This window comes from Myxococcus sp. AM009 (assembly GCF_013372605.1).
In the GTDB taxonomy this organism is placed as follows: domain Bacteria; phylum Myxococcota; class Myxococcia; order Myxococcales; family Myxococcaceae; genus Myxococcus; species Myxococcus vastator.
Genome location: NZ_JABXEP010000025.1, coordinates 1 through 57,671, shown reverse-complemented (window position 1 = coordinate 57,671; position 57,671 = coordinate 1). Strand labels below are relative to the sequence as shown.

Below are 57,671 nucleotides of genomic sequence, written 5' to 3'. Positions count from 1 at the left end.
TGCCACATCTCCGCCGGCGCGCCTGCGAGGGATTCATGAACCTGGATGACTACAGCCGCTTTGACGCAGTGGGATTGGCGGAGCTGGTACGTCGGAAGGAAGTCGCCCCCGAAGAGCTGCTCCGGGTGGCGGTGGAGGCCATCCACCGCGTCAACCCGGCGCTGAACGCCGTCATCGACCTGCGAGAGGGCGAGGCGAGCGACGCGCTGAAGCAAGACGTCCCCGACGGCCCCTTCCGGGGCGTGCCCTTCCTCATCAAGGACATTGGCGTACACGCCGCGGGGGTGCCCACCGACATGGGCAGCCGGATGGCCCAGGGGACGGTGTTCCCCCATGACAGCGCGTTGATGGCGCGCTACCGGCGCGCGGGCCTGGTGCTGCTGGGCCGGACGAACGCGCCGGAGCTCGGCAACAACGCCACCACGGAGCCGGTGCTGCACGGGCCCACGCGCAATCCGTGGGACGTGAAGCGCAGTCCGGGCGGCTCCAGCGGCGGCTCGGCGGCGGCGGTGGCGGCGGGCATCGTCCCGGTGGCCCACGGCAACGACGGCGGCGGCTCGCTGCGCATCCCCGCGTCGCTCTGCGGCGTCTTCGGGCTGAAGCCCACGCGGGGCCGCAACTCGCTGGGGCCGGACGCGGGTGACTTCATCTTCGGCATGGGCATCGAGCATGTGCTGTCCCGCAGCGTGCGCGACAGCGCGGCCATGCTGGACGCCACCCAGGGCCCGGAGGCAGGCGACCCGTACTTCGCGCCGCCGCCGCGGGGGCCCTACCTGGAGGAAGTGGGCCGCGCGCCGAACCGGCTGCGCATCGCGCTGATGACGGAGGCCCCCATGGGCGCCCCGGTGAGCGCCGAATGTGTGGAGGCCGCGCGAGCGGCGGCGAAGCTGTGTACGGAGCTGGGCCACGAAGTCGTCGAAGCCGCACCCGAGCACGACGGCCAGCTGCTGCACGAGGCCGTCTCCACCGTCTGGTCAGCGACCATGGCGTCCCTGGTGGGCCTGCTGAGCCAGGTCTCCGGGCGCGACGCGGGACCGGAGCTGCTCGAGGCCTCCACCTGGGCGGTGGTGCGCCATGGCCGCGAGCTGAAGGCCACGGACCTGCAACGGGCGCTCGGCGTGTTCAACCTCGTGTCACGGCAGGTGGGCGCCTTCTTCCAACAGTACGACGTGCTGCTGTCGCCCACGGTGGCGGCGCCGCCCTTCCCGCTGGGCCTGCTGGACGCCAACGCGCCCCGGACGGCCCGCGAGTGGTACGACCACGCGTTTGGGCACTGCCCTTTCACCGCGCTGTTCAACGTCACCGGGCAGCCGGCCATGTCCGTGCCGCTGCACTGGAGCGCGGAGGGCCTGCCCATCGGCGTCCAGTTCGCTGGCCGGTACGCCGACGAGGCCACGCTGTTCCAACTGGCGGGGCAGCTCGAGCAGGCGCGGCCCTGGGCCCAGCGGCGGCCACCGGTGCACGTCACCCGGTCCGCGTAGCCGCCGTGGGACGCGCGGTGGGCCCTCGCAGCGCGAAGGCCCACCGCGAAGCAGCCGGCTCAGTCGTAGCGGCTGGTGAGCTTCAGCGTCCACGAGCGCAGCGTGCCGCTGCCCACGCCGGACGGGTTGGCGACGTGCAGCTTCCAGCGGCCGTTAATGCTGCCGTCACGCGGGATGCCCCGCGTCACGACGATGCGCGAGGGCGGCGTGCCCTCGTTCGGGCCGTCCCACAGCAGGGCCGTCTCGCCACCCGGGTCCTCCAGCGTCAGCACCAGCCGGTGCGGCGCGGTGTGGACGATGTCCAGCTCCACGTTGATGTCCATGGGCACCGTGGCCAGCCCCACCACGACGAGCGGCGCCGTCACCAGCGGGTTCGTCGACTGGAGCTTCAGGTCGGAGTACTCGATGAAGGAGGCCCCCATCCACGCCGGGGCGCAGTAGCCCTCCACCCAGCCCGACGCCAGGCCGATGCAGATGAGCTGCTCCGACGGGCACGCCACGAAGCGGGAGCACATGTCCCCGTTGCCCGCGACGTACGAGGCGTCCACGCAGCGGCCATAGGGGCTGGAGCCGTCACCGGGGCGGCCCTCGCAGACGAGCCCTGGCTGACAGATGCCAGGGCCCGTGCACGGGTCGCCTTCGGCCGCCTGCTGCGTGTGGGCCTTGAGCTGCCCCATCGTGACGGCGTTCACGTTCGCCAGCCGCGACAGCTGCACCATGTGAGAGATGGGGCGCGCCGCGACGAGGCTCTGCACCGCGGCCGCGGGGATGCCGAAGACAGTCTGCAGATTCGACGCGCTCTGCGTGTTCGCCGCGTGGATGGCGCGGCGGGCCTCCGCCAGGTTGAAGGCCACGCCGTGGAAGGTCCCCACGTGCCCGTCGACCGGCAGCTCCACGCGGCCCGTGCCCTTGGCATACGCCTCCAGCGCCGCGAGCGCCGCGGGGCCCACCTGCGGCACCGCGTCCACCTGCTCGATGCTCACGAAGCGGCGGTCATCGCCCGTGTGGAAAACGCCGTCCGGCCCCTCGCGGAAGTCCATCAGCGCCTGCGCCGTCAGGGCGTTCAGCGGCACCTCCAAATCCAACACGGTGAAGGAGATGGAGTAGTCGTTGAGGAAGGACAGCACGCCCTCCGCCGCGGGCGTCCCCGTGGCCAGCGCCTGCGCCTGCGTTCCGAGCACAACCGCCTCGTGCTCGACGTCCGTGGACGTCGGGGCGCCACAGCTGAACAGCGCGGGGAGAACCGTGGATAGCGAAAGAAACAAGGGAAGTTTGAGTTTCATGCGCACCGTGTAGCGCAAGACTTGTCCGGCGCACAGGACGTCACCCGTGCGTGACGCAATCCAACCGAACCCGTGGGGAATAGGCCCACCTCCGTGGCAGTCTTGCGCGCCATGCGAATCCCCCACGCGCTGTCCCTGGGCGCCGCCGCCCTCCTGGCGCTGTCGGCGCAGGCCGCCGCCCCCAGCCGTCCTTCTCCCACCTTGCCTTCGGGCTACTGGCCGGAGGAGAAGGTGGCCGAAGTCCTCGCCAAGACGCAGGAGGTCCGCCTGTCGCCGGACCTCTCCCGCCTCACGCCCGACGAGCAGGCGGCGGTGAAGGACCTGCTGGAGGTGGGCGCCATCTTCCAGGGCCTGTACGAATCCTCGCGCCACCACCAGGCGCTCCCGGCGCTCGCGAAGCTGGAGGCGCTGGACAAGAAGCTGGGCGGCCCCCAGCGCACGCGGGATCTGCTCACGCTGTACCGCCTGTACCAGGGACCCATCGCCAGCACCCTGAGCAACGCGCGCGAGGCGTTCCTCCCGGTGGACGCGCAGGTGGCCGCGCGCAACGTGTACCCGGTGGACGTGACGCGGGCGGAGGTGGACGCCTTCCTGGCCGCGAACCCCGGCGAGCGCCAGTCCCTGCTGAGTGAGAAGACGGTGGTCCGCCGCGCCACGGCCGCCAACCTGCGCCAGGACGTGAAGGTCCTCCAGGCGCACCCGGTGCTGGACACGCTGCACCCGGGCCTGCGCCAGGCGCTGCAAGCGAAGGCGAAGCGGCCCGACGCCAAGGCGCTCTACGCGGTGCCGTACGCGGTGGCCTACGGGCCGGAGCTGGTGAAGGCCTACGGGCTGGTGATGCGCGCGGCGCAGCGGCTGGAGGCCAGTGACGTGGAGCTGGCGCGCTACCTGCGCAACCGCGCGCGGGACTTGCTCAGCAACGACTACGAGAGCGGCGACGCGGCGTGGGTGACGGGCCGCTTCCAGAAGCTCAACGTGCAGTTGGGCGCGTATGAGACGTATGACGACGCGCTCTTCGGCGTGAAGGCGTTCCACAGCCTTTCGGTGCTGCTGCGCAACGAGCCGGCCACGCAGGAGCTGCGCAAGCGCCTGGGCGGGCTCCAGGCGGTGGAGGACGCGCTGCCCTACGCCGCGAAGAAGCGCGTGCGCGAGGACATCCCCGTGGGCGTCTACGAAGTCATCGCCGACTTCGGCCAGTCGCGCGGCACCAACACCGCGAGCATCCTCCCCAACGACGCGCTCACCGCCCGCCGCTACGGCCGCACCATCCTCCTGCGGGAGAACATCATGCGGAACCCGGAGCTGTTCGCGTCCGACGAGCGCATCTGGCGCGCCGCGGTGGTGGACGCCCACGCCCGGGAGCTGGTCTCCGAGGGCAACTTCCAGCGCACCCTCTGGCACGAGGTGGGCCACTACCTGGGGCCGGACCGTGACCAGAAGGGGCGCACGCTGGACGACGCGCTGGAGGACTACGCGGGCGCCGTGGAGGAGATGAAGGCGGACCTGGTGAGCCTCTTCTCGCTGCAGGCCTTCCACAAGAAGGGCACGCTGGACGCCGCCGGGCTGCGCGCGGTGCAGGCCTCCGGCATCCGCCGCACGCTCCAGAACGTGCGCCCGCGCGAGGACCAGCCCTACCAGCGCATGCAGTTGGTGCAGTTCAACTGGTTCCTGGAGCACGGCCTCATCCAGGCGGACCCGCGGACGGCGCGCCTGAGCATCCAGTACGACAAGTACCCGGCCGTCGTGACGGCGCTGCTGGAGCAGGTGCTCGCGCTCCAGCACGGGGGCGACAAGGCGGCCACCGCGGCCTTCTTCCAGCGGTGGAGCGCCTGGACGCCGGAGCTGCACGAGAAGCTGGCGGCGCGCATCCGCGAGGCGCAGGGCGCCCGCTTCCGGCTGGTCCGTTACGACGCGCTGGGGGACTGAGCTGGAAGCGGGCGGTTCCCGCCGAGGCCCGGGCTCAGGCGTCCGGCGGGAGCACGGGCCGCAGGACGGCGACGCCGTACATACTGGACCGCGCCCCCTGAGTCCCGTGGACCGCGGAGTATTGTGCCTCCGCGTGGATGTACATGCTCACGTCCTCGAGCGCGGAGTCGCCGGTGAACTCATGCACGTACACGCCGCTCGTGTCACGCCCGGTGGCGCCGCCGAGCAGCGCCCAGCTCTCCGGCGCGGACTGCGTCAAGCGATAGCCATCCTCAGTCCGCTCGACGACCACCCAGTGCCCGACGACGTTGGTGGCCGCGCTGCCGTCATTGTTGAGCGGGCGCATGATGACCGCGCTCATCTCCCCGACCTCCATGTCCCCCAAGGACTCGAGGGTGGAGGCGGCGCGTTCAGGGGACAGCGTCTCAACCACGTTGCGGAACTCCACCTCCGCCGCCTCGAAGCGCAGCGGAGATCCGTCCCCGACGTCCAGCTCGACGGGGATGGGCTGCCCGTCCGGCAGCGCCACCTCGGAGATGGCGCCCGGAGCCGGCGTGAGCCCCGCTCTGTAGCCACTGCCCCCCCGCTCACCGAAGGCGCCCGAGTCCACCAACTGCTCCCAGATGGCTTTGGAGGAGCCCACGCCGTGCTCCATCAACACCGCGTCGATGGACTCGGCGGTGGTCCATTGAGGGAGGGCCTCCAGCAGCCGGTCGAACGCGGTGGCCGCGCAGTAGCTCGCGCCCGGCACCGTCTCGGCGACCACCGCGGGGACATCCGCGCTGTAGGACGTCCCGTCCTGGTGACTGACCTCTCCCAGCGGGAGGCCCGCGGGCCCCGGACGAGCGTCCGGCGTCACGGGCGTGAACCCTGGCGCCGTGGGCGTGGGCGTGGGCGGTTGATACTGCACGAGCACCGGGGCCCCCGGTGACTCCCCCGTGAGGTTGGGCCCCCTGGCGCGTGTGCTCCCCGCCAGCTCGAAGGAGGAGCGCCCGGAGTCGAACCGGGCTGCCGCGGGGGCCTGCCCTCGCGCGGGGTTGGCGGTGCTCGCGGTGTTGGAAGCGGCCTTGGGCTGAAGCTGGCGGCGCATGAGCTCCAAGGCCTGGAACTGCGCTGTGGACGACGACGCAATACGAGATGAACTGGACACGACGGACTCCCCCTCTGTGTGACAGCTACCGGGTCCCCCAGGACCCGATGAAACATTCTACGCTGAACAGAAGATTCAACAACACCCCAAGTGAATCAAAACGGACTCTGGGAGCCACTCCACCCAGGGCGTAGGGGGCTGTATTCGCTCCCGTCACTCGCGGCGGCGTCACGGAAGCGGCCGTCAGGGTTCGCGCCCGCACGCGTCGGAGGTGCCCCCCCACACACCGCCACCTTTGATGCGAGGCTTCTGGATGCCAGGCTCCCGACGTCCGTCTCACGCGCGCGCCATCCTCTTCGGCCGGAATCCCACCCAGGACGACCCCTTCGACGTGGAGGCCGACGCGGCCGAAGCGCTCGGGGTCGACACCTACCAGGCCGACCTGGGGGCCCTCCTCTCCGGCAATGCCGAACAGGCACTGTCCACCCTCCCGGAGCGCGGCAGGCTCCGGCTCCTCTACCGCGGCTGGATGTTGACGGAGGAGGAGTACACCGCGCTGGACGAAGCCGTGTCCGCCCTGGGGCACCGGCTGACGACGACGCCCGAGCAGTACGCGGCGGCGCTCTACCTGCCCAACTGGTACCCCCAGCTCTCCCGCTACACCGCCCGCAGCGTCTGGACGGAGGGCACGGACGCGGCGGAGGCCTGGCACGCGGCCCAGGTGCTCGGCCCGCGGCCCTGGCTGGTGAAGGACCATGTGAAGTCGGCCAAGGAGCGCTGGGACGACGCCTGCTTCATCCCCGAGGGCACGACGCAGGCACGCTTCGAGCAGATTTGCGCCAACCTCGTCGACGAGCGCGGAGACCGCTTCGAACGAGGGCTCGTTGTCCGCAAGTTCCTCCCCTTCAAGGAATACGGCCGCACGCCGGCGGGCCCGGCCCACCTCGAGTTCCGGCTCTTCTTCGGAGGCGGCCGGATCCTCGCCGCCGAGCCGTACCACGAGTTCGACGTCGACGTGCCGGACTTCACCGGCTTCGAGCCCCTGGCCCGGCGCATCGACTCGCCCTTCCTCACCCTGGACGTCGCCATGCTCCAGGACGGGGGCTGGGCGGTGGTCGAGGTGAACGACGGCGGCGTCTCCGGACTGCCACCCGGGCTGGACCCGCGCACGCTCTTCGAGGCGCTGCTCGCCTCTCGCTAGACAGCGCGGCGACCGCCACTTTCCGGGACTGCCCCACCCCACGCGGCGGGGGCGTGTGGCGCGCCGAGCGGTGCGCCGCCGCTTTCACCCTCCCCCCGGATGCGCACAGTTTCGGACAGGACCCTATGACCGGGAGGAAGGCATGGCGCAGCCAGGCAGGCGTCGCATGTACCTGGGGGTGGCCGGCACGGCCGTGATGCTGCTGGGAGGCTGTGCCGCCCAGCGCTCCAGCGCGAAGGTGGAGAAGGAGTGGGTGGCGCGCGTCCCGCCCGGCGACCTGGGAAACGTGCGACAGGCGCAGCTCACGGAGGAGCAGGCCCAGGAGCAAATCACCCGCGCCCAGGTGGCCAGCCAGGACGCCGAGGCCGCGCGAGAGGTCGTCCAGCGCAACGAGGACGCCGCGAAGGCCCGCTATGAAGCAGGTGAGGCAGCGCTCGAGGTCGCGCAGGCGACGGGTGACGTCGCGGCCATCGAGCGGGCCCAGAACGCCGCCTGCACGGCCCAGCACGCCCTCACCCTGGCCGAGGCGGAGGCCGCCTGGCGCGACGACGCGGTGACGACGTCGAAGTCCCTGGAGGTCATGCGCCAGCGGGAGCTGGACGTGGCCGACGCCCAGCTCGAACAGGCGGAGTACGAAGCCGTCAACGCCAACGCGGACGTCCGTGCGAAAGAGCTGTCCCCTGGCGACTTCTCCAGCGCCGTCGCCGACGCCCGGCGAAAGGCGGCGGAGCAGCAACAGCAGGTGGACGCCAACCTCCAGCGCGAACAGCAGGCCAAGGCGCGCTGGCAGCAACTGCAGGACCAGGGCTACGGAGGCAGCGGCTCACAGCAGCCCTGAGCCGCGCCTTCACGGGGTAGCGTCCCACGTGACAGCGCGGGCCGGAGCACCGTGCTCCGGCCCGCGCCGCCCATGCCTTCTCATCCGCCTTACTGCACCTCGGGCTCCCGAGGCGCCTTCCACGGGGGCAGGCCCTGCGGACACGCGGGCATCATGTCGAGCCGGCCATAGAGGCCCTGCGTCTCATCGGCGGGCCCCGCGGTGAAGAAGAGCGCCTGGGCGGGCTGGCCCTGCACGCCATTGCCGAAGCTCAGGGCCCAGAGCCCGTCGACCACGACAGGCTGCCCGTCCGGCCGAGTGAGCGCCCCCGCCCAGGCGCCCGAGGCCGGGTCATACGCGTGGATGGTGCCATCTCCGAAGTTGCCCACCAGCAGGTGGTTGCTGAACTGCCCGAAGCCCGCAGGCGCCAGGGCCATGCCCCACGGCGCGTTGAGCGCCCCCTGAGACGCGAACCGCCGCAGCAACTGTCCGTTCAGGTCGAAGGCGTTGATGTAGCCCGCGCCCGCGCCCGGGACGTCATCCGTGAGTCCCGCGTCCTGCTGCGCATACGAGACGTAGAGGGTGCCCTCGACGTTCTGGATGTTGAAGGGCGCGTACCCGGCGGGCAGCGATGGGTCCTCGAAAGCGCCCGGCATCGGCATGCGCGTGAAGCGGGAGTTGAAGACGTCGATTCGCCCGTTCCGGAAGTCCGCCGCGTACAGCATGGCGTCCGCCCCGCTCCCCGCCAGCGCGAGCCCCTTGTACACGGCGCCCGCGGTGGAGTTGTCCGCGACAGTCATCGCCCAGACCTCGTCCACCATGGGTGCCCAGGCGGCCAGGAGGCCCTGCTCCGTGGCGAAGATGAAGCGAGCGGGCCCCGAGACGCCCGTCCCCGTCACGACGAACGCTTCCGAGCCATTGAACACCACACCGGTGGGCGTCCCCGACTCGGCCACGCCAGGCGGCGCGGGGATGCCCACGATGAGGGGTTGCTGGACCCCGTTGCCGTCATAGAGCGACGACGTGCCCGTGCCGTTGTTCGCCACCCACGACACGCCCGTCGGGTTGAAGGCCAGGCCCCACGGGTTGATGAGGTGCGGGTCGACGTACTCCGCGCCCAGCGCGGGACTGTTGGCGACGAGGTTGCGCTGCGTGTATCCGCCCGCCACCGAGCAGTCAGCCGGCGGCGCGGGTGGCATCGCCGCCCTGGCGACCGGCACGGTGAAGACGGCGACGGCCGCGGACAGCACCCCTTGCATCAACGTGGGCCTGCGAGTGTTCATCACGATTCCCCCCCTCTGAGACGGCGAACCGCCGCGTGCTCATTGAGCAACAAGCTGGGAGGGCGTCTTCGGATGAACAACCCGGACTGCTGCCCAGTCGCATTGCACACCGGACGGCAATCACTGGCCCGCGAGGGCGACCCGGACTACTCGCCTCGGGACGCCTTGTCCGCACGCCACCAGTGGCTCATGCGCTCGTGAAGCTCCGCCTCGTAGCCTTCCTTGCTCGGGCGGTAGAAGACGGAACGCTCCAACTGCGCGGGCAGGTACGTCTGCCCGGGCACGTAGTGGTCCTTGAAGTTCCAGGGCGTCTGGTAGCCCTTGCCGTGCCCCAGCTCCTTCATCAGCTCGGTGGGCGCGTTGCGGAGGTGGAGCGGAGGCTCCGCGTTGGGGTGCTCCTGGAGCGCCGCCAGCGCCGCGTCCAGCGCCGCATAGGCACGGTTGCTCTTCTTCGCCGTGGCCAGCAGGACGACGGCGTGCGCCACGCAGATGCGCCCCTCTGGCATGCCCATGGCGTGGAAGGCCTCCTCGCAGTCACGCACGATGCTGATGGCCTCCGGCATCGCCATGCCCACGTCCTCCACGGCGATCACCTTGAGCCGTCGCCACAGGGACGCCACGTCGCCCGTCTGGAGCAGCTTCGCCGCCCAGAAGACGGCGCCCTGGACGTTGGAGCCCCTGCACGACTTCTGCAGCGCGCTCAGCAAGTCGTAGTGCTGGTCCCCATCCTTGTCGTGACGGGACAGGCTGGTGCCCACCGCCTCGCGCGCCGTCTCGGGCAAAATCTCCGCGCCGTCCGCGGTGAGGCTGGCGGCCAGCTCCAACGCCCCCAGCGCCTTGCGCACATCGCCCACGCCGCCCTTCGCCAGCAGCGTCAGCGCCTCGTCTCCCACCGTCAGGTTGCGCGCCCCCAGGCCCCGCTTCGAGTCACCGAGCGCCCGCGTCAGCGCTGACTGGATGTCCGCGACGGTGAGCTCCTTGAGCTGGAACACACGACACCGGCTGACGAGCGCGGGGCGGACCTCGAAGCTGACGTTCTCCGTGGTGGCGCCCAGGAGGACGAAGAGGCCGCTCTCCACGTGGGGCAGCGCCTGCTCCTGCACGTTCTTCGCCCAGCGGTGAATCTCGTCGACGAAGAGGACGGTGCGGCGGCTGTACTGGTTGCGCAGGCGCTCGGCTTCGGCCACCACCTCGCGGATGCGGGGGATGCCGTCCGACACGGCGGAGAGGATGACGAACTCCGCGTCCACCCCGGTGGCCATCATCCGCGCGAGCGTCGTCTTACCCACCCCCGGAGGCCCCCAGAAGAGGGAGGAGACGATGGCCTTGCGCTCGATGAGTTGGCGGAGCGGACGTCCCGGACCCAGCAGATGGGACTGACCGATGAACTCGTCAGGCGTGCGAGGCCGCATCCGCTCCGCCAGGGGCGCGAAGCGATTCACGTCGACGGAGGCGGAGAAGAGGTCGGGACCAGCGCTCATCGGGCCGAAGGCTCCCCCCTCCGTGGCCCAGGGTCAATCATCCGAATCGAGCGGCTCGACGAGCACCTGTCCCAGTGTCAGGTCGTTCAACGCGGTCCGCAGGGCCTCCACCTGGGCGACGGGCAGCTCCAGCCGATACCCCACGGTGGCCGAATACTCCTCCGCCAGCACCTGCGCCTCGTAGGACGGCAGCAGGCGGCGCAGCCCGTCGACGTGGGGGTACTCCACCTCGACGGCCAGTCGCGTCTTGCGCACACGCTCCGTGGTGGGGAGGCTTTCGAGCGCCTGCTGGACGCCGGCGGTGTAGGCGCGCACCAGCCCGCCCTTTCCGAGCAGCGTCCCACCGAAGTACCGGGTGACGACCATGGCCACGTCGCCCACGCCCCCGTGCAGCAGGGCGGTGAGCATGGGCCGGCCGGCCGTCCCATGGGGCTCGCCGTCGTCGCTCATGCCCACCTGGGCGGTGGAGCCCGGAGGCCCGACGACGAAGGCCCAGCAGTTGTGGGTGGCGTCGGCGAACTCCGCGCGGACGCGGGCGATGAAGGCCTTCGCCTCCTCCACGGTGGGCGTGTGGGCGGCCGTGGTGATGAAGCGGCTCTTCTGGATGTCCTGCTCCACCCGGTGGAGCCCGGCCGGGATGGGGTAGCGCTTCTCGTCCATGGGTGTGTTGGAACAGTGTCACATATCCCAGGCCGCCTGGAGCTCACGCCTGACGCAGCACCAGCAGCCGAAGCTCCGCCATGTCCTCCATGGCGTACTTCACGCCCTCGCGGCCGAGGCCCGAGCCCTTCACGCCCCCGTAGGGCATGGTGTCGACGCGGAAGCTCGGCACGTCGCCGACGACGACGCCCCCCACCTCCAGCTCGTCCCAGGCCTTCATCGCCCGCGACAGGTCCTGTGTGAAGAGGCCCGCCTGGAGTCCGAAGCGCCCGCTGTTCACCTGCGCCAAGGCTTCGTCGAAGCTGTCAAAGGGCTGGAGCAGGACGACCGGGCCGAAGGCCTCCTCGCTGCTCAGCGACGCATCCTCGGGGACCCCCTCCAGCACCGTCGCGTCGAGCACCGGGCCACGCCGTCCGCCTCCCGCGAGGACCCGCGCCCCGCGCTGCACGGCCTGCTGAATCCAGCCCTCCAGGCGCCGCGCCGCGGGCTCGTCAATCATGGGACCCAGCGTCGTGGCCTCATCCGACGGGTTGCCCGGCCGCAGCGCCTTCGCCCGTTCGACGAGCCGCTCCCGGAGCGCGTCGTACAGCGACGCATGGACCAGCACGCGCTGCACCGAGATGCAGCTCTGCCCGGCCTGGAAGAAGGCCCCCTGCGCCACCCGGTCCGCGATGAAGTCCAGCGGCGCGCCCGGCGCCTCGTCCACCACGCAGGCCGCGTTGCCGCCCAGCTCCAGCACCACCTTCTTCCGGCCCGCCCGCGCCTTCAGCTCCCACCCCACCTTCTCCGAGCCCGTGAACGAGAGCAGCTTCAGCCGGTCGTCCTCGATGAGCGGCGCGATGTCCTCCAGCCGCACAGGCAGCACGGAGAAGGCCCCCTCGGGCAGCTCCGTCTCCGCCAGCACCTCCGCCATGATGAGCGCGCTCACCGGCGTGCGGTCCGACGGCTTGAGGATGAACGGGCAGCCCGCGGCGATGGCCGGCGCCACCTTGTGCGCCACCAGGTTGAGCGGGAAGTTGAACGGGGTGATGAACGAGCACGGCCCCACCGGCACGCGCTGGGTGAAGCCCCGGTAGCCCGCAGCGCGCTTCGACACCTCCAGGTTCAGCACCTCGCCCCCGCCGCGCACGGCCTCCTCGGCGGCGGCCTTGAAGGTCTCAATGAGCCGGTCCACCTCCCCCCGCGCGTCGCGCAGCGGCTTGCCCGCTTCGATGCAGAGCGCCAGCGCCAGCTCCTCCGCGCGCTCGCGGAAGCGGCGCACGCAGTGTTCGAGCACCGCCTGCCTCGCGTAGGGCGCCAGCTTCCGCATGGGCTCGGCCGCGCGGACGGCGGCGGCGATGGCTTCCTCGACAGCCGCGGCATCCGCGACCGCGACGTGCGTCACGACCTCGCCCGAGTACTTGTGGGTGACGGCCAGCTCCGCGTTGGGCTGCCGGGGACGGTTGGCCAGGTAGTACGGGTAACGTTCAGCCAGCATGGTGTTCCTCCAGTGTTCGCGAACCGTCGCTCCTTCTCAGAGCGCGGCGAGCTCCTCCGCACCCGCGCCGAGCGCTCGTGCGTTGTCCGAGTAGTCGATGGGCACGTCGATGACGTGGACGCCGCTCGACGACAGGCAGCGAGCCAGCGTGGCGCCGAACTCCGTCGCGCTGGTCGGCCGGTGGCCATGGGCTCCATACGCCTCCGCGTAGCGCACGAAGTCCGGGTTCCCCAGCGCCATGCCGAAGTCCGGCAGGCCCATCTCCCCCTGCTTCCAGCGAATCATCCCGTAGCCGTCGTCGCGCACGACGACCACCGTCAGGTCCAGCCCCAGCCGGACGGCCGTCTCCAGCTCCTGCGAGTTCATCATGAACCCGCCGTCCCCGCAGACCGCCACCACCTTGCGGCGGGGATGCACCAGCTTCGCCGCGATGGCCGAAGGCAGCCCCGCTCCCATCGTCGCCAGCGCGTTGTCGAGCAGCAGCGTGTTGGGCCGGCGCGTGCGGTAGTAGCGAGCGAACCACAGCTTGTACATGCCGTTGTCCAGGCACACGACGCCGTCGTCCGCCAGCGCGCGCCGCAGCTCGGCGACGAGCCGCGCGGGGTAGATGGGGAAGCGGTCGTCATCCCCACCGTGCGCGAGCTGCGCCTCGAGCCCCGCGCGGAACTTCTCGAAGGGCGCGAAGTCCCAGTGCGCACGCTGCCCCAGCCCTTCACCGATGCGCCACACCGCGTTCGCGATGTCGCCCGTCACCTCCAGCTGCGGGAAGTACACGGGGTCCACCGCCGCCGACGAGAAGTTGAGATGCACCACGGTGCGGCGGCTGTCGCGCATGAAGAACGGCGGCTTCTCGATGACGTCGTGGCCCACGTTGATGATGCAGTCCGAGGCCTCGATGGCGCGGTGGACGAAGTCCCCTTCCGACAGCGCCGCCGTGCCCATCCACAGGGGATGCGACTCGTCCACGACGCCCTTCCCCATCTGCGTGCTGAAGAAGGGGATGCCCGTCTTGTCCACGAAGACGCGGAGCATCTCCGACGTGAGCTTGCGGTTGGCGCCCGCGCCAATCATCAGCAAGGGCCGGCGAGCGGAGGCAATCGCCTCGACGGCCAGCGCGATGGAGGCCTCGTCCGCCACGGGCCGGCGCTGGGCGCTGGGCGCCAGCAGCGGGGCGTCCGTCTGCTCCCGGGCCACGTCCTCTGGCAGCTCCAGGTGCGTCGCGCCGGGGCGCTCCTCCTCGGCGCGGCGGAACGCCTCACGCACGGCCGAAGGGACATGCTCCGCCGACACGAGCGTGCGCGTCAGCTTCGTCAGCGGGCGCATCATCCCCACCACGTCGACAATCTGGAAGTGGCCCTGCTTGCCGGCCCGGATGGGCTTCTGCCCGGTGACCATCACCATGGGCATGGCGCCGAGCTGCGCATAGGCGGCGGCCGTGACGAGGTTGGTCGCCCCGGGCCCCAGCGTCGACAGGACGACGCCCGCGCGGCCAGTGAGCCGCCCATACGTGGCCGCCATGAAGCCCGCGGCCTGCTCATGACGGGTGAGCACCAACCGCATGCCCGCGGCCCGCATGGCCTCGATGACGTCCAGGTTCTCCTCTCCCGGAAGTCCGAAGACGCTGCGCACGCCCTCCGCTTCCAACGCTTTGACGAACAGGTCTGCTGCCTTCATCGGGTGCCTCCTTCGCGACCTCGCGATGGGAGAACACTTACCCGCGGGCCATGATTGGTACATTCGTTTGTTCCCATGGCTTCGATAGGCAGCGCCTATGATTGCGCCATGGAACTGCGCCACCTCCGGTACTTCTCCGCCGTCGCGGACACCCTGCACTTCGGGCGAGCCGCCAGGCGCGTCCACGTCTCACAGCCCACGCTGTCACAGCAGGTTCGCCAGCTCGAGGAGGAGCTCGGCGCGCCCCTCTTCGAGCGCGCCCGGAGCGGCGTGCGGCTGACGCAGGCGGGCGAGCTGTTTCGCACCTACGCCTCGCGGGCGCTGGAGGACGTGGACGCGGGCAGGGTCGCCGTGGGCGCGCTGCGGGGCCTCACCACCGGCGCCCTGCGCGTGGGCTACCCGCCCAGCATGCGCGGCGTCGTGTTGCCCGCGCTCTCCGCCGTGCTGCGCAAGCACCCGGGGCTGGTGCTGAGCGCCGAGGAGGCCGTGGTGCGGCGGGTGGAGCGGCGGCTGGCGGATGGCCGGCTCGACGTGGGGCTGGGCTACGCCCCCGCGCGCTCACCGGACCTGGAGGCGGAGCCCGTCTTCGACAGCAAGCTGGCGCTGGTGGTCGCCAAGGGACATGCCCTGGCGAAGCTGGAGGCCGTGGGCGCCAGGCCCCTGGCCCAGGAGCCCTTCGCGCTGCTGTCCCAAGGGCTGCGCGTGCGCGCGCGCGTGGATGCATACTTCGCCGCCCTTCGGATTGCCCCGCACGTGGCGCTGGAGTCGAACGCAGTGGCCACGGTGCTGGCCACCGTCAGCGCGGGGCTCGCGGTGACGGTGCTCCCGGAGCCTCAACTCGCGGAGGCCGCGGGGCTGGTGGTGAAGCGGCTCTCCCCCGCGCCCCGGGCCGAGCTGGCGGCGCTCCTGTGGCGAAGAGGGGCGCCGCGCACGCCCGCCGCGGAGCTGTTCGCGGACGAGGTGCGCGGCGCCAGACGCCCGAGCAGACGATGAGCCCGCTTCAGCGCGTGTCGGGGAGCTGCGTGTACTCGTGGAAGTTGCCGTGCAGCCGCTCGCCGGGTTCGCCCTCGGTGACGGCCTGGACCAGGTACCTGCCGCCCACGAAGCACCCCTTCCACGAGCCGCCGATGCCGCCGAAGACCTCGTCCCGGTCGCCGCGCGAGCGCGGGGCGTTGTGGCCCACCTTGAAGGCGCGCAGCTCGGTGGAGATGCGCTTGCACGTGTCGGGCTCATCGCAGGCGATGGAGGCCACCAGCGAGCCGTTGGACACGTTCATCTCCGCGACGAGCTCCTCCTCGCTGTCCACGACCACGAGCGTGTCCACGGGGCCGAAGGGCTCGCCGTGGTAGAGCTTGCAGTTGCGCGGCACGTGCAGCAGCGCGTGCGGGGCCAGGTACGCGGAGACGTCCTGGTCCGGCAGGAAGCGCTCGGAGTCCAGCCTCCCGGCGAAGAGGGGCACGGCGCCGCGGCCCTCCGCCTCGCTCATCAGGCCGTGCAGCTCCTCCACCTTCTGGCTGTTGATGAGCGGGCCGAAGTCCAGCGCGGGAGGCTCGCCCTCCGGCGTCTCCGCCAGCAGCGGGTGCCCCACCTTCAGGGCGGAGACGACGGGCAGGTACGTCTCCAGGAAGCGCGGCATGAGGCTCCGCTCCACGACGAAGCGCGGGTACGCGGTGCAGCGCTGCTTGCCGTACTCGAAGCCCTTCTTGAGCTGCTTCGCCAGCCCGTCCCAGTCGCTGAAGTGCCAGATGCCGTAGGCGTTCACCCCCTCCATCTCCAGCATGTAGCGCTTGTTGCGGTCATAGAGGCTGGCCGCGATGTCCCGTCCGTTCGCCTTTCCGCCCACGAAGGACAGGCAGGCGATTTCGGGGTTGCGCACCAGCGCGTCGCTGAGCTGTCCGCCCGAGCCGCTGATGAGCGACACGGGCAGCCCGCAGCGGCGCGCGAGCGCCATGCAGAGCGTCAGCGAGTAGAGCCCCCCATCCGTGGGCGTCTTGGCGATGGCGCTGTTGCCCGCGAGCACCTGAACCAGCACCGCGTGGACCAGCACCGACAGCGGGTAGTTCCACGAGGCGATGTTGGAGATGAGCCCCAGCGGGCGGCGGCCCTCCACCATGGGCTCGATTTGGGCGACGTACCACTCCACGCCGGTGATACAGCGGTCCACGCTGACGCGGGCTTGAGGCACGGGCTTGCCAATCTCCCAGGCCAGGATGAGGGCCAGCAGCTCGCGCTGCTCACGCAGCATGGCCAGGCACTGGGTGACGCGCTCCTTGCGCGCATCGAGGTCCTGGTGGGCCCAGCTCCGCGCCTCCTTGGCGGCGGCGCTCGCGGCGGCACGCGCGGTGTTCGCATCAATCATGGGCAGACGGCCCAGGACGGTGCCGTCCACCGGGGACAGGTAGGGCTTTCCCTTTCCGGGCTGCCCCCACTCCCCCGCGATGAGGTTGAGCACTCGCCCAGACGGGTCGAAAGCCTCGGGAACGAGCGCCCGGATTCGACGCTCCAGATTCGACCACTCCGCGTAAGCAGGCACCGCACTCGCCATGGGCACGCCCTCCCCCAGTAGGAGACCAGGCCGACACTCCACCCGGCATCGGCTCATTGCGTCAAGGTGATGGCCAGTGAGGCGCGCGGCAACCGCCGCCCCGAGGCCACGGGTTGCGTCGCCTTTCGCGCGCTGCGCCTCCTGGATTTCTTCCCAGCGCGCAGAACTGACCTGGCAGATTCCGGTGCAAACTAACTACCCAGCAAGTAGCCTCCATCTGCATGGGGCTCCCTTTCCTGAATCCGGCCCGCCTCCCGCCAGGGACTCGGGTGGGCCCGTGGCGCCTCATGGACCTGAGAGGCAAAGGCACCTATGGCGCCGTCTACCGGGCCCGGGACTTCACGGGCATGAACACCGTGGCCCTCAAGCTGGCCCTGCATTCCCGGGATGAACGCTTCGCGCGCGAGGCCGAGCTGCTGTCGCGCATCCGCCACCCCGCCGTTCCCCGGCTGCGCGCGAGCGGACAGTGGCAACCCGCCAAGGGGCCGCCCCACCCCTACCTCGCGATGGACTGGGTGGAGGGCACGCCGCTCTACGACTGGGCCAGCGAGCACCGCCCCACGTCGCGGCAGGTGATGGCGCTGCTCGCGAGGCTGGCGCGGGCGCTGGAAGCCACTCACGCCGTCGGAGGACTGCACCGGGACGTCAAAGGGCACAACGTGGTGGTGCGCGAGGCCGACGGGCAGGCGTTCCTCATGGACTTCGGCTCCAGTCACTTCGTGGGCGCCGCGACGCAGACGTGCTCGCCATTCCCGCCGGGGACGCCGGCCTACCGCTCCCCTGAGGCCTGGCGCTTCGCGGCGGGTGCCTCCGCGTCTCCGTATGCGCCGGGACAGGCGGATGACGTCTTCGCGCTGGGGGTCACCGCGTTCCGGATGATTACGGGGCGGTATCCACCGTCAACCCACCCCGACGTGGCCGAGTCGCGGTGCTGGCATACCGAAGGGGCACGGGCCCCGTCCCCGCGAGACGTCAACGGGCGCTGCGGTCCGGAGTTGAGCGCGCTGGTGTCGCGGATGCTCTCCCCAGGCTTTCACGCGCGAGGCAGCGCCCGCGAGCTGGCGGAGGCGCTGGAGTCGGCGGTGGCACGGGCGGGCGCGAAGTCGGATGTGCCACTCCTGGTGGGAGGTGCCCCGCGCGCCCGTGCGTCGGCGCAGTGGAATGAACGTTCCTTCCGCTATCGAGTTCGACGGCTCCGGTGGCCGTGGGTCGCCATCATCGGACTGGGAGGGCCCCTGGTGCTGAGCCTCGGCTGGCGACCCCGCGCGGGCGCCTCGGTCGAAGTCGGTCCCCTGCCGACGGCGATGTCCGTGGAGGCAACCGACGGAGGCACGGTGGCGGTGGGAGACAGCGTGTTCGCGGCCCCGGCATCCCCCGTTCAGGCCCCCGTCGCATGGTCAACCATTGGCCTGGAGATGCCACCCCGACCCTTTCCCGGGCAGACCCGGCCAGACGCATCCGGACGGTGCCCACGCAAGCTCCAAGTCCCCATCAATGGTGGCTGCTGGGTGAAGTTGGCCGTCGATAACCTGAAGGACTGCGACGAGGATGGGTATGTCCACAAGGGCGCCTGCTATGGCCCTGCCTTCCCCCCCATGCGCCCCGCAACGTCGAGCCCTACGCGCCATTGAGGAGCGGACCACGGCGCCCCCCCTGGCCAACAGCCACGCACTGACAGCGCGCGCCGCGAATCGCGCAGCGGAGGAGGCGCCCCGAGCTGACAAGCGCCAGGACCAAGGCGCGCGGAGTAGGGGCCGATTGCCCGCCCCCCACGCCGCTTCGGCGAGGTGCACGGCCGCGGCATATCCTGCGGGCGATGGCGCCCATCTACACAGTCACCGCCGTGCGGAGCCGGGAAGAATTGGAGCACATCCTGGCGCTGCAGCAGAAGAACCTGAAGCCGACGCTGTCCGAGGACGAGCTGCGCTCACAAGGATTTGTCACGGTCCAGCACGACCTGCAGGCGCTGGAGCAGATGCACGCCATGGCGCCGAGCATCGTCGCCCACCATGACGGAGCACTGGTCGCCTACGCGCTGACGATGCCGCGCGAGGCCCGCGCGCTGGCGCCCGTCCTGGAACCCATGTTCGCGCTCTTCGAGTCGCTCGAGTTCCGAGGCAAGCCGCTGCGCGACCACCGCTTCTACGTGATGGGGCAGATCTGCATCGACAAGGCGCACCGGGGCCAGGGCTTGTTCGACCGGCTCTACCACCAGCACCGGGACCACTTCCGATCTGCGTTCGACCTCATCGTCACCGAGGTGTCCGCGCGAAACCTCCGCTCGCTGCGCGCGCACGAGCGGGTCGGCTTCGAGACGCTCCACACCTACCGGGACGCAACGGACGAATGGGCCGTGGTCGCCTGGGACTGGGCCGCGCCTTGAAAGGACGAGGCGCAACTCCGCGACGGCTTGGGGCGATAATGGCCCTGTCACGGAGGCGACCATCCGCCTCTGTCCAGCCTCGAACGCTCCACGCCCCGGAACACCCGGCGCGACCGCGCGTGGGCTGAGCCGTGAGCCGTGGCCCAAGACGACGTATCAGGTCGAATCCATACGTCAGGAAAAGACAATCACTCATCACCTGTCCGTGTACCCAAAAACGTCCGGACCTCCGTCGTTGGGCAGGGACGCGCCAGGTTGTCTCCCAGGGGGGAAATCACCCTATCGCGACGCACAGAGGGCCTTGGACGCACTTGAAGTGCGCAGGCCCGGAAACGATTTTGTGACACGGCAATAATCTGTTTCTGGATTGCCAGAAACAGGGGCATTTGGTGTATTAAGCCGTCGCACTTCGTTGTCCCCCCTATCAGGAGTTCCCCCAATGCGTCGTTATGTTGGATCTGCCTTCCTCGCCGCCGGTCTGCTCGTTGGCTGTGGCCCGAGCGAAACCGAAACGTCCACGCAGCAGCCCCAGGAGGAGCAGCAGCAGCAGGGGCTGTTCACGGCGACGGACGTGGACGTCGCCACCGAGTGCCAGGGCATCCTCGGGTTCGTGAATCAGGCCTCGTTCAACACGCTGGACGCGTATCTGCCCAGCAACGTGGTCCACAACCTGGTCAACCGGCGCGCGGTGTCGCCGTTCGTGTCCCTGGCGGACATCTCCTCCGTGCCGCTCGTCGGCCCGGCGCGGCTGCAGCAGATCGAGCAGGGCGCCCGGGACCAGGACTACATCGACGTGGAGTGCTACGGCATCGCGGACGGGCTGGCCCTGTCGCACGATGACGCGGCGGCCCTCGTGTCGCTGGTGAACAGCGTCAGCTCCACCGAGCTGCACGACATCCTCCCCTACGCCTGGAACGGCGCGCTGAACCTGCGCAACCAGCGCCCGTTCACGAGCGCGGACGCCATCGCGAACACGACGGGCATCGCCGAGGTGAGCTTCCGCAACCTCCGCAACGCGGCCACGCTGAGCCGTCCGTTCGAGGCGCTCATCGCCGCGGTGAACAACCAGCCGGTTCCGCACGGCGGCGTGTTCATGGCGCGCCACTTCGACTGGTGGACGAACCTGCACGGCGGCCAGTTCTACAACTTCCAGATTGACGCGTGCTTCGGCATCGAGCCGGAGCGCGTGTTCGGCGAGCAGCCCCGTCCGTACCTGGCTGACGCCGCCGAGGTCCGCGCCGAGGTCGAGGCCACCATCGCCGCCTCCGAGCGCCGTGGCGCGTTGGATCCGGCCGTGAAGGCCGCCGGCCTGGCGAACCTGTACACCCTGACCGAGGGCCGCTCGTTCTTCGGCTGCTACTACGGCTACTCGCGTGACCCCTGGAGCGGCCACAGCGCGGCGTTCTTCGTCGACACCGTGTCCGGCTTCAGCGTGTACACGGACAGCTACTGGGTGGAGTGATTCACCGGCGCTCCGGACGGGGCTGAACGGCCCGTCCGGGGCGCGGCAGGCGTAAAGAAAGCCCCAGGCACGATTCAAGTCTGGGGTGACTCAAACTGGCGCCAGCCGCAAGTTTTGCATGCCCCTCGGCGTCGAGTTCGGCGTCAGCCGCAGCCTGATGCAGTGACAGTGCGTTCGACAGGGCTCCTGCCTCGACGCCCCTTCCTCAGACATCGCCTGTCTCCCCGACACGCCGCGCAGCAGCGGCCAGACAAGCCACAGCGCGAGCAGAGGGACACCGCTTGAGAGTACCAGGAGGGCGCCTGGCAAACCACGGAGTCATTCACCCAGGCTCCGAGGTGGTGGAATCGCGTCGCTTCTGACTCGACTCTCACCTCTTTCGGCTGGGTAGTCCAGGCAGGAAGGCGAGGGCAGATTGATGCTCCCCCCTGCATTGCTGAGCCCCTCCCCTCCATTGCACTGCTCTGCTAGAAAGCGCCACCGTCGTGGCTGGTCACATAGGACGCGGAGGACACCCCACCCATGAGCCCCAAGAGCGTCGCCTCTCATTCCACTCCCGCCACATCCTCGCGGCGCGACTTCATCGAAGTGACGGGGGCACGGGAAAACAACCTCCAAAACGTCACGCTCAGGATTCCCCGAGGGAAGTTGACTGTTTTCACGGGGGTGTCTGGCTCGGGCAAGTCGTCGCTCGTCTTCGACACCATCGCCGCGGAGGCTCAACGCCAACTGAACGAGACCTACACCGCCTTCGTCCGCAACCGTCTACCGAAGTATGGCCAACCGGACGTGGACTCCATCGACAACCTGTCAGCCGCCACCATCATCGACCAGAAGCGGCTTGGGGGTAGCTCTCGCTCGACGGTTGGCACCATCACCGACATCGCGCCCCTGCTGCGGCTGTTGTTCTCCCGCGTCGGAAAGCCCGCGGTTGGCAACTCCCATGTCTTCTCCTTCAACGATCCGCAGGGGATGTGCCCGGAATGCTCGGGCATTGGAAAGACGACGCAACTCGACCTGGACAATTTCCTGGACCGCTCGAAGTCTCTCAACGAGGGAGCAATCCTCCACCCTGACTTCGCGGTGGGCAAGTGGTACTGGAAATCCTACACACTCTCCGGACACTTCGACAACGACAAGCCCTTGTCGCGCTACACGAAGGACGAGTGGCAGATGCTCCTGCACGGCGAGTCGCGCCTCACCTTCGAATCCGAAGGGGGCCCCATCTACGCCCGGTACGAGGGCATCGTCGACCGCTTCACCCGCCTGTACATGAAGAAAGACCTCCAGGCGATGACGGAGCGCAACCGCGAGCTCTTCCTGCGGGTCGTCAACTTCGCCACCTGTCCGAGCTGTCAGGGCAGTCGGCTGAACGCGCTCGCGCGGAGCTGTAAAATTGGCGGGCATGACATCGGCCAGCTCTCCGCGATGGAGGCCACGGAGCTGGTGAAGGTGCTGTCAGCCGTTGACGACCCGGCCGGTGCGCCGGTGGTGGCCAGCCTGCTGGAGCGGCTGGGCAACCTGGTGACCATTGGCCTGGGCTATCTGAGCATGGACCGGGAATCCGGCACGCTGTCGGGCGGCGAGTCCCAGCGCATCAAGACGGTCCGCCACCTGGGCAGCAGCCTGACGGAGATGCTGTATGTCTTCGATGAGCCCTCCATCGGTCTGCACCCTCGGGACGTGCAACGGCTCAACACGCTCCTCCTCAAGCTACGCGACAAGGGCAACACCGTGCTGGTGGTGGAACACGATCCGGATGTCATCGCCATCGCCGACCACATCGTCGACCTGGGCCCGCGCGCCGGCCAGCACGGAGGACAGGTCGTCTACGAGGGGCCCTACTCGCGGCTCCAGGACGCGGACACGCTCACCGGCCGCTTCCTCCGGCAAGAACTCCCGCTGAAGGTGGAGAGCCGGAAGCGCACCGGAGCGCTGACGGTGAAGGATGCCCGGCTGCACAACCTCAAGGGGCTCACCGTGGACATCCCGACCGGTGTGCTCACGGTGGTGACAGGGGTGGCTGGCTCCGGAAAGAGCACGCTCATCAATGAGGTGTTCGTGGCGCAGCACCCCGGCGCGGTGGTCATCGACCAGTCGGCGGTGAGCACGTCCATCCGCTCGAACACCGCGACCTATACCGGGATGTTGGACACCATCCGACAGCTCTTCGCGAAGGCCAACGGGGTGAGCGCCTCCCTGTTCAGCTTCAACTCGGAGGGCGCCTGTCCCGGCTGCCAGGGGCTGGGGGTCGTCTATGTCGACCTGGCCTTCATGGATGGGCTCAAGTCCATCTGTGACGTGTGCGCGGGCAAGCGCTTCACCGAGGAGGTGCTAGGCCACGAGCTGCGAGGGAAGAACATCGGCCAGGTGCTTGATTTGACAGCGGCCGACGCGCTGGCCTTTTTCAAGGAGAAGAAGCTCCAGCCCACCCTCCAGGCGCTCGTCGATGTGGGCCTGAGCTACCTGCGGCTCGGACAGCCCCTGAGCACGCTGTCCGGCGGAGAGTGCCAGCGCATCAAGCTGGCGACGGAGCTGCACAAACAGGGGGCCGTCTACGTCATGGACGAGCCCACCACGGGACTCCACATGTCCGACGTGCGGCACCTGCTGGAGCTCATTGAGCGGCTGGTGGTTCGGGGCAGCACGGTGGTGGTCATCGAGCACAACCTGGAGGTCATCAAGCGCGCTGACTGGATTCTGGACCTGGGGCTGGAAGGTGGCCACCAGGGAGGCGACCTCCTCTTCGAGGGCACTCCACGGGAGCTCTTGAAGTGCCAGCACTCCATCACCGCCAAGTACCTGCGTCAGCACGTACGAGCCTCAGGCTGAGGCGGATTCAATGCACCTCCGTCCCGACGCCCCCATGGCGTCCGGCCGCGCATGTCGGATGACAGCCGGGGGAGCACCCCACCGAGGCTCACCGCTCAGTTGGGCCGGGAGGGCCGCTCCGCGGTGGTGATGACGAAGTCCAGCTTCTGGAAGACCCCGGTCTTCTTCGTGTATGCGATATACGCCCGCGTCATCCACCGGGAGACCGGGTTCGCCTTCTCCGCCCGGCGCAGGAGATGGTCGACGAAGGGGTCAAACACCTCCTGGCGGATCGACCGCGCATCCACATTGACAAAGCCCGCCCGCTGGAGCTTCTCCAGGTAGGTGTCCCGCGTCTCGGGCGGATGCAACAGGTCCGCGAGGATGAGCTTCCCCCCGGGCTTCAGCACCTTGTGGGCATTGAGGAAAAACGCCTCGCGGCTGTCGAAGTCATGGGAAGCCTCGACACACGTCACCTTGTCGAAGGCCCCCTCCTCGAAGGGGAGCTCGGTGGCTGACGCCACCCACAGGGAAATCCTCTCACTCCAACCCCGCTGGGTGATGCGCTCCCCCGCCACGGAGAGCTGCTTCTTGCTGATGTTGACCAGGGAGATCTTCGCGGGCGCGAACTCCTCCATCCACAGGAGCGCGTTGTCTCCGAACCCGCAGCCCACATCCAGGATGTTGTCGTCCTTGCCCAGCCGCGCCATTTCCGCGACGAGGCGCGCGAGCGCACGGGAAGCCTCGTCCAGCGACTGCGGCTGGTCCTTCCAGTACCCCATGTTCATGAACAGCGTGTCTTCGGCCACGGACCCGCCCTTGGCCTGCAGGTCATACTGCGCCCGGATCCGAAAATCGTGAAAGCTCCACTTGCGGTAGGCACTGTTCAGAATCGTCATGGACTTCCCTTCCTGAATCGAGCGCGCTCACGGGCAAGCAAAACACCTGAGCTAGAGAAAGTATTGGGGCTGGCGGCTTCGAGTTCCAAGAACAACTGGACTCCGCCTGCGCGCACCGCCCCGGATGAACTGCGTCCCACCGGCCCTACCTGTTGGTGGAGGGAAGCGCTGCGCCAGGAATACGGAATCCTTCGGGCTGACGGCCGTCGACGTCCGTGAAGCCGTACTCCCGAGCCAGGTCTCCGGCGGTCAAATCCAGCCCCGTCTTCTCCATCACCCGGGGATCCGCTGCGAGCGCGACGATGGCGCGCCCCAGATACTCGGGGGACTCGGTGGGGCCGAGGTCGAACTTGTCCTTCTCATGAGCCGCCATGACGCGCTCGGTGCGCATGAAGCCCGGAGCGACCGCGACGGCAGCGACCCGGTGAGCCCGCAGTTCCTGGGCCAGACCGAAGGCCATGCGGATGATGCCCGCCTTGGCTACGTCGTAATAGAGGTTCTGCAGATAGGCGCCATAGGCCCACCCCACCGTGTTGACGATGAGCCCCGGATGGTCGACCTCCGGCTTGGAGTCGGGCTTGCGCATCAACAGCGAGGACGCATACCGGGTCGCCACGAAGTGCGCACGCATGCCGGAGACGAACATCCCTTGCCAACGCAGGTCGAGCGGCTGCTCCCAGAATGGCGCATCGAAACCCACCCCGTCGTAGGCCTCATAGCCACCCCAGACATTGTTCACGAGCACGTCAAGGCGGCCCTGCTCGCGCCGGACGCGCTCGAAGAGCGCCTCGACGTCCGCGTCCACCGAGTGGTCCACGCGCACGGCGACACCGCGGCCTCCCCTGCGGGTCACCTCCGCGGCCGTCTCATCCACCGAGCCCGGAAGCCCCTCGGTGCGCTGGCCGCCTTTCGCGCTGCGCCCCGTGACGTAGACCGTGGCTCCGGCCTCGCCAAGCACGTGGGCGATGGCCCGCCCCGCGCCACGGCTCGACCCGGTCACGACGGCCACCCGGCCAGCAAGTCGCGGTGTCTGAGAAGAGGAAGCATGCGCCGTCATGAAGGGTCTCCCGCGGATGAAAGGATGCACTGCAGCACTGAATCGCGCTCGTAGCCTTGCGCGACCGGGTTGCCACCGGCGAGGTGGAGCACCGTGCTGAAGAGCGCGTCAATCTCCATCAGGCGCCGCGCGTCCCCCTGGAGGCTGCCGGTGAGGTAGTTGACGGAGACACCGCGGAAGCGCTCGTCCGTGGCCCCCACCGTCACACCCTTGCGGATGCCCCGCCCCAGGAGAATCCAGCTGTTCTCCGGCCAGTGGTCCTTGCCCTGGGCCATGTTCAGCTTGGGGAAGCGTCCCATTTCCGAGGCGATGACAATGGTCGTCTGCTCAAAGAGCGGACCGAAGGCGTTGTGCTCGCGCTTGAGCATGTCCACGAACGCACCGATGTCGTTGAAGATGGGCCGGGTGCGCGCGCTCTGCAGAGCGATGTTGTTGGTGTGCGTGTCCAGCCAGACGCGGGGGGAGCGCACGGTAATGAAACGAGCATGGTTGTGGCGCAGCGCGTGGAAGGCGAGCGCCAGTCCCGGCCCCAGCGGGCTGTCGCGCAAGGTGGTGGCGCGAGGGGCCGAGGACATCAGCCGCTGCAGGTAGCCGGCCTGCCTCAGCCGCTCCTCGTGGGCCGCGAGTTCGTCGGGCCGCGAGCCCAGCAGCCGCCGTGCCTCCTCGATGCGCACGGACTGGAGCTCGTCGAACCACGCCGGTGTCTCGAACAGGGGCCGCTCATCCCCCACCAGCATCGCCACTGTCACGGGGTCGATGCTGAGCCCGCCGGTGGGCGGCATCACCCGGGCCGCCGGGTTGCCCGGCAGCAGGAGCATGTCCAATGGGTGGGCGGACTCATCCGCCGGTCCCGTCTGAATGTGGAGGTGGGCGATGGGAGCACCGCCCGGCAGCGTCTGGGCCGCCATGTCGCCAAAGGGCGGGGAGCTGGCGCCGTGCCGCTGGCGCCCCGCGCGCAGGATGCCCTCCCCGGTCTCATGGGCCACGGTGTTGTAGCGCACGCCATGAACCAGGCACAGGTCCTCGTCGTGCCGCAGCAGGCCCCCCATGAGCGGACCGTAGAGCCGAAGGGCCCCCTTGAGGCGCTCGTCCGCGAGGTAGCCGGTGTCGAGCGCGCCGGCCGTGGCGGGGTCCTTCGCGTCCACGGTCATCACGCTGTCGAAGCCACCATCCAGTGAAATGCGGACGATGTAGTGCGGCCGCACGGGCGTGGCCACTGGCGCGCCGCTGGCATTGGCTGGCCCGGACACCGGGGCCACCTTGCCGGAGCGCAGTCCACAACCGGAGAGCAGGGACAGCCCGCCAGCGCCAGCCAGGGCCTGGAGGAGATCGCGCCGGGAAATCCAGGTCATTGCGCCAACTCCTTCGGAGAGGGAGTCGGAAGCTCCAGCCGGAGCAGGCGAACCCCTGACAGGTAACTGCTACAGAGCGCGACCGAGGCCTCCCGCGGGGAGCCGGTCACGCGCAGGAAGCGGAGAAAGCGCTCGCGCCCCTCGTCCACGTCGGAAGCCGAGGCCGCCTGGCGGAACGTGAGCTCGAACACCTTCCGCACCATCCCCGCCACCGCCGCGGCCGGAGGCGCATCCCCGGCGCGCAGCTCCTCGCGCCACAACAGCCTCTGCGCGGCGGGCCGGCCCTGGTCGATGTCAATGATGCGGGAGCATAGGCCGATGGAGACGACCTGGGGACGCGCCTCGGGAGCGAACTCCCGGTAGGGGGCAACGAGCTCCGCCAGGGCCTCCTCCGACATGAAGGGCCGTGCCACCTCACGGACGATGAGCAGCCAGTCCTCCGAAGTGAGCTGGAGCTGCGTGCGGAGCGCGGGGGGATGCGTCGACTCAGCCAGCAGCGCGGCGATGGCGCTGACGAGCTCCTGACGGTGCCCCGGCCCCAGCGGGGACGGAGGCGGTCCCGGCTTCTTCCACTTCTTCTTCACCACCTCTGGAGAGGGTGGCATCCGGCCTGTCTCGAGCATCTTGTGGATGGCGGACCAGGACTCGCTGTCGCGCACGGGGGGCGGCGTGCTCAGGTCGAACATGCTGTCGGCGTTGTGGCAACCCGCGCAATGCTGCTGGAGGAGCACCGTCACACGCGGAGGCACCTCCTCCGTCGGCGTCGCGGTCAGCAGCAGGAAGAGGAGGCTGGTGGCGTTCATGGGCTTGGGTTCAATGCGAGCGGCTCCGTCTGCGCCTTGCTGAGCAGGATGGAGCGGATGAGGACCTCGACCCGACGCCCGCTCTTGTCGAAGGCCTGCGCCAGCTCGGCCAGGAGCTGGCGCTCCTCCGTCGTGTTGTGAGGAGGCCTGCCGACGAAGTAGGTGAACAGCCGCGCGCTCGCGCACTGGGTGAACTCGGGCTGGCGGGTGACGAGCGCGGCCAGTGCACCGTAGCCCTCACCCGAGCCCCGGAGGTCCTCCGCGCCGTTCATGTAGAGGCGGCCTTCGACCACCTTGTTCGTGGGCACGGAGCCGAAGAGCGGCGGACGCAACCCCACCAGGAAGCCGGCCCCGTAATCCATGGGTGCATGGCACCCGCTGCAGGCGAGCTGGTGGCGCATGGGGGAGGAGTACACCTCGAAGCGCACCCCCGCGTGCTGGTCATGGGTGATGGCGAGCAGCGCATCCCTGTCGACGTTGTTGGCGGGGAAGTCCACGCAGAGGAACTGCGAGAGCAGCAGCAACATGGTGGCTCGGGCCGTGCCCACGTACGTGGACGTGAGCGGAGTGTTCAGGAACAGGCCGCTGCCACGGTAGAGCCCTGTTCGCTCCACCCACTGACCGGGAGCGTCCAGGTCCACGGAGGTCAACATCTCGAGCAGCCGCGCCTCGAGCGCCTTCGAGTAGGGCCGACTGCCCACCAGGGCCAGCATCTCACGCCGCAGGTAGAGGAAGCGCGTGAGGCCCGTCTGCCAGGTGGTGGACGTCGTCATCAGCTCGTCGAACGAGCGCCCCTTCGCCATGAGCTCCGCGCCCGTCTCGGAGATCTCACTCGTCATGGCCTCCATGAGCCGCTGATCCATCCGCGGCGACTCGTCCTCTGGAGGCAGACAGCCGAGCAGCAGTGAGCCACACCCGCACCCCGGCCGCGGAGGCGTTGGGATGGTAGGCTCGGCCTGGCCGCCGCAGTAGCCAACGTCGTCGAAGACGTTCTCTGGACGGTAGCTCTCCCGGCACACCGAGACCCGCTGCCCACGGGCCCACCAAGGGACCACCTCCACGCGCTCGTTGGGGGGGCACGGCGATGCCTTCTCGGGGTGGCCGGCGGGCAGGGTATGCGGCAGGAAATACACCCACCCCTCCCCTTCGCGCACACGCGTCAGCTTGCCCACGAAGAGGTTGGACTTCGCTGGAACATAGACGAGGCTGGTGGCCAGCCTCCGATAGAAGCCCCGGTCGAGCCAGCGCGACATGTGCTCTTCATACAGGCGCGCCGGGCGCTCACCGCGCGCCAGGCGCTCCTCCAACGCACGCCGCTCCTCGATGTCGAGGCGCTGGAGCCGCAACCTCAACGAAAGCAATTGGACGAGTTCGACGACGCCCTGACTGGAAGCGGATTCGGCCGCGGAGGCTGGCGTCACGGCCAGCCCGAACGACAGCACCAGCGCCCATATCAACGCAGATGAAAATCTGGCGGAGCAATGAATTGCAGGCATCGTCGTAAACATTAACAAACCCCTCATCAACAGAACAAGCGAGGCCCGCGGAATTGAAGCGATTTCGCCTCCGCCGGCACACGCTACCGGGGCGCTTGCCGCACCGTGGCGGAGCCCGGGTGCGCGGTCATGGGGAAGGCCCGGCCGACATAGGTGGAGTTGCCCCAGTTCTCCACATCCAATGAGGCCGCGGGAATCATGTAAGGGGGCCGTTGGGCCACGTTCAGGCCCGGCAACTCCGGCAGGCCGTCGGAGCGGTCCACCACGCGAAGGGTGAAGCGCCTGCCCGCGGGCACCGTCAGGCGCAGCGTGTTGCCCTCCTGACCAAGGGCCTCCAACCAAAGCACCCACTCCGATTCCGCGCCCGGGGAGGTGTCCGGCGCCTGGGCGGTCGGCCCGGGCTGCCCATCCAGCGCATACGCGAGTACAGGCACTCCGGAGACGGACACCACGGCGCTGCGCGCGCCACGCGGCGAGCCGATGTGCAGCCCCACCGTCCGGCGCTCGCCCGAGACCGCGTCGTCGAGCACCGCCAGCGTTGGCGGCGTCGTGGACAGGACGGGTGCGGGGCCATGGAGGAAGTCCCGCCCCCAGCGCGGCAGGAAGTCCGGCAGCGGCCCTTCCTTCACCTCTCCAGAGAGGAACTGCTGTGTCCAGGCGTCGAGTCGCGCGTCGCTGGTCGCCCAGAGCGCACGGCCCGTGTCCGCGTCCAGTGCATACACGAGGTTGTTCGCCCTCGGTCGCTCCGGGGTGGGCGCCGCGGGGAGGCTGGCCAGCGCGACGAGCGCCCCGCCCACGACCAGTGCCCCGGCCGGCAGCGACCAGCGACGCGCGGCGCGAAGCTCGTGCAGGAGCGGAATGAACAACCCAAGCAACAGCCCCGCCATGAGCGCGGCGACAGCGCCCATGCGCAGCGTCAGACCCACGAAGGACAGTTGGATGAGCGGAGCCACGACGAGGCTCGCCGGCACGGTGGAGAGGAGCAGCGAGACCAGCAGGCGCCCCGCGGCTGGACGTGGCGCATCCACGTCTGGCAGCAGTTCCAGTCCGAGCGCGGCCCCCAGCAACGGCCAGACGAACAGGAAACTGAAGCCCGTCAACAGGGCCGCGGTCAGCACGGCCAACAAGGCCCACCAGAACGAGGCGCCAACAGCCAGGGCGTACACCCCGACACGTCGGCGCAGCAGAGCGGCCAGGGTGGCCGTGCCCGCGAGGCACAGGGCCATGAGCCCGGCCAGGTAGAGCCCGCCGTCATACGTATGTCCAATGCGGCGAAACTCCTCATTCGTGGCATCAGCAAGCAGCCCGAGCACCACTGCCACCACGACGAGGACGACGAGTTGGAGCAGGAACGCAAGGGCTCCCCAGAGCGCCGAAGCCGCCCGGAACCGCCCCCGCCGCAGGCCCCTGGCGGCCACGCAGGCCCAGAGCACGGCCGCCATCAGGGCCAGCGGCATGCTCCACGCCGCCGGATAGACGATGAGCGCCGGGCCGGGAAGGTTGAAGAAGACCCTGTCGGAGGCGTCTCCCCGCGGCAGTTCCCCCTCCCCCAGCCGCCGCACGAGCCGCAGGGCATATTCGCCGTGGTGCTGCACGACGCGCGGGTCCACGTTCTCCGGTCGGTCGAGGGCGCTGTGATAGGTATTGATGCCGTCGATGTAGGCGAAGTTGAGGCCCGGGAGGCCCGCCTCCTTCGCCAGGGTGAACTCCGTCATGTTCGGCAGGTGCCGGTAGGCCTCGTCGAAGAGGGAGCTCGCGAAGGCGTATGGCACGGCCGAGGCGAGCTCGCTCACCATCCAGCCGCTCTTCGGCCCCGTCTCGAACATCAACACGGGCCCACCACTGCCCCGCGCCTCGAAGTTGAGCACCACGCCCAGCTTGTGCCGCAGCGGATGCCGTTCGAAGAAGGCCTTCGCCCCCAGCAGCCCCACCTCCTCTCCATCAGAGAAGAGGAAGACCACGTCGCGTTCGAGCGTCCGCCCGGTGTGCGTCAAGGCCCGCGCGGTCTCCAGCAGCGCGGCGACGGCGGTCGCGTTGTCGTTCGCCCCCGGGCCGGCTGGGACCGAGTCGTAGTGCGCCATCAACAGGACCGCCCGCTCACTGGAGCGGCCTGGGCGCTTCGCGATGATGTTCCGCACGACGGCCGCGGGACGGTACTTGGGACCAAAGGGCGTGATGAATTCGGCGATGCTCGTCGCCTCCTGCACCTCCGGCGCCAGCCCGAGCTTCGTGAGCTCCGCGACCAGGTAGGCGCGGACCCGGGCATTCTCGGACGAGCCAATGGGGTGCGGACGCTGGGCGATGGCGTACACGTGGGCCATCGCCCGCTCTGCGGAGAACCCACCTTCCGGCGCGGAGGCCGGCCGTGAAGCCGGCGACCGGAAGGAGAGCAGCGCCAGGAGGATGCTCACCCCCACCCCCACCACCGCCACCAAGGCAATCCACTGGCGTGTCAGGCCAGAATCCACACCTGAGTGCGTTGTGAGCATCGCCGTCCCGCGGGCCTAGCGCTTGCGAGCGAAGGTCAGTCCGTCAGCGATAGGGAGCATGCTGACGTCCACCCGTTCGTCAGTCAGGAGCTTGGCGTTGATGCGCCGCAGCGAGTCCGTCTCCGGATCCCCGACGACGCTCGGGTCGGCGACCTTCCCGGACCACAACGTGTTGTCGAGGATGATCAACCCGCCGGGACGCACCAGCCGCAGCGCGTGCTCGTAGTAGAAGTCGTAGCTCTCCTTGTCCGCATCGATGAACGCGAGGTCGAACGTCCCGCGGTGCTCGCTGGCGACCAGCGCCTCCAGGGAATGGTGGGCGTCGCCAAGCCGGACCTCGATGCGATCCGCCACGCCCGCCCGCTGCCAGTAGCGGCGCGCGATGGAGACCCACTCCTCGCTCAGGTCGCACGCGATGACGCGCCCATCGGCGGGCAGCGCGAGCGCGGTACACAGGGTGCTATAGCCGGTGAAGACGCCCACCTCGAGCGTCTTGCGCGCGCCGATGAGGCGCACCAGCAGGCTCAGGAGCTGCCCCTGCTCGGGAGGAATCTGCATCGTGCGCAGGGGGAGCTTCGACGTCTCCTCCCGCAGGTCGCGAAGGATGTCGTTGTCCCGCACGGAGCTGTCGCGGATGTACTGCAGGACGGACTGTGTCAATTCGACGTGGTGGATCATCTCGGTCTTCCTATCGGACGTTCGATAACGGATTGGAGGGACGGCTCAGGCGCCGGACGCCTTCTGCTGACGGGCTGCGCGCAGGACCTCGGGCCGCTGAAGGAAGCCGATGTCGACGAGGTACTGAAGGCAGCGATGGGCAAGCTCCTCGGTCATGGGCGGGCAACGGATGTCACTGCCAGCCAGCACCTCCACCGCGCTCCGGCACTCCAGGTTCGGCCGGAGCTGGTCGATGAAGGCCGGGTCGAGCGATTCCTGGGGCTCCGCCTCGGCGTCGCGGATGAGCGGAACGAGCGGATAAAGCGGATGCGACGTGTCCACGTCGAGCGCCTGCCTCCGCGCCTCGTCGAAGGGAACGATGTCGAACGCGTAGCCATAGGAGCGAATCCAATCGCAGAAACGACGCAGCGAGACGGGCGCGGGATTGAACAGGTGGAAGAACCTGCCCAGCGCCTCCCGCTGGGTGGAGATGTGCACGATGGCCTTGGCCGCGTAGTCCACCGGGATGGTGTCGAAGATGCGCGGGTAGTCCGGGATGATGCCCATGGGCACGTAGCCGCGGAACGCCACGAGCAGGTAGTCGTTGGTCTGGGTCGCGCCCGTCTCCTCGTGGCTCAGGATGAGCCCGGGCCGGTAGATGCACACGGGGATGCCGCGCGCGCGGGCGATGTTGACCACCTTCTCCGCCACCCACTTGCTGCCAGTGTAGCCACCCGGCACCTCGATGGGGTTGCGCAAGGGCGCGTCATCCTCCATGAAGGGGCGCGGCATGTGCGTGGCCAGCAGCACATCGATGGTGGACACGTAGTGCACGGCCTTGAGCCGGTGCTGGCATGCCAGGCGCAGCACCTCCTGGGTGCCGTGCACGTTGGGCCCCCGCAGCGCCGAGTAGGGGTACACGAAGTTCACCAGCGCGCCGTTGTGGTAGATGGAGTCGAGCTCGAGTCCGAGCCGCTCCCACTCTTCCCGGGAAAGGCCGAGCCGGGGCTTCCCCAGATCGCCCACCAGCGGGCGGATCCGCTCCGCGTAGGCCTCATCCCAGACGAGGTACTGGTGCATGGTCGCACGCACGCGGTCCATGGCCTGGGCCGGGTCGGCGGCACGCACGAGGCAGTACACGGTGGCTCGGGTCCGCTTCAGGAGCTGCTGGAGCAGGAAGGCCCCCAAGTAACCGGTGGCGCCAGTGAGCAGCACGGAGGACGGGGCGAGGTAGTTCGCCAGCGGCAACCCGGCGGGGGAGATGTCCGGCGCCAGCGAGGCGTCGGCGTCCAGCCGTGTGGCGTGCTGGTTCATCAGCACGGCGTCGAGGCCCTCACGCTGGTAGGTCTCCACCACGTTCGCCACCCCAGCCACCGTGGGAATCTTGAAGAACTGGTGCACCGGGATGGCAATCTGGAAGCGGTTCAGCAGCCGTGAGGCGAGCCGCGCCAGCAGGAGCGAGGTGCCGCCCACTTCGAAGAAGTCGTCCTCCACTCCCACGCGGTCCATGCCGAGCACGCCCGCGAAGGCCGAGGCAATCTCATCCTCCAGGGGCGTACGCGGAGCGACGTAGGCGCCCGCGGTGTCCGGCCGGTCCATCTGCGGGGCAGGCAGGGCATTGCGGTTGACCTTGCCGCTGGGCATCTTCGGCAGCTCGTTGACGATGACGAACACCGGCGGAATCATGTACGCCGGCAGAGTCTTCTCGAGGAATGCCGTGAGCGAGCGAGCCTCCGGCGTGCCCCCCTTGGCGGGCGTGACGTAGGCCACCAGCCGCTTGATTCCCTGCAGGCCCTCACGCGCGACGACGATGGCCTCGCGCACGTCGGGGTGCCGCCCCAGCGCGGTCTCGACCTCACCGAGCTCTACGCGGTAGCCGCTCACCTTGACCTGTTCGTCCACGCGGCCGAGGAACATGATGGCTCCGTCCGCCCGGTAGCGCCCGAGGTCGCCCGTCCGGTACAGCCGCGCGCCGGCATCACCCGAGAACGGATCCGGCAAGAAGCGCTGAGAAGTCAGGCCGGGCCTGGCGTGATAGCCACGCGCCAGGCCCACGCCGCCGACGAAGAGTTCACCGGGAACACCGACCGGAACCGGCTGGAGGTGCTCGTCGAGCACGTACATCCGCAGGTTGGCGATTGGCCGACCGATGGGAGCGTCCTCCGGGGCATCCACGCGCGGGCAGTTCCATGCCGCGGCGTCGATGGTGGTCTCCGTCGGGCCGTAGAGGTTGGCGACGGCGGCGGAGACGCGCGAGAAGATGCCGCGCTGCAGGCCGCCAGTGAGGGCCTCGGCGCCGCTCAGCACGTACCGCAGGTGGGTGCACCGGCCAATCTCAGGCTCCTCCATCAACACGGCGTTGAGCGAGGGCACCGCGCCATACACGGTGATGCCCTGTTCACGCAGCAGGCCCACCAGCGCCTTGCTGTCGTAGTGCTGGCCGGACGGGGTGAGCACGGCTCTGGCCCCCACCAGGAGCGGCCAGAAGGTGGCCCACACCGACGGGTCGAAGCTGAAGGAGTGGTTCTGCAGCACCCGGTCCTCCGCCGACAACGGCCAGGTGCGCTGACGCCACGCGAGGTTGTTCACGATGCCACGGTGAGAGAGCATCACCGCCTTGGGCGTGCCGGTGGAGCCCGAGGTGTAAATGAGATAGGCGAGGTGGTCCGGCGTGACGACCGGCGGGGGCGCCTGCCGCGGGCACCCGGCGATGACCGGCCAGTCCGTGTCCACGAACACGCGCCGCGCCGCGCCCATCTTCACCCGGTCCGCCAGGGACTGCTGCGTGAGCACCACGTGCGCCTCGCAGTCCGCGAACAGCTGCGCCAGGCGCTCGGTGGGGTACTCCGGATCCAACGGCACGTAGGCACCGCCGGCCTTGAGCACCGCCAGCATGGCGGTCACCATCTCCACGGACCGCTCCAGGCAGATCGCCACCCGACCTTCCGGTGCCAGCCCGAGCTGGCGCAGGTGATGGGCGAGCTGGTTGGCGTGCGCATCCAGTTCGGCGTAGGTGAGCTGGTGGCCCTCGCACGTGACGGCCACGGCATGCGGGGTGCGCGCTGCCTGCTCCTCGACGAGCTCGTGCAGGCAGCGCGACGGGAGGGCGTGCTCGGTCTGGTTCCAGTCGCCGACGACCTGCCGCCACTCCTCCTCGGTGAGCAGCGGCAGCCGGGCGATGGACATCCCCGGAGCGTCCACCGCCGCGGACAGCAGCGTGCGCAGGTGGCCCAACAGGCGCCGCGCGGTGCTCGCGTCGTACAGGTCGGAGTTGAAGTCGATGCGCAGGTGGAGGCCCTGCTCGGTGGCTGTCGCCGCCAGGGTGACGTCCACCGGGGTGGTACCGAACGGCAACGCCTGCGCCAGGGCGCGCAGGCCGGCGCCAACCGCCAGCTCCTCGCGCGCATCCCGAAACAGGTACATCACCTGAAAGAAGGGCGTGCGGCTCAGGTCACGGGCCGGCTGCAGCGTGTCCACCAGCGTGCCGAAGGGCACGCTGGCGAACCGCTCCGCCTCCTCGCGGGCCACGTCGACGCGCTGGAGCGTCTCCATGAAGGACGGCTCGCCGCGCAGGTCCGTCCGCAGGACCAGGGCGGTGCTGGCAGGCCCGAGGAGCCGGCCCCGCTCGGCCTCGGTCCGGAGGTCGGCGCGAACGCCCACTGTCACATCGGACTGCCCGGTGTACCGGGACAGCAGCACCTGAAAGCCGGCCAGCACCGCCGCGCGCAGGCCCCCGTTCCGCGAGGCCAGCGCTTCCATCCGCCGCGACAGCTCAAGCGGCAGCAGGGTGGAGACGGAGTCGCAGCGGTGCGTCTTGATGACGGGACGCGGCCGATCGGTGAAGAGCCGCAGCAGGGGCAGGTCCGTGAGCTTCCGGCGCCAGTGTTCGAGCTGCTGGCCACACACCGGCCCGCTCAGCCAGGCCTGCTCCCGCGCGGCGTACTCGGCGTAGGCGGACACGGAGGACGCCGCGGACTGCTCACCGCGCAGGAGGGCGCCGTACGTGGCGAGCACCTCCCGAATGAGCGCCTCCAGGGACGGCTCGTCGGAGATCAGCTCGTGAGCCTTGACGAGCAGCAGGTGCTCCTCGGCCCCGAGCCTGACGAGGTGCAGGCGCAACAGCGGCCCGGTGGCCGGCTCGAGCCGCTCGCCCAGCTCCTGCCGGGCGAGCCGTTGCAGGGCGTCATCCAGGCCTGTCCCGGCCGCCTCCGTCACCGCGAGCGCCAGCTCCATCACCGGCCTGGCGACGCGCAGCGGCGTCCCCCCCATGTCCTTGAACGTGCTGCGCAGGACCTCATTGCGGCTCGCCACCTCGGCGATGGCCTGCTGCAACACGGCCAGGTCCAATGCCCCCCTCAGCGAGTAGGCCGCCAGCACCTGTGCCGGCAGACTCCCGTCGAGCTGCAGCAGCATCCAGAGCCGCCGCTGATCCGGCGACAGGTTCGCGTGGCCCTGGAGACGTCCGTCCCGCAGCAGCCTGGCCAGCGTAGCTCTCTTCTCCTCGGCGGCGCGGCGGCCGTTGTCGCTCTCGGACGAACTCACCTGCTCCCCTCCTTCACGTGCTGAGTGTTCACATGGCCCAACTGTGGCTCGTTCAAGAGCGCCTCCACTTCCTCGTCGGTCAATCCGCTCACCAACTCGTCCACGTGCGGCGCCTCCACAACGGACGCCTTCCGGCGACGCCCATCAATCACCGTGGCGAGGTTGGCAATCGTCGCGTCGAGAAAGAGGTCCCGCATCGGCACGCGGACACCGAAGGTGCGGTCGAGCGCCTCCACGAGCCGGCCGGCAAGCAGCGAGTTGCCCCCAAGCTCGAAGAAGTCGTCCTTCACTCCCACCTGGTCACAGCCGAGCAGTTGCATCCAAATGGTGGCAATGCGGCCCTCCGTCTCGGTGCGAGGAGCCACGTGCATCGCCCCGCCGCGAGCCATCACCGACCTCGGGTCCGGCAGGGAGCGTCGGTCCACCTTGCCGTTGGGCGTCAGGGGAAGCGCATCCAGGAGCACGTTGGCCGACGGCACCATGTATTCAGGCAGGGAGGCCCGGGCGTGCTCGCGCAGTCGCTGGGCCAGGGTGTCGTCCCCGGCCTGCGCCGCGACCGGCACCACGTAGGCGATGAGCCGCCGCTCGGCCTCGCTGGAGCCCCACACGAGCGCCACCACGTCGCGGACCGCCTCATGGCGGCGCAGGGTGAGCTCTATCTCCGCGAGCTCGATGCGGTAGCCCCGCAGCTTGACCTGATGGTCGGCGCGACCGATGAACTCCAGCTCCCCACCCGCCCGGCGGCGCACCAGGTCGCCCGTCCGGTAGAGCCGGGCACCCGGCCGCGCCGAGAAGGGATCCGGCACGAAGCGCTCGGCCGTGAGCGAGGGCCGACCCCAGTAGCCGCGGGCCACGCCGGAACCACCGATGAACAGCTCACCCGCCAGGCCGACCGGCACGGGCCGCAGGTCCGGGTCCAGCACATGGACGCTGGTGTTTCCAAGGGGCCCCCCCAGCGAAACCCTGTCACCGGCCCCCAGCCGCTTGCGGCAGGACCACACCGTGGTCTCCGTGGGGCCATAGAGGTTCCACACCCGGGCCCCGTTCGCGGTGAGCGCGTCGGCGAGGTCCTGGGGCAGCGCCTCCCCTCCGCACAGCACGGTGAAGCCCGGGCCGGGAGCCCCGCCCGCGTCGGCCAGCATGCGCCAGGTGGCCGGAGTGGCCTGCATCACCGTCACCCCGTGCCGCGCCAACACCCCGGACAGCGCGCGCCCATCCGCGGCCTGCTCACGGGTGGCCATCACCACCCGCGCGCCCTGAACCAGCGGCAGGTACAGCTCGAGCGCGGCGATGTCGAAGGAGAACGTGGTCACCGCGGCGAGCACGTCCTCGGCGCGCAAGCCCGGCTCCCGGGCCATGGTCGTCAAGAAGTTGGCGAGGGCGCCATGCGAAATCATCACGCCCTTGGGCCGGCCGGAGGACCCCGACGTGTACAGGACGTAGGCGAGCTGAGCAGCGTCAGCCACGGGCTCCAGGTTCGCATCCCCCTCCCCCTCGAGGCCGGCCTCCGGGAGAGACACAACGTGCGGGATGCCCTCGCCATGGTGGGCCAGCTCCCGCCGGGTGAGCAGCACCTGGGCCCGCGCGTCCTCGATCATGTACCGCACCCGCTCCAGCGGATACCGCGGGTCCACTGGCACGTAGGCCCCCCCCGCCTTGAGCACCGCCAGCAGGGAGACGACCAGGTCCGGCGAGCACTCCATGCAGACGGCGACCCGGCTCTCGGCGCCCACGCCCCGGGCCTTCAGCAGGCGGGCGAGCCGGTTGGCCCGGGCGTTGAGCTCCGCATAGGTGAGCTGCTCGCTCCCGAAGACCAGGGCCACCCGGTCCGGCGTCCGCGCGGCCTGGGCCTCCACCGCCTGCGGCAACAGGGCGGTGGGCTCAGGCTCGGCGCGGAACGCGCTGGCCACGAGTTCCGCGCGCTCCGTCTCCGTGAGCAGCGAGAGCTGCGAGACGCGCTGGTGGCCGCCCCGGAGCAGGCCCTCCACCACCGCCTGGTAGTGCCGCGTCAGCCTGTCGATGGTGTCCGCCTCGAACAGGTCCGTGCTGTACTCGACGAGGCCCTGGATGCCGTCGCTGTCCTCGGTGAGGAAGAGCGACAGGTCGAACCGGGAGGTGCCGGTTTCCACCGGCAACCGCGTGAGCGGATGGCCCCCCAACGCGAGCCTCGCATGAGGCGCCTCCTGGAAGCCGAACATCACCTGGAACAGGGGGTTGCGGCTCAGCGTGCGCTCCGGCTGAAGCGCCTCGACAATCTTGTCGAACGGGAACTGCTCGTGCGCCACGGCCTCCAGGGTCGTCTCCCGGATGCGGCGCAGCAGCTCCTCCACGCTCGGGTCTCCGGTGAGGTCCGCGCGGACCACGAGCGTGTTGGCCAGGAACCCGATGACCGGCTCCAGCTCCGGCCGCTGCCGGTTCGCCACGGGCGTGCCGAGCAGCAGCTCCTCCTGCCCGGTGTAGTGGCGCAGCAGCACGGCGAAGGCCGCGAGCAGCACCATGTAGGAGGTGGACCCTCCCTCATGCGCATACCGCCGCACCGAGGCGGCGAACTCGCGCGAGAGGCGGAACTCCTTGTTGGCGCCACGGAACGACTGCACCACCGGCCGCGGGCGATCCGTCGGCAGCTCCAGGACGAGCGGCGCGCCAGCCAGCTTGCGTCCCCAGTACTCGCGCTGCTTCGTGTACTCCTCGGTGTCCAGCCACTGCCGCTGCCAGGCGACGTAGTCAGCGTACTGCACGGCCAGCTCGGCCAGGTGCGGCGCTGTGTGCTGGAGCAAGGCGCCATAGCTGGCCACCAGTTCGCGGAGGAACAGCTCGACCGAGGTGCCATCCGCGATGATGTGGTGGAGCGTGGCGAGGAGCACATGCCGCGTGCCGCTCAACCGCAGGAGCGTGAGCCGCAGGAGGCTGTCCTCCGTGAACCGGAAGAGCCGTTGGGACTCCGTGGCCAGGAGCCGCTGGACCTCATCCCAGCGCTCGGCCTCGGGGACGTGGCCGAGGTCCACGACCGAGACGGTGACCCGCGCGTGGGGGTTGATGACCTGCACGAGCTGCCCATCCAGGTGGGCGAGCCGGGTGCGCAGGCCCTCGTGCCGGGTGACCACCAGATTGACGGCGCGCTGCAGGGCGAGGCGATCCACCGGGCCGTCAATGCGGAAGGCCACGGGCAGGTGGTAGGCAGCGCCCCACCGAGCATCGAACTCGCGCAGGAACCACAGCCGCTCCTGGCTCGTCGAGGCGGGAAACACATAGCTGCCATTCAGCGAGGAGGAAGAGGTGCTCTGACCTGCATCCCCCGGGGAGGACGGGCTGTGAGGGTCCGCGTCCGGCGCGAGCATTCGGGTCTTCTCCTCGAGAGGGTGTTCTGGATGCATGGCGCTAACGGCCGCGGTACGGAACCCGGGGCTGGGCGACGATGGGTGAGTGAGCCTGGTGCGTCTTGGTGGCCTGCGTGAAGTGCGCGGCCTGGGCGGCCACGGTCCGGTGCTCGAAGACCGTGCGGACCCCCGCCTGGACCTGCAGGGCCGCGGCGAGCCGGGTGGCCAGCCGGGTGGCCAGCAGCGAGTTGCCGCCGAGATCGAAGAAGCTGTCGTGGACGCCGACCCGCTCACGCCGCAGGAGCCCCTCCCAGATGGCCGCGATGCGCGCCTCCAGCTCGTCGCGCGGCGCCAGGTAGTCTTGGCCCGGAGCGAGCGAGCTGGCGCGTGGCTCCGGCAGCGCGGCGCGATCGACCTTTCCGTTGGGTGTGAGCGGAAGCACCTCCATCACCACGAACACGCCGGGCACCATGTAGTCGGGGAGCCGGCCGCGCAGGTGCTCACGAAGCTCCGGCACCAGGGACTCGCCGTGGGCGGCCAGCACGACGTACGCCACCAGTTGCCGCTCGGCCCCCGTGCCGCGGGCAACGACGACGGCCTCCCTGACGGCCGGGTGGTTGCGCAGCGCCGTTTCAATCTCCTCGAACTCGATGCGAAAGCCGCGCACCTTCACCTGGTGGTCCGCGCGGCCCAGGAATTCGAGCGAACCCTCCGCGCGGTAGCGCACGATGTCACCCGTCCGGTACATCCGGGCGCCTGGAGTCTCGCGGAAGGGATCCGGTAGGAAGCGCTCCGCCGTCATCCGCGGCCGGCCGAGGTAGCCGCGGGCGACACCCGCGCCCCCGATGAACAGCTCGCCCCGGACGCCCACGGGCACCGGCGCGAGGTGCCGGTCCAGGACGTAGACCTGGGTGTTGGCCACGGGCCTGCCGATGCTAACGGGCTCGACGGCCTGGGCGGGCAGCGGCGTGTACGTGGAGTACGTCGTGGTCTCCGAGGGGCCGTACAGGTTCATCACCCGGGCCGCCGGAGTCTCCGCGTACAACCGGGCCACCAGGTCGCTGGTGAGCGGCTCCCCGGCGAGGTTGATGGTGCGGACGGAAGAAGGAATCCCACTCGCGTTGAGCAGCTCCGTGATGGCGGAGGGCACGGTGTTGATGAGCGTGACCTCGGACGCCGCGGGCAGCTCCAGCAGGTGCAGCGCGGTGTCCGCCAGGATGACCCGGCCGCCGTGGCTCAGCGGCACGAACAGCTCGAAGACCGACAGGTCGAAGCAGATGGAGGTGGCCGCCAGGACGCCCGTCAGCTCCTCCGTGGAGAACGTCTCGCCGGCCCACTGCACGAACGTCGCGGCGCTGCGATGGGAGATGGCCACGCCCTTGGGCTGCCCCGTCGATCCGGACGTATAGAGGACGTACGCCAGCTGTTCGGGCTGGACTGGCGCAGGCGTCGGGAGGGAGCCCTCCTGCGTGTCCGGCTCCTCCAGGAACAGGAGGCGGGCCCCGTGCGGGCTCAGCCGCGAGGCCAGCGCACGCTGCGTGAGCAGGACGGGCATCTCCGCGTCGCGCACGATGAAGTCCAGGCGCTGCCGCGGATAATTCGGGTCGAGCGGCACGTACGCCCCACCGGCCTCCAGCACCGCGAGCAGGCCCACGACCAGGTCCGCGGTACGGAGGGAGAAGACACCGACGCGAACCTCCGGACCCACGCCGTGCCGGCGCAGCCGCGCGGCCAGCGTCCGGACACGCGCCATCAACCTCGCGTACGTGAGCCGCTCGGCGCCACACACCAGGGCGATCCCCTCCGGCGTTCGCGCGGCCTGGGCCGCGACCAGATGGTGAAGGCACGCGTCCTCGGGATACGGCCGGGTGGTTGCGTTCCAGTGACGCAAGAGCTGCTCGCGTTGCGCCTCGGGCAACAGGGGCAACCGCGACACGGGGGTGTCCTCCGCGTCGAGCGCGGCCGACAGCAGGCGCTCGTACTGCGCCCCGAGGCGCTCGGCGGTGCCGGCATCGAACCGCGCCGTGTCGTACTCCAGCGTGCAGGCCAGCCCCTCACCGACCGGCGCCACCGCGAGCGTGAGCTCGAACTGGGCGGCCCCTGGCGGCAGCGGGAGCAGGGACATGCTGGCCTCGCCCAGTCGCAGCCGCGCCGAACCATCACCGACGGCGAACCCCGCCAGCTCCGGCTGCTCCGACAGCGGCGCCCGCTGGTAGACGAACAGCGACTGGAAGATGGGGGTGCGGTCGCCAAGCCGCTCTGGCTGAAGGCGCTCGACCATCAGCGGGAACGGGAAGCCCTGGTGCTTCAGCGCCCCCCGCACCGCCTCACCCACGCGGTCCACCAGCAGGGAGAAGCTGGGCTCGCCCGACAGCGCCACGCGCAGCGGCAGCGTATTGACGTAGTAGCCCACCAGCCGGGAGGCGCCCTTCCAATTCCGGGTGGCCACGGGCGAGCCCACGACGATGTCGTCCTGGCCGGTCAGGCGATGCAGCAGCGCATGGAAGCCGGCGAGCAGCGTGACATAGGGGGTGAGCCCCCGCTTGCGCGAGAAGGCCGCCACGCGCTGCCGCAGCGCCCCGCCCAGCATGAACCGGTGGTACGGCTCGGAGGGCGCGGCGCCGGAAGAGGACAGGGCTGGCGCCGGCAACTCGAGGCGAGGCAGGGGGCCGGCGAGCCGCTGGCGCCAGTACCCCCAATCCTCCTCGTGGCTGGGGCCGGCCATGTACTCGGCCTGCCAACGGATGGCATCCGCGGGCTGGCCCACCGGGGGCAGCACCACCCCGTCGCCCCCCGCCTCATACAACCGGCGCAGCTCGTCGACGAGCACCGCGAGCGACCAGAAGTCCACGATGATGTGGTGCACGGACAGCAGCAGCACATGCGCGTGCGCCGCGCGGGAGAAGAGGTGGGTCCGCAGCAACGGCCCGCGCCCCAGGTCGAAGGGCCTGTAGGCCTCCCGCAGAAGCCTGCGCCGCAGCGCGGCCTCGTCATCACCGCTCGCGTCCACCACCTGGAAGGAGGCCGGGACGTGGGCGTGGACCTGCTGGACTGGCTCCTCTCCGACCATCGGGAACGTCGCGCGCAGCGCCGGGTGCCGTGCCACGAGTGACTGGAACGCGCGGCGCAGGGCCTCGACATCCAGCGCGCCCTGAAGACAGATGGCTCGCGCGATGGTGTAGCCTGGCGAGTCGGGGGCGAGCTGGTGCAGGAACCACAGGGCGCGCTGCCCGGGGGGCACGGGCAGTCGCTCCCCGGTGCCCGGCGTCGGCGCGGAAACCGGCCGCGCGTCCCGCCCTGCGGCCTCCAGCAGATGCACGGCCAGCGCGCCGAGCGTGGGGCCCTCCAGGAGCAGGCGCAGCTCTAGCGCCACCTCCAGGTCCTGCTCGATGCGGTGCTTCAACTCGACCAGGGCCAGGGAGTCCAAGCCCAGGGCTGGGAGCCGAGCCTCTCCGGTGAGGATGGCGCGTGGCAGGCTCCCAGCGCGGGCGGCCGCGCTCGCAAGGTACGCGACGAGGGCGGGAAGCCGCTCGGCCTCGGGGCGCTCCAGCAACGAGGCGCGGGAGAGCGAGAATTCGCCCACGGGCTCCTGCGCGGTGTCCGCGCTGACGGTGTCGAGCTGGCCCTCGAGGTACGCCTCGCGGGTGGCGCCGCGTTGCACCTTGCCACTGGAGGTCTTCGGGAGACTGCTGGACTTGATGAGGACGACGGCGTGGACGCGCAGCGCGTGCTGCTCGGAGATGTCCCGCCGGATGGCGGCGATGACGTCCGGCCAGTCCCCGCCCGGGTAGCGGCGATCAACCTCCTGGACGACGACCACCTCCTCCGACGCGCCCACGCTCACGGAGAACACCGCCGCGCAACCGGGGCGCAGCGCGGGGTGGCTGCGCTCCACGGTGAGCTCGAGGTCCTGGGGGTAGTAGTTGCGGCCCTGGATGACGAGCAGGTCCTTGCGCCGGCCGGAGACGAAGAGCTCCCCGTCATGAAGGAAGCCGAGGTCCCCCGTGCGAAGCCACGGCTCCCCCGCCCCACCAGCCAGGCGGGCCTGGAAGGTCCGCGCCGTCTCCTCGGGGCGCAGCCAGTACCCCTGCGCGACGCTCGGGCCACGTACCCAGATCTCTCCGATGTGCCCTGGAGGAAGCTCGGTGCGCGACTCTGGGTCCACGATGAGGACCTGCTCATCCGGCACGACCGTGCCACAGCTCACGTGCCGCACGGTGTCGCGCGCGGCCTCCCGCGGGGACGAGGCCGCGACCGCCCGATGCGCCTCCAGCGCCCCGCGCTGGAAGTGCTCGACGCGGGCCACCCGCCCCTTGCTCACGCCAGTAACGATGAGCGTGCCCTCCGCCAGGCCGTAGCAGGGGTAGAAGGCCTCACGACGGAAACCGCACGGCTCGAACGCCTTGCTGAACGCCTCGAGCGTGTCGGGCCGGATGGGCTCGGCGCCACAGAAGGCCAGCTCCCACGAGGAGAGGTCCAACCCGGCTTTCTGCTCGTCGGAGATCTTCCGCACGCACAGCTCGTAGGCGAAGTTCGGCCCGCCGCTGCATGTCCCCCTCCGCTCGGAGAGCGTCTTCAGCCAGCGCAAGGGCTCCTGCAGGAACGAGAGCGGCGACATTAAGTCGACGGGAAGGCCCCCAAAGATAGGGGTGAGCACTCCGCCGATGAGGCCCATGTCATGATACGGCGGCAACCAGATGACGCCGCGGCTGCTGCGGCTCAACTGGAAGCGCTCATGGATGACGGAGAGGTTGTGCATCAGGTTGCGATGCGTGAGCACGACCCCCTTGGGGTCCGTCGTCGAACCGGAGGTGTACTGCAGGAAGGCCACGGAGTCTCCGCTCAGTCCCGGCGGCGTCCAGGCCCCCGCCTCCTCCAACGCAATGCCATCCGTGGCGACCCAGCTCAGCCGCCCTAGCTCGGGAGCCAGCTCGAACATCGCTCCCGCCAGCCCTTGCAAGAAGGAGGTCGTGAGCACCACGCTCGCGCGTGAATCCCTCGCGACGGTGCGAAGCCTCAGCAGGCTGCGTTCCAGCCGCGCTGTATCCGGTGGATAGACGGGAACGGCAACAACGCCCGCATAAAGACAACCAAAGAAGGCCGCCACGTACTCCGGCCCCGGGGCATAGAGAAGCAGTGCCCGCTCCCCCACCCGACCATCGGCTTGCAAATGCGCCGCGATGGCCCGGGCCAAGACATCCATGGAGGAATAGTCCACCCGCACTGCGGGTGCCCCCGCATCCCCAAGAAATGTGAACGCCTCATGGCGTGGCTCACTCAGCGCACGCTCCTGGAGCAACTCCACCAGCGTGTGACGCATTCGTCTCCTCGACGTGACAGCAGCGGCATGCAAGGAATCGGAACGGCATGCCATCAGGATCACCCCTCAATCCTGACTTAGCGGCGCCCAAACCTAATTCGCGTCTTGCTTACTTGTCAATCAATCTGATTGATAGTATTGACACTGCCGATTCCGGGATTCCCCGCGCAGTGTGTGGGGCTCTCTTTTAGCCAGGGGGAACGACAGTGACAGAAAACTTCTATCTGTTGCGCCCGGAGCAACTGCCCCGGGAGCACAGGGAGCTGAGCGGTAATGAGGTTGCGTGTCTTGAGCCCCTGGCCACGCAGTACCGACGGGCGCCAGAAGCTCAAACGCTGTCAGCGACCCGCAAGGCCATTACCCGGCTCGGGCTCCGCCCCGAGGACTTCCAAGCCGTAGGAGAGGATCCAGAAGAGTCCCAGGGCAACCGGGACAATGACCGGGCATTCCTCATCGTGCGCGTCCAGGGAGAGGTCATGCCCCTGCTCGTGCATAGCACCCTGCAGGGCTTCGCGACGCTCCTGGACGAAGCGCTCGTCAACGGGACAGATCTGGAGCCGCAGGCGTGGGGCCAGCTGCGTGCCGCCTACAACACCCTCTTCGATACCTTCCTGGGCCGCCCTCCCGCGCGGGACGAAGAGGTTCCCATGCCGCCTCCGCGCTCCACCAGCGAGGGCGAGCGTGACGCACTGCGACGCTGGACCCGAGGCCACTATGTCTTCATGTCCATCGTGCAAGGCCTGTCCGTGGTCCTCAATGGGTTGACCCGTGACATCAATGCCTCAGACATCCCGTCCGCCCAGGTCAACTTCGAGCGGGCCACGACCATCATGATGGGTGCGGAGTCCGCCCTCCGCTTCACGGGTGACTACTCCTACAACGCATACGAAAAATCCGTTCGTCCCACCCTCATGCCGCCCATTGCGCCCCCGGGAATGACCGGCCTGCGCTGGCGCGATCACGAGCACCTGGTCAAGATCCTCTCAGGAATGCGGCCCCTGTTCTCCGCCCTGGACCCCGCCCTGGAGCCCTATCGCGAGGCATTCTACGCGTCGATCTCCCACACCTATGACTCACACAAGCTTGTCTGCTCCAGCTTCGTGGGCACCGAGCGCACCAGCCTCCTGATGGCGGAGCGCACTGAGAAGTCAGCAATCGAGATCCTCGACCACTTCAAGCGCGTGCGCCTCCAACTCGTAAAGAGCTGAGCCCGGCGGCAGCCCATTCCACTCTGTCTGCCAAACAACCATTTCATCAAACACAACCAAGACTCGCGCAGCACTCGCGCCAGGGCATTTGATGGCCACCTTTCTTGGCAGTGATGATTCCGTGAAGTGCAAGGTCGTGGTGAATCACGAGGAGCAGTACTCCATCTGGCCGGAGGATCAACCCAACCCGGCGGGATGGAGCGATGAGGGCTACCGCGGGACGCGCCGCGACTGTGTGGCGCACATCGAGGAAGCCTGGAAGGACATGCGGCCCAAGCGGTTACGTGAAGCAATGCGGTAGCAGTCACAGCTCGCAGACTCACAAGCCGATGCAACGCACACATGCCCCTCTCGCAGGAGCAGGGGCGGAGCCTTGCCGTCATCCAGACGATGACGACAGACCACGAGGAGTGGAAGACACCATCATGAAGACTGACAACTCCCTTCTGACGGTGGCGGCCCGGCCCGCCACCGGCCCGCTGTCCCTGGACGATCTCACCCTCATCCTGTTCGGCGCATCCGCCTTCCAGTACCTGAACGCGGCGTGCGAGCTGAATCTGTTTGAGCTGCTGCGAAGCAAGCCCAACAGCACCAAGGAAGAGATCGCCAGGCGCCTGGAGCTCCAGCCCCGCGCCATCGACATCCTCCTGCTCGGCACGACCTCGCTCCGGCTGACGGAACGGGTGAACGGCACCTACCGCAACGCCGCTGCCGTCGAGCAGTTGTTCGAGGAGGGGACCTGGGCGAGCTTCAAGGCCGTGGTCGGCTTCGAGCAGCACATCTGCTACGAGGGCCAGGTCGACTTCACCGAGTCGCTACGGACCAACAAGAACGTGGGCCTGCGCCGCGTTCGGGGCACGGGCCGTGACCTGTACCACCGCCTGTCCGAGAACCCTCACCTGGAGCGCTACTTCTACGACTACATGCGCTCGTGGTCGGAGCTGTCCAACCCGCTGCTCTTCAAGAGCGTGGACTTCACCCAGGTTCGCAAGGTGCTGGACGTGGGTGGCGGCGACGGCGTGAACGCCATTGCGCTCGCCAAGGCCTACCCCAACCTCGAGGTGACCGTCCTGGAGATTCCCGGCACCGCGCCCATCACCCGTCGCCGGATAGAGGAGATGGGTCTGTCGGCTCGCGTCAAGGTGCACGCGGGCGACATGTTCGCGGAGGCCTTCCCCACGGGTCACGACTGCGTCCTCTTCTCCCACCAGCTCGTCATCTGGACCCCCGAGGAGAACACGGCCCTGCTGCGCAAGGCCCATGAGGCGCTGACGCCCGGCGGACGGGTGGTCATCTTCAGCTCCATCTCCAAGGACGAGGGCGACGGTCCGCTGATGGCCGCCCTGGACAGCGTGTACTTCGCCGCCATCCCGGCCGAGGGCGGCATGATCTACTCCTACGAGCAGTACGAGGGGTGGATGAAGGACGCGGGCTTCAAGAGCGCCCAACGCATCCCCTGCGGCGCCTGGACGCCCCACGGTGTCCTCATCGGCGCCAAGTAAGGGCGCGTGGGCGGCGGCCCTCCCGGGCACTACCGCCCGCATCCTGGCACACCCCAACCCCAGCCAACGTGTCCCATGAGCATTCTTCAAAACGCATACCGCAAGCTGAGCCTGCACGACTACCGCGTGCGAGCGCATTACGGGCTTCTGGCCCGGGGCGGCTCCCTCTCCGAGGAGAGCATGTTCATGAACATGGGCTACTGGAAGGACCAGCCCAAGACGCTGGACGAAGCCGCCCGCGCGCTCGTGCGACTCGTGGCGGAGACAGCCCGGCTGGGCAAGGGTGACCGGCTCCTCGACGTGGGGTGTGGGTTCGGAGACCAGGATCTCTTCTGGATGGAGGAGTTCGGGCCGACGCGCATCGACGCGGTCAACATCAGCACGTACCAGCTCAAAGTGGTGGCTGATCGCGTCAAGGCCCAAGGGCTGGAGGACCGGTTCGGCCTGTGGGCCGCCTCGGCCACGGAGCTGCCCTTCGAGCCCGCCACGTTCGACAAGGTAACGTGCGTCGAGGCCTCCCACCACTTCAGCTCGCGGGAAGCCTTCCTTCGCGAGGCCCTCCGCGTGATGAAGCCCGGGGGGCAGATCGTCCTCGCGGACATCCTGCCGCGCCCTGGTTACAAGGTGGGCGCCTTCGAGCGGCGCAACATGCACGTCGCGGACGTCAACATGTACACGGCCGATGTCTACGCCACGAAGCTCCAGCAGATGGGCTACACCCACGTGGAGGTGCGCTCCATCCGCGAGGACGTGTGCCCGCCCTACTCCGCGTTCCTCCTGCGTCGCGTGGGCGATGGCGCGGTGGCCCAGCGGATGAATCCGCTCGTGCGGTGGGTGGCCCAGGCATATCTGCGCAGGTTCGGTACGTTCGAGAATCTGGACTTCGTGATTGCCTCCGCCGAGCGGCCCGCTCAGTAATCACCTGGGACATGGCCCCCCGTCCGGGGGCCATGTCCCCTCCCCAGAGTCCTGAACGGCCCCGCGGGGCATACGCCAGAGCGCCATGGCCCTCCGGCTTGCACATTGAGGAGGTCTGAATGATTGCGACGGAGACTCGGCCCGGGGCGCGCCTTCCCGGGCCGCGCCATGTTCCAGTGATTGGCTGGCAAATCCAGGGCTTGAAGATGTTGCGGGATCCACCAGCGCACTTCACGGAGGCGTTCCGGCGCTATGGGCCCGTCAGCGCGTGGGATCCGCGCAAGCCGCGCCATGTGTACGCGCTCGGCCCGGACTACAACAAGCTCCTGTTCACCCAACCGGAGCGGTTCATCGTGGACGCGTTCCGTGAGAGCAACCTGCCGCGCGACTCATCCATGGAGCGGCTGACCTTCGGCCTGCTGCGGCTCAACGGAGACGCGCACCGCAAGCACCGTACGCTCATGCAGCCCGCCTTCCGGGTGCAGCGCATCGAGGCGTGCCGGGAGACGATCATCGCCTCCACGCAGCACGAGCTGGACAGCTGGCGGGTCGGCGAGCGGCGCCGCATCGACCTGGACCTGATGCGCCTCATCGTGCGCGTGGCGATGCAGACGATGTTCGGCCTGGATTCACTCGATGGCACCGGCGTGCGGTTGCACAGCCTCATCCAGCGGCTGCTCACCCTGGCCGCCGCCCCCACCACGATGCTGCTGCGGCTCAATCTGCCCGGCACGCCCTACCGGCAAATGCTGCGGGTGGCACAAGAAATCGAGCAGATCCTCGCCGGGCTCATCCGCCGCAAACGGCAGGAGCCGGGAGAGGGGCTGGACGTGCTCTCCGCGCTGGTGTCGGCACGAGACGAGAATGGCAACGCCCTCACCGACAACGAACTCATCGGCGAGGCCTACAACGTGCTGTGCCATTCAACCAGCGCCGCCTCCATGACGTGGACCCTGTTCCTGCTGGATCAGCACCCCGAGGTCATGAACACGCTCGTGGACGAGCTGCGCACGACGCTGGGCGGCGCGCCGCCCACGTTGGAACAGCTCAAGAAGCTCGAGTACCTGGACCTGGTCCTCAAGGAGAGCCTGCGGCTGTTCCCCCCTGCGTCCTTCCTGATGCGCTACGCCAGTGAGTCCTGTCAGCTCGGACCGTACGAGATCCCCGAGGGCGCCATGGTGTTCGCGAGCGGGTTCGTTACGCACCGCCTCCCCGAGCTCTTCCCGCGTCCGCTGAAGTTCGACCCCCTGCGCTGGAAGTCCACCAACCCCACCGTGTACGAGTACATGCCGTTCGGCGCGGGGCCCCACAACTGCCTGGGGCGCCATATGGCCATGCTGGAGATGAAGCTCATCCTGTCCATGGTGCTGCAGCGCTTCCGCCCATCCCTCGTCTCCGGCACGAGCGTCAACCGCGCCATGCGCATCTCCCTCGTGCCACGAGAAGGGTTGCCCGTGGTCATCCACCCCGCGGGGACGTCCCTGGCCCGGCCCGTCGCACGAGGCAACATCCACGAGTCCATTGAGCTGAACTGAGCCCATCCAGCTCACCGCCCCCCAAGCGAAAGGAACACCGTGTCGCTCGCCCCGAAGGTCATCATCGTCGGAGCTGGACCTACCGGCCTGGCACTCGCCGCCGACCTCGCCGGAGCGGGCATCCCCTGCCGGGTCCTGGAGCGCCGGGCCCAGCGCTCCTCCTGGTCCCGCGCCTTCGGCATCACCCCCTACACGATGCAGTTGCTGGACATGCGGGGTGTGGCGGACACCATGGCGAAGCACGGATTGCCCTGGCGCCACGGCCCCCTGGGGGATGGGAAGAGCTACCTGGACTTCGGCATGTTGGACTCCCGGTTCCCCTACATGCTCATCATCCCGCAGAACCGAACCGAGGACGTCCTGGAGGAGTGGGCCCGCCAATCCGGCGCGGACATCATCCGCGGGGCGCAGGTGATGGGACTGGAGCAGGACGCCGCCGGGGTGACGCTCCAGGTCGAGGGGCCGAACGGGCCGTGGACGGAGCGCGCCAGCTTCGTCGTGGGCTGCGACGGCGTCCGTAGCGCGGTGCGCTCCCTGGCCGGCGTGCCATTCCACGGGATGTCGTATGACGGCTCGCTCATCACCGCCGACGTGCACCTGAAGCACCCGCCAAACCCTCCGGTGCATGCCCGGACGTGCGGGCGGGGGACCGTGGCCGTCTTCCCCTATGGCGATGGCACGTTCCGGTTGGTGGTGCTGGACCGCAAGCGCCTGAACGTTCCCGTCGAACAACCCGTGACGCTGGAGGAGATCCAGGAGAGCGTGACGGAAATCCTCCGCATGGACCTGGGTATCCACGAGGCACTGTGGATGTCCCGCTTCCGCAGCGATCAGCGCCAGGCGGAGCGCTACCGCGTCGGCCGGGTGCTGCTCGCTGGAGACGCGGCGCACACCCACATTCCATCCGGTGGGCAGGGATTGCAGGTCGGCATCCAGGACGCCATCAACCTGGGCTGGAAGTTGAAAGCCGAACTCGAGGGCTGGGCGCCCGAGGGGCTGCTGGACTCGTACGAGCAGGAGCGGCACCCCATCGCGGCGGCGACCCTGCGCAAGACTGACCTGGTGTACAAGTATGAGATCTCCAGCGCCGCGCCCTTGCGTTTCATCCGCTGGCTCATCATGCAGACGATGAAGGTCAAGGCATTCCAGCTCCCGGTGGTGAAGGAGCTCACCGGCCAGTCGCTGCGTTATCCCCCCCCGCGCGGCGCCGATGCTCACGCGATGGTGGGCCGCGGCATTCCAGACGCCCACCTCGAGCAGGGCGGTGAGGCCTCCCGCGTGTACGAGTTGCTCCGAACGCGCCGCTTCGTGCTCGTAGACCAGACACCCGAGGGCCTGTTCGCCGCATGTGCCGGCAGCGGCTGGGAGGGGCGGCTCGACGTGAGGCAGGGGAAGCTCACGAACCGGAAGGAGCTGCCCGCCGCACTGCTCATCCGGCCGGATGGCATTGTCGCGTGGGCTCCCACCCGGACGGGTACCCATGGACTGAGGGCCGCGCTTCGCCAGTGGTGTGGCGATCCACTGACCCACGACGCGGAGCGTACGCCCCCCCGTGTCGCCGCGCGAGCCTGAGTGGCGGTGACAGAGAGCTGCGTGAGGTGGGCGGCGCCATCGACGTGGACGTGCGACTGGAGAGGCAGTGTGGAGGAAGGAGCACGGGATGCCTACGGAGTCGGGGCAGGCCTGGACTTCGGGAGTCCTCTCCAGCCGTGTCGGTGCACGGCCCCGAAAAGCGCCGCATTGACCTGCTGGTCGGCGCGCCGGGCGCACGCCCAGAGCCGGTCCTCAAGGTCCGCCACTGCGTTGTCGCTCTCCAGCAGCGTGACCAGAACTGGGACGGAGCCAGCGAGCACGGCGGAAGCCGCGTGAGAAGTGGAAGCCAACGCTCTCGCGGCCTGCCCCAGTGACGAGGCATGGCGGATGCGCGCGGCGGACTCCGTGTCGAGGCGCAAGTCCTTGCGCGCGGTCCGTGGGCTGCCCGCGCAGGCCAGAAGCAGGACACTGCTCGCCCAGAGGAGGACTTGCTTCCAGGTCGGGGATTGGCGGAAGGGCATGCCTGCCTCCGGACAACCGTCAGGGGCAGGCCGACTTTTTCGAGCGGGGTTTCCCGCCTAGGCCTGATGCGTTTTCGCGAGTGAGGAATTGAAGAAGACCGCCTGCTCGCGGGGTTGCGTTCGCGAGGGATGACCGGATTCGTGCTCGACCCGACGACGGATGCTCCCGCTGATCCCATCCACTGGTGGGAGGGCTGCGCTCAAAATAGTCCCCATGGCAACGTCGGACCAGACAGCCGCCCACACGCGTATGAGTTCCCCCGAAGGGTCCCCACGCCCGGGCCGAGACAAGCTCATGGGTTGCGCCACCCTGGCCCCAGAAACGAAAAAGGCCCCCGAGTCTTTCGACTCGGAGGCCTGATTCGGAGTGCCCAGGGCGGGATTCGAACCCGCACACCTTTCGGCGCCACCCCCTCAAGATGGTGTGTCTACCAGTTCCACCACCTGGGCGTTTGCTGCGGCGTCCATCTACCGGAGCTTGCTGATTCACGCAACGACAATCTCAACCGCTGCGTGAATCAGATTCTTCCTACGAACCACGTACCACGAAGCCTACTGCGCCGGAGCCGGCTCCTGCGCCGCGGGAGCGGCCTCATCCGTCGCCGGGTTGCCACCTCCCTCGACAGGTGGGGTCGACTGCTCGCCGCGCGGCTGCTCCATGCTGCCCGGCGCCGCGCCACCCGGGGTCGCCGGGGCCGTCTGCGCCGGAGGCGTGGCCACCGAGCCACCCGCCGCCACCGAGGAGCGCAGCCCCACGAAGGACAGGCCGAGCGAGCTGAAGAAGAAGAGCGCGGCGAAGACGCCAGTCAGCTTGCTGAGGAACGTCACCGCACCCCGGCCGCCGAAGGCGCTCGTGGCGGCACCACCGCCCAGCGCGGAGCCCATACCGGCGTCCTTACCCGGCTGGAGCAGAATGACGAAGATCATGAACACGCACACCAGGACGTGCACGATCGTGACGAAGGTCAGCATGTGGACTCTTTCAGACGTTCCGTGAAAAGGAGGCGCACCCTACACCAAAGTAGTGAACGGGTGACAACATCTTCCGCCCGCCTCCTGGATCAACTCGAAGTGGCCGCCTTGACGATGGCCGCGAAGTCGCCCGCCTTCAGGCTCGCGCCCCCGACAAGCGCCCCATCCACGTCCGGCTGCCCCAGCAATTCCGCGGCGTTGTCCGGCTTCACGCTGCCGCCGTACTGGATGCGCACCCGCCCGGCCGTCTCCCCGTCATACAGCCGCTCAATCAGGCCCCGGATCGCCGCGTGGACCTCCTGCGCCTGCGCCGCCGTGGCGTTGCGCCCCGTCCCAATGGCCCACACCGGCTCGTAGGCCAGCACGAAGCCCGCCACGTCCTTGGCGCCGAAGCCCTCCAGCGCCCCGCGCACCTGGCGCTCCACCACCGCCAGCGTCTGGTTCGCCTCGCGCTCGGCCAGCGTCTCACCCACGCAGATGATGGGCGTCATCCCCGCCGCGCGGACCGCCTTCGCCCGCTTGTTCACCTGCTCGTCCGTGTCCCCGAAGAGCTGCCGGCGCTCGGAGTGCCCCACGATGACGTAGGCGCACCCCAGCTCCGCCAGCATCGGCGCGGAGATCTCACCCGTGAAGGCGCCCGAGGACTCCCAGTGGCAGTTCTGCCCCGCCAGCGCCAGCGGCGCGCCTTCCAACGCCACATGCAGCGGCTGCAGCGCCACGAACGGCGGCGCCACCACCACCTCCACCGTGTCCCCCAGGGAGGCCACCTGGCCCCGCAGGTCCCGCACCAGGGCCAGCGCCTCCGGTACCGACTTGTTCATCTTCCAGTTGCCAGCAACGATCTTCCGGCGACGCGCGGTGGCCATGGTGCCCCCCAGGGGTGTTTGGTGTGTCGGACGCGGAGCCTACCGCGTCTCCAGCGCCTTGATGCCCGGCAAGTCGCGTCCTTCCAGGAACTCCAGGGACGCACCTCCACCAGTGGACACATGGCTCATCTTGTCGGCGAAGCCCATCTGCTCCACGGCCGCCGCGCTGTCCCCGCCGCCGATGACGGTGGTGGCCTGCGTGTTGATGGACATGGCCGCGGCGACGGAGCGGGTGCCCTCGGCGAACTTGGGCACCTCGAACAGGCCCATGGGCCCGTTCCACACCACCGTCCTCGCGTCGCGGATGTGCTGCGAGTAGATGGCGCGCGTCTTGGGACCGATGTCCAGGCCCATCATGTCCGGCGGAATCGCGTTGTCCGGCGTCTCCTGCGCGGGGCTGTTCTCCGTGGGCTCGGTGCCCACGATGTGGTCCACCGGCAGCACCAGCTGCGTCTTGAACCGGTGCGCCGCCTCCAGCAGGCGCGTGGCCAGCGACAGCTTGTCGCCCTCGACGCGGGACTTGCCCACCTCGACGCCCTGCGCCTTCAGGAAGGTGTACGCCATGGCGCCGCCGATGAGCAGCGCGTCCACCTTGGGCAGCAGGCTCTCGATGACCTTGATTTTGTCGCTCACCTTCGAGCCGCCCAGGATGGCCACGAAGGGCTTGTCCGGGTTCTTGAGCACCTTGCCCAGGTACTCAATCTCCTTGCGCATCAGGAAGCCGGCGGCCTTCTCCTTCACGAAGGGCACCATGCCCGCGGTGGACGCGTGGGCGCGGTGGGCGGTGCCGAAGGCGTCGTTGATATAGACGTCCGCCAGCGCCGCCAGTTCGCGGGCGAACGCCTCGTCGTTGGCCTCCTCTTCCTTGTGGAAGCGGAGGTTCTCCAGGACGACCACCTGGCCCTCCTTGAGCTCCTTCACCTGCTTCTTCACTCCGTCACCGACGCAGTCGTCGGTGAGGATGACCTCGTGCTTGCCGCCGAGCAGCTCGGCGAGCCGCGCGGCGACAGGCTCCAGCGACAGCTTCGGGTCCGGCCCCTTGGGACGGCCGAGGTGGGAGGCCAGGATGACCTTCCCGCCCATGTCGAGCGCGCGCCGGATGGTGGGCATCGCCTCGCGGATGCGGGTGTCGTCGGTCACGCGCCGGCCGTCCATGGGGACGTTGAAGTCCACGCGGATGAAGACGCGCTTCCCGGTCAGCTGCAGATCATCGATGTAACGGATCATCTCGGTCCTTCCCTCTCTCGGTGCCCGGAACGCCCTTGGGACTCAGACGCCCTTGGAGACGAGGAACTTCGCCGTGTCCACCATGCGGTTGGAGAAGCCCCACTCGTTGTCGTACCAGGCCATGACCTTGAGCAGGTTGTCGCCCACCACGAAGCAGTTGGTGGAGTCGAAGATGGCCGAGTGCGGGTTGCCGTTGTAGTCCACCGACACCGTCTGCGCGTCGCTGAACTCCAGCACGCCCTTGAGCGGGCCTTCGGCGGCCTTGCGGAAGGCCTCGATGACGGCCTCGGCGGTGACCTTCTTCTCGGTGTTCACCGTCAGGTCCACCAGGGACACGTTCGGGGTGGGCACGCGGACGGCCAGGCCGTGCATCTTGCCCTTGAGCTGCGGAATCACCTCACCGATGGCCTTCGCGGCGCCGGTGCTGGTGGGAATCATGGAGAGCGCGGCGGCGCGGGCGCGGCGCATGTCCTCGTGGGTGAGGTCCAGGATGCGCTGATCGTTGGTGTAGCTGTGGACCGTGGTCATCAGGCCCTTCTCGATGCCGAAGTTGTCCACCAGCACCTTGGCGATGGGCGCCAGGCAGTTGGTGGTGCAGGAGGCGTTCGAGATGACGTGGTGCTTCGCCGGGTCGTACTCGTTGTGGTTGATGCCGTAGGCGATGGTGATGTCCGGGCCCTTGGCCGGGGCGGAGATGATGACCTTCTTCGCGCCCGCCTTCAGGTGCTTCTCCGCCCCGTCGCGCGCGGTGAAGCGGCCGGTGCACTCCAGCACCACGTCCACGTTCAGGCTCTTCCAGGGCAGCGCCGTCGGGTCCTTCTCCGCGGTGACGGTGATCTCCTTGCCGTCCACCACGATGCCCTTCTCCGTCGCCTTCACCGTGCCCGGCCAGGTGCGGTGCACGGAGTCGTACTTGAACAGGTGCGCCAGCGCCGCGGGCTTGTCGAGGTCGTTGATGGCGACAATCTCGAGGTCTTCCTTGCGGCTGAGCACCGCGCGCAGAATGCAGCGACCGATGCGGCCAAAGCCATTGATGGCAATCCGGGTAGCCATGTTCGTCGTCTCCTTGAGCAGTGGGTGCCAGGCACCCACGGGTCGTCACGTCAAAATCGAGGGCGGCCGACCGTAGGCATCGCGACCCGCCGAGTCAACGCCCGGCGACATCCCCGCGGCGACGCGCACGCCGAAGCTGAACAATCACCCCAAGCAACAGCCAGACAGCGGTGCCCGTTCCCCCACCCGCCCCGCAGCCACAGCCAGCATCGCCCAGTGGATAGAACTGCGGCAGCACCCCCACCAGATGGGGCTCCGGCTCGGGTTCAGGCTCCGGCTCCGGCTCCGGCGGCGGGTGCGGGTCCACGCCCCGCGCCGCCACGCAGGCGGTCAGCAGGCTCGCGGCGCCGGACTCCTCGGCCGGCGGCGGAGGCGCCTGGGTGAGCAGGCCCGCATGCACCAGGAACGAGGACATGAGCCCGGCGCGCTGCACCGGACTGACGATGGCCTCGAAAGGCATCCCCAGCAGCAGCACCCGCCCGTTGGGCGCCGACGCCACGCCCGCCGCCCACTCGGTTCCCACGTAGCGCAGCACGGACGAGCCACCCGACGCGGGCGTCAGCACGTCCGTCACGCCCACCGCGTAGCCGCCCCGCGTGCCGTCATCCAGCGCCACCCCGGAGAGCTGCGCCAGCCAGTCGCCCGGCACCCCCTCCACGGAGAATAGAGGTTTCCCACTGCCCGGCGCCGCGCGCAGGATGTCCGCCAGGAAGGCCTGGTCCTCCGCCGAGCCCACGGCCAGCGCCGACGTCACGTGGCTCCCCGACAGGAGCAGGTGCCCGCCCTGCATCACGAAGCCGCGCAGGGCATCCTGCTCCTCACGGGAAGGC

Annotated in this window: 38 protein-coding genes and 1 tRNA gene; 15 read left to right on the top strand and 24 right to left on the bottom strand. The window is 69.2% G+C overall.

Features of this window, described 5'->3' with window-relative positions:
- Positions 1–35 precede the first annotated feature (35 nt).
- Positions 36–1,481: an amidase gene (locus tag HV824_RS09060; RefSeq protein ID WP_176417161.1), complete on the top strand. Its 1,446-nt coding sequence runs from the start codon at positions 36–38 to the stop codon at positions 1,479–1,481.
- 59 nt (positions 1,482–1,540) lie between these two features.
- Here the strand turns inward: HV824_RS09060 and HV824_RS09055 are convergent, their stop codons facing one another.
- Complete coding sequence (locus HV824_RS09055) at positions 1,541–2,662, bottom strand: proprotein convertase P-domain-containing protein (protein WP_368670895.1); 1,122 nt, start codon at positions 2,660–2,662, stop codon at positions 1,541–1,543.
- A gap of 213 nt (positions 2,663–2,875) precedes the next feature.
- On the opposite strand from HV824_RS09055, the gene HV824_RS09050 reads away from it, so the two are divergent.
- Entirely contained in the window at positions 2,876–4,690 is a 1,815-nt protein-coding gene (locus tag HV824_RS09050) for an NUDIX hydrolase (protein ID WP_176423084.1), read from the top strand.
- A gap of 34 nt (positions 4,691–4,724) precedes the next feature.
- On the opposite strand, the gene HV824_RS09045 is transcribed toward HV824_RS09050, so the two are convergent.
- Positions 4,725–5,780 (bottom strand): hypothetical protein, encoded by a 1,056-nt coding sequence (locus HV824_RS09045; protein WP_176423083.1) that lies wholly within the window; start codon positions 5,778–5,780, stop codon positions 4,725–4,727.
- A gap of 313 nt (positions 5,781–6,093) precedes the next feature.
- Here HV824_RS09045 and HV824_RS09040 point away from each other — a divergent pair, with 313 nt between their 5' ends.
- Positions 6,094–6,981 (top strand): ATP-grasp domain-containing protein, encoded by an 888-nt coding sequence (locus tag HV824_RS09040; RefSeq protein ID WP_176417157.1) that lies wholly within the window; start codon positions 6,094–6,096, stop codon positions 6,979–6,981.
- 142 nt (positions 6,982–7,123) lie between these two features.
- The gene (locus HV824_RS09035; protein WP_176423082.1) at positions 7,124–7,819 is read left to right on the top strand and encodes a hypothetical protein; all 696 of its coding nucleotides are present in this window, start codon (positions 7,124–7,126) and stop codon (positions 7,817–7,819) included.
- Positions 7,820–7,908: 89 nt separating this feature from the next.
- Here the strand turns inward: HV824_RS09035 and HV824_RS09030 are convergent, their stop codons facing one another.
- The 5 genes from HV824_RS09030 to HV824_RS09010 all read right to left on the bottom strand — a co-directional run bounded on the left by HV824_RS09030 (position 7,909) and on the right by HV824_RS09010 (position 14,373).
- On the bottom strand, positions 7,909–9,081 hold the full coding sequence (locus tag HV824_RS09030; protein WP_176423081.1) for a TIGR03118 family protein: 1,173 nt from the start codon (positions 9,079–9,081) through the stop codon (positions 7,909–7,911).
- A 146-nt stretch (positions 9,082–9,227) separates the two neighbouring features.
- Complete coding sequence (locus HV824_RS09025) at positions 9,228–10,562, bottom strand: replication-associated recombination protein A (protein ID WP_176423080.1); 1,335 nt, start codon at positions 10,560–10,562, stop codon at positions 9,228–9,230.
- Positions 10,563–10,595: 33 nt separating this feature from the next.
- A complete protein-coding gene (locus tag HV824_RS09020; protein WP_176423079.1) occupies positions 10,596–11,222 on the bottom strand; it encodes a YigZ family protein in 627 nt (208 codons plus the stop codon).
- A gap of 43 nt (positions 11,223–11,265) precedes the next feature.
- A complete protein-coding gene (locus HV824_RS09015; RefSeq protein ID WP_176423078.1) occupies positions 11,266–12,699 on the bottom strand; it encodes an aldehyde dehydrogenase family protein in 1,434 nt (477 codons plus the stop codon).
- 36 nt (positions 12,700–12,735) lie between these two features.
- Positions 12,736–14,373, bottom strand: a complete 1,638-nt coding sequence (locus tag HV824_RS09010; protein WP_176417151.1) for an acetolactate synthase large subunit — start codon at positions 14,371–14,373, stop codon at positions 12,736–12,738.
- A 108-nt stretch (positions 14,374–14,481) separates the two neighbouring features.
- Here HV824_RS09010 and HV824_RS09005 point away from each other — a divergent pair, with 108 nt between their 5' ends.
- Positions 14,482–15,366 (top strand): LysR substrate-binding domain-containing protein, encoded by an 885-nt coding sequence (locus HV824_RS09005; RefSeq protein ID WP_176423077.1) that lies wholly within the window; start codon positions 14,482–14,484, stop codon positions 15,364–15,366.
- Positions 15,367–15,373: 7 nt separating this feature from the next.
- Here the strand turns inward: HV824_RS09005 and HV824_RS09000 are convergent, their stop codons facing one another.
- Entirely contained in the window at positions 15,374–16,918 is a 1,545-nt protein-coding gene (locus tag HV824_RS09000) for an aldehyde dehydrogenase family protein (RefSeq protein ID WP_176423076.1), read from the bottom strand.
- Between the two features lie 287 nt (positions 16,919–17,205).
- On the opposite strand from HV824_RS09000, the gene HV824_RS08995 reads away from it, so the two are divergent.
- The 4 genes from HV824_RS08995 to HV824_RS08980 all read left to right on the top strand — a co-directional run bounded on the left by HV824_RS08995 (position 17,206) and on the right by HV824_RS08980 (position 23,595).
- On the top strand, positions 17,206–18,549 hold the full coding sequence (locus HV824_RS08995) for a serine/threonine-protein kinase (protein ID WP_176417148.1): 1,344 nt from the start codon (positions 17,206–17,208) through the stop codon (positions 18,547–18,549).
- 185 nt (positions 18,550–18,734) lie between these two features.
- Positions 18,735–19,301: a GNAT family N-acetyltransferase gene (locus tag HV824_RS08990; protein ID WP_176423075.1), complete on the top strand. Its 567-nt coding sequence runs from the start codon at positions 18,735–18,737 to the stop codon at positions 19,299–19,301.
- 439 nt (positions 19,302–19,740) lie between these two features.
- On the top strand, positions 19,741–20,763 hold the full coding sequence (locus tag HV824_RS08985) for a hypothetical protein (protein WP_176423074.1): 1,023 nt from the start codon (positions 19,741–19,743) through the stop codon (positions 20,761–20,763).
- Between the two features lie 648 nt (positions 20,764–21,411).
- Positions 21,412–23,595 carry an excinuclease ABC subunit UvrA gene (locus HV824_RS08980; protein ID WP_255207880.1) on the top strand — a complete coding sequence of 728 codons (2,184 nt, stop codon included), beginning with the start codon at positions 21,412–21,414 and terminating at the stop codon, positions 23,593–23,595.
- A gap of 95 nt (positions 23,596–23,690) precedes the next feature.
- On the opposite strand, the gene HV824_RS08975 is transcribed toward HV824_RS08980, so the two are convergent.
- The 10 genes from HV824_RS08975 to HV824_RS08930 all read right to left on the bottom strand — a co-directional run bounded on the left by HV824_RS08975 (position 23,691) and on the right by HV824_RS08930 (position 45,506).
- Positions 23,691–24,473 (bottom strand): cyclopropane-fatty-acyl-phospholipid synthase family protein, encoded by a 783-nt coding sequence (locus HV824_RS08975; protein ID WP_176417142.1) that lies wholly within the window; start codon positions 24,471–24,473, stop codon positions 23,691–23,693.
- 145 nt (positions 24,474–24,618) lie between these two features.
- Positions 24,619–25,473, bottom strand: coding sequence for an SDR family NAD(P)-dependent oxidoreductase (locus HV824_RS08970; RefSeq protein ID WP_217917241.1), 855 nt, complete (start codon positions 25,471–25,473; stop codon positions 24,619–24,621).
- A 53-nt stretch (positions 25,474–25,526) separates the two neighbouring features.
- Entirely contained in the window at positions 25,527–26,882 is a 1,356-nt protein-coding gene (locus HV824_RS08965; RefSeq protein WP_176423072.1) for a DUF1501 domain-containing protein, read from the bottom strand.
- The gene (locus HV824_RS08960) at positions 26,879–27,685 is read right to left on the bottom strand and encodes a hypothetical protein (RefSeq protein ID WP_176417139.1); all 807 of its coding nucleotides are present in this window, start codon (positions 27,683–27,685) and stop codon (positions 26,879–26,881) included. Before HV824_RS08960 ends, HV824_RS08965 begins: the two co-directional genes overlap by 4 nt.
- On the bottom strand, positions 27,682–29,181 hold the full coding sequence (locus HV824_RS08955) for a DUF1585 domain-containing protein (RefSeq protein ID WP_176417138.1): 1,500 nt from the start codon (positions 29,179–29,181) through the stop codon (positions 27,682–27,684). The genes HV824_RS08960 and HV824_RS08955 overlap by 4 nt, the downstream gene beginning before the upstream one ends.
- Positions 29,182–29,264: 83 nt before the next feature.
- Positions 29,265–31,649, bottom strand: a complete 2,385-nt coding sequence (locus tag HV824_RS08950) for a M20/M25/M40 family metallo-hydrolase (protein WP_176423071.1) — start codon at positions 31,647–31,649, stop codon at positions 29,265–29,267.
- Positions 31,650–31,685: 36 nt separating this feature from the next.
- Positions 31,686–32,348: a class I SAM-dependent methyltransferase gene (locus tag HV824_RS08945; protein WP_176417136.1), complete on the bottom strand. Its 663-nt coding sequence runs from the start codon at positions 32,346–32,348 to the stop codon at positions 31,686–31,688.
- A 45-nt stretch (positions 32,349–32,393) separates the two neighbouring features.
- Positions 32,394–36,869 carry an amino acid adenylation domain-containing protein gene (locus HV824_RS08940; protein WP_217917240.1) on the bottom strand — a complete coding sequence of 1,492 codons (4,476 nt, stop codon included), beginning with the start codon at positions 36,867–36,869 and terminating at the stop codon, positions 32,394–32,396.
- Positions 36,866–40,207, bottom strand: a complete 3,342-nt coding sequence (locus tag HV824_RS08935; RefSeq protein WP_176417135.1) for a non-ribosomal peptide synthetase — start codon at positions 40,205–40,207, stop codon at positions 36,866–36,868. Before HV824_RS08935 ends, HV824_RS08940 begins: the two co-directional genes overlap by 4 nt.
- Positions 40,208–40,247: 40 nt before the next feature.
- The gene (locus HV824_RS08930; protein ID WP_176423070.1) at positions 40,248–45,506 is read right to left on the bottom strand and encodes a non-ribosomal peptide synthetase; all 5,259 of its coding nucleotides are present in this window, start codon (positions 45,504–45,506) and stop codon (positions 40,248–40,250) included.
- Between the two features lie 476 nt (positions 45,507–45,982).
- Here HV824_RS08930 and HV824_RS08925 point away from each other — a divergent pair, with 476 nt between their 5' ends.
- The 6 genes from HV824_RS08925 to HV824_RS08900 all read left to right on the top strand — a co-directional run bounded on the left by HV824_RS08925 (position 45,983) and on the right by HV824_RS08900 (position 52,241).
- Complete coding sequence (locus HV824_RS08925; protein ID WP_176417133.1) at positions 45,983–46,714, top strand: hypothetical protein; 732 nt, start codon at positions 45,983–45,985, stop codon at positions 46,712–46,714.
- Positions 46,715–46,835: 121 nt separating this feature from the next.
- Positions 46,836–47,015 carry an MbtH family protein gene (locus tag HV824_RS08920; RefSeq protein WP_368738040.1) on the top strand — a complete coding sequence of 60 codons (180 nt, stop codon included), beginning with the start codon at positions 46,836–46,838 and terminating at the stop codon, positions 47,013–47,015.
- A 124-nt stretch (positions 47,016–47,139) separates the two neighbouring features.
- Entirely contained in the window at positions 47,140–48,216 is a 1,077-nt protein-coding gene (locus HV824_RS08915; protein WP_176417131.1) for a methyltransferase, read from the top strand.
- 75 nt (positions 48,217–48,291) lie between these two features.
- Entirely contained in the window at positions 48,292–49,134 is an 843-nt protein-coding gene (locus tag HV824_RS08910) for a methyltransferase domain-containing protein (protein ID WP_176417130.1), read from the top strand.
- A 119-nt stretch (positions 49,135–49,253) separates the two neighbouring features.
- Entirely contained in the window at positions 49,254–50,669 is a 1,416-nt protein-coding gene (locus tag HV824_RS08905; RefSeq protein WP_176423069.1) for a cytochrome P450, read from the top strand.
- A gap of 39 nt (positions 50,670–50,708) precedes the next feature.
- The gene (locus tag HV824_RS08900) at positions 50,709–52,241 is read left to right on the top strand and encodes an FAD-dependent monooxygenase (RefSeq protein ID WP_176417128.1); all 1,533 of its coding nucleotides are present in this window, start codon (positions 50,709–50,711) and stop codon (positions 52,239–52,241) included.
- Between the two features lie 850 nt (positions 52,242–53,091).
- Here HV824_RS08900 and HV824_RS08895 read toward each other — a convergent pair.
- The 6 genes from HV824_RS08895 to HV824_RS08870 all read right to left on the bottom strand — a co-directional run.
- Positions 53,092–53,173: transfer RNA gene (locus HV824_RS08895), tRNA-Leu, on the bottom strand.
- 102 nt (positions 53,174–53,275) lie between these two features.
- Positions 53,276–53,695, bottom strand: coding sequence for a preprotein translocase subunit SecG (gene secG, locus HV824_RS08890; RefSeq protein WP_176417127.1), 420 nt, complete (start codon positions 53,693–53,695; stop codon positions 53,276–53,278).
- Positions 53,696–53,784: 89 nt separating this feature from the next.
- The gene (gene tpiA, locus HV824_RS08885) at positions 53,785–54,561 is read right to left on the bottom strand and encodes a triose-phosphate isomerase (RefSeq protein WP_176417126.1); all 777 of its coding nucleotides are present in this window, start codon (positions 54,559–54,561) and stop codon (positions 53,785–53,787) included.
- 39 nt (positions 54,562–54,600) lie between these two features.
- Entirely contained in the window at positions 54,601–55,788 is a 1,188-nt protein-coding gene (gene pgk / locus HV824_RS08880) for a phosphoglycerate kinase (protein ID WP_163782739.1), read from the bottom strand.
- A gap of 42 nt (positions 55,789–55,830) precedes the next feature.
- Positions 55,831–56,841: a type I glyceraldehyde-3-phosphate dehydrogenase gene (gap, locus tag HV824_RS08875; protein WP_176417125.1), complete on the bottom strand. Its 1,011-nt coding sequence runs from the start codon at positions 56,839–56,841 to the stop codon at positions 55,831–55,833.
- 94 nt (positions 56,842–56,935) lie between these two features.
- The coding region (locus HV824_RS08870) for an MYXO-CTERM sorting domain-containing protein (RefSeq protein ID WP_255207879.1) at positions 56,936–57,671 on the bottom strand (736 nt) is incomplete at its 5' end.

Excerpts from the sequence above, each read along its gene's own strand:
- HV824_RS08910 (WP_176417130.1), top strand. The coding sequence starts at position 48,292 with ATGAGCATTCTTCAAAACGCATACCGCAAGCTGAGCCTGCACGACTAC.
- HV824_RS08930 (WP_176423070.1), bottom strand. The coding sequence starts at position 45,506 with ATGCGTCACACGCTGGTGGAGTTGCTCCAGGAGCGTGCGCTGAGTGAG.
- HV824_RS08990 (WP_176423075.1), top strand. The coding sequence starts at position 18,735 with ATGGCGCCCATCTACACAGTCACCGCCGTGCGGAGCCGGGAAGAATTG.
- HV824_RS08995 (WP_176417148.1), top strand. The coding sequence starts at position 17,206 with ATGGACCTGAGAGGCAAAGGCACCTATGGCGCCGTCTACCGGGCCCGG.
- HV824_RS08905 (WP_176423069.1), top strand. The coding sequence starts at position 49,254 with ATGATTGCGACGGAGACTCGGCCCGGGGCGCGCCTTCCCGGGCCGCGC.
- HV824_RS09040 (WP_176417157.1), top strand. The coding sequence starts at position 6,094 with ATGCCAGGCTCCCGACGTCCGTCTCACGCGCGCGCCATCCTCTTCGGC.
- HV824_RS08985 (WP_176423074.1), top strand. The coding sequence starts at position 19,741 with ATGCGTCGTTATGTTGGATCTGCCTTCCTCGCCGCCGGTCTGCTCGTT.
- tpiA (WP_176417126.1), bottom strand. The coding sequence starts at position 54,561 with ATGGCCACCGCGCGTCGCCGGAAGATCGTTGCTGGCAACTGGAAGATG.
- gap (WP_176417125.1), bottom strand. The coding sequence starts at position 56,841 with ATGGCTACCCGGATTGCCATCAATGGCTTTGGCCGCATCGGTCGCTGC.
- HV824_RS09015 (WP_176423078.1), bottom strand. The coding sequence starts at position 12,699 with ATGCTGGCTGAACGTTACCCGTACTACCTGGCCAACCGTCCCCGGCAG.
- pgk (WP_163782739.1), bottom strand. The coding sequence starts at position 55,788 with ATGATCCGTTACATCGATGATCTGCAGCTGACCGGGAAGCGCGTCTTC.
- HV824_RS08955 (WP_176417138.1), bottom strand. The coding sequence starts at position 29,181 with ATGCCTGCAATTCATTGCTCCGCCAGATTTTCATCTGCGTTGATATGG.
- HV824_RS08925 (WP_176417133.1), top strand. The coding sequence starts at position 45,983 with ATGCCCCTGCTCGTGCATAGCACCCTGCAGGGCTTCGCGACGCTCCTG.
- HV824_RS08975 (WP_176417142.1), bottom strand. The coding sequence starts at position 24,473 with ATGACGATTCTGAACAGTGCCTACCGCAAGTGGAGCTTTCACGATTTT.
- HV824_RS08935 (WP_176417135.1), bottom strand. The coding sequence starts at position 40,207 with ATGCTCGCGCCGGACGCGGACCCTCACAGCCCGTCCTCCCCGGGGGAT.
- HV824_RS09050 (WP_176423084.1), top strand. The coding sequence starts at position 2,876 with ATGCGAATCCCCCACGCGCTGTCCCTGGGCGCCGCCGCCCTCCTGGCG.
- HV824_RS08960 (WP_176417139.1), bottom strand. The coding sequence starts at position 27,685 with ATGAACGCCACCAGCCTCCTCTTCCTGCTGCTGACCGCGACGCCGACG.
- HV824_RS08915 (WP_176417131.1), top strand. The coding sequence starts at position 47,140 with ATGAAGACTGACAACTCCCTTCTGACGGTGGCGGCCCGGCCCGCCACC.
- HV824_RS09060 (WP_176417161.1), top strand. The coding sequence starts at position 36 with ATGAACCTGGATGACTACAGCCGCTTTGACGCAGTGGGATTGGCGGAG.
- HV824_RS09030 (WP_176423081.1), bottom strand. The coding sequence starts at position 9,081 with ATGAACACTCGCAGGCCCACGTTGATGCAAGGGGTGCTGTCCGCGGCC.
- HV824_RS09020 (WP_176423079.1), bottom strand. The coding sequence starts at position 11,222 with ATGGACGAGAAGCGCTACCCCATCCCGGCCGGGCTCCACCGGGTGGAG.
- HV824_RS09045 (WP_176423083.1), bottom strand. The coding sequence starts at position 5,780 with ATGCGCCGCCAGCTTCAGCCCAAGGCCGCTTCCAACACCGCGAGCACC.
- HV824_RS09035 (WP_176423082.1), top strand. The coding sequence starts at position 7,124 with ATGGCGCAGCCAGGCAGGCGTCGCATGTACCTGGGGGTGGCCGGCACG.
- HV824_RS09025 (WP_176423080.1), bottom strand. The coding sequence starts at position 10,562 with ATGAGCGCTGGTCCCGACCTCTTCTCCGCCTCCGTCGACGTGAATCGC.
- secG (WP_176417127.1), bottom strand. The coding sequence starts at position 53,695 with ATGCTGACCTTCGTCACGATCGTGCACGTCCTGGTGTGCGTGTTCATG.
- HV824_RS09000 (WP_176423076.1), bottom strand. The coding sequence starts at position 16,918 with ATGGCGAGTGCGGTGCCTGCTTACGCGGAGTGGTCGAATCTGGAGCGT.
- HV824_RS09010 (WP_176417151.1), bottom strand. The coding sequence starts at position 14,373 with ATGAAGGCAGCAGACCTGTTCGTCAAAGCGTTGGAAGCGGAGGGCGTG.
- HV824_RS08965 (WP_176423072.1), bottom strand. The coding sequence starts at position 26,882 with ATGACCTGGATTTCCCGGCGCGATCTCCTCCAGGCCCTGGCTGGCGCT.
- HV824_RS08945 (WP_176417136.1), bottom strand. The coding sequence starts at position 32,348 with ATGATCCACCACGTCGAATTGACACAGTCCGTCCTGCAGTACATCCGC.
- HV824_RS09005 (WP_176423077.1), top strand. The coding sequence starts at position 14,482 with ATGGAACTGCGCCACCTCCGGTACTTCTCCGCCGTCGCGGACACCCTG.